This is a genomic window from Quadrisphaera granulorum (assembly GCF_003149145.1).
Classification (GTDB): Bacteria; Actinomycetota; Actinomycetes; order Actinomycetales; family Quadrisphaeraceae; genus Quadrisphaera; species Quadrisphaera granulorum.
The window spans coordinates 115,012-156,224 of the sequence record NZ_QGDQ01000009.1; the positions used below are offsets into that span (position 1 = coordinate 115,012).

At 73.4% G+C, this 41,213-nt stretch carries 35 protein-coding genes (1 of these 35 running past the window's edge); 24 read left to right on the top strand and 11 right to left on the bottom strand.

What is annotated here, in order from left to right; all coding sequences use genetic code 11:
- Positions 1–1,359: the 5' portion of an amidase family protein gene (locus BXY45_RS09125; RefSeq protein ID WP_211319392.1), read on the bottom strand. It extends 459 nt beyond the left edge of the window; the window shows 1,359 of its 1,818 coding nt (coding positions 1–1,359); its start codon is at positions 1,357–1,359; the stop codon falls past the left edge of the window.
- 301 nt (positions 1,360–1,660) lie between these two features.
- On the opposite strand from BXY45_RS09125, the gene lepA reads away from it, so the two are divergent.
- On the top strand, positions 1,661–3,565 hold the full coding sequence (gene lepA, locus BXY45_RS09130; protein ID WP_342799528.1) for a translation elongation factor 4: 1,905 nt from the start codon (positions 1,661–1,663) through the stop codon (positions 3,563–3,565).
- A gap of 3 nt (positions 3,566–3,568) precedes the next feature.
- Here lepA and BXY45_RS09135 read toward each other — a convergent pair whose 3' ends face one another.
- Positions 3,569–4,141 carry a GNAT family N-acetyltransferase gene (locus tag BXY45_RS09135; RefSeq protein WP_170131407.1) on the bottom strand — a complete coding sequence of 191 codons (573 nt, stop codon included), beginning with the start codon at positions 4,139–4,141 and terminating at the stop codon, positions 3,569–3,571.
- A 136-nt stretch (positions 4,142–4,277) separates the two neighbouring features.
- Between BXY45_RS09135 and BXY45_RS09140 the strand changes: the two genes are divergently transcribed.
- On the top strand, positions 4,278–4,925 hold the full coding sequence (locus BXY45_RS09140) for an MOSC domain-containing protein (RefSeq protein WP_109774012.1): 648 nt from the start codon (positions 4,278–4,280) through the stop codon (positions 4,923–4,925).
- A gap of 53 nt (positions 4,926–4,978) precedes the next feature.
- Here BXY45_RS09140 and BXY45_RS09145 read toward each other — a convergent pair whose 3' ends face one another.
- Positions 4,979–5,536 (bottom strand): GNAT family N-acetyltransferase, encoded by a 558-nt coding sequence (locus tag BXY45_RS09145; protein WP_146211143.1) that lies wholly within the window; start codon positions 5,534–5,536, stop codon positions 4,979–4,981.
- A 178-nt stretch (positions 5,537–5,714) separates the two neighbouring features.
- Here BXY45_RS09145 and hemW point away from each other — a divergent pair, with 178 nt between their 5' ends.
- Positions 5,715–7,037 carry a radical SAM family heme chaperone HemW gene (gene hemW, locus BXY45_RS09150; protein ID WP_109774014.1) on the top strand — a complete coding sequence of 441 codons (1,323 nt, stop codon included), beginning with the start codon at positions 5,715–5,717 and terminating at the stop codon, positions 7,035–7,037.
- On the opposite strand, the gene BXY45_RS09155 is transcribed toward hemW, so the two are convergent.
- Positions 7,015–7,764 carry a DUF4870 domain-containing protein gene (locus BXY45_RS09155; RefSeq protein ID WP_109774015.1) on the bottom strand — a complete coding sequence of 250 codons (750 nt, stop codon included), beginning with the start codon at positions 7,762–7,764 and terminating at the stop codon, positions 7,015–7,017. The two genes, hemW and BXY45_RS09155, sit on opposite strands and share 23 nt — an antisense overlap.
- Before the next feature lie 121 nt (positions 7,765–7,885).
- Positions 7,886–8,857: a DUF3097 family protein gene (locus BXY45_RS09160; protein WP_245961713.1), complete on the bottom strand. Its 972-nt coding sequence runs from the start codon at positions 8,855–8,857 to the stop codon at positions 7,886–7,888.
- A 162-nt stretch (positions 8,858–9,019) separates the two neighbouring features.
- Between BXY45_RS09160 and hrcA the strand changes: the two genes are divergently transcribed.
- Positions 9,020–10,066 (top strand): heat-inducible transcriptional repressor HrcA, encoded by a 1,047-nt coding sequence (hrcA, locus tag BXY45_RS09165; protein WP_109774017.1) that lies wholly within the window; start codon positions 9,020–9,022, stop codon positions 10,064–10,066.
- An 89-nt stretch (positions 10,067–10,155) separates the two neighbouring features.
- Positions 10,156–11,286: a molecular chaperone DnaJ gene (dnaJ, locus tag BXY45_RS09170; protein WP_109774018.1), complete on the top strand. Its 1,131-nt coding sequence runs from the start codon at positions 10,156–10,158 to the stop codon at positions 11,284–11,286.
- Positions 11,287–11,321: 35 nt separating this feature from the next.
- Here dnaJ and BXY45_RS09175 read toward each other — a convergent pair whose 3' ends face one another.
- Positions 11,322–11,876, bottom strand: a complete 555-nt coding sequence (locus BXY45_RS09175) for a Gmad2 immunoglobulin-like domain-containing protein (RefSeq protein ID WP_109774019.1) — start codon at positions 11,874–11,876, stop codon at positions 11,322–11,324.
- Between the two features lie 91 nt (positions 11,877–11,967).
- Here BXY45_RS09175 and BXY45_RS09180 point away from each other — a divergent pair, with 91 nt between their 5' ends.
- The 6 genes from BXY45_RS09180 to leuA all read left to right on the top strand — a co-directional run bounded on the left by BXY45_RS09180 (position 11,968) and on the right by leuA (position 18,486).
- Positions 11,968–12,315: a histidine triad nucleotide-binding protein gene (locus BXY45_RS09180; protein WP_245961714.1), complete on the top strand. Its 348-nt coding sequence runs from the start codon at positions 11,968–11,970 to the stop codon at positions 12,313–12,315.
- Positions 12,316–12,445: 130 nt separating this feature from the next.
- Positions 12,446–13,528: a PhoH family protein gene (locus BXY45_RS09185; RefSeq protein ID WP_109774021.1), complete on the top strand. Its 1,083-nt coding sequence runs from the start codon at positions 12,446–12,448 to the stop codon at positions 13,526–13,528.
- 7 nt (positions 13,529–13,535) lie between these two features.
- A complete protein-coding gene (gene ybeY / locus BXY45_RS09190) occupies positions 13,536–14,027 on the top strand; it encodes an rRNA maturation RNase YbeY (protein WP_109774022.1) in 492 nt (163 codons plus the stop codon).
- Between the two features lie 7 nt (positions 14,028–14,034).
- Positions 14,035–15,522, top strand: coding sequence for a hemolysin family protein (locus BXY45_RS09195; RefSeq protein WP_109774023.1), 1,488 nt, complete (start codon positions 14,035–14,037; stop codon positions 15,520–15,522).
- Positions 15,512–16,471, top strand: coding sequence for a GTPase Era (gene era, locus BXY45_RS09200; protein WP_170131395.1), 960 nt, complete (start codon positions 15,512–15,514; stop codon positions 16,469–16,471). Before BXY45_RS09195 ends, era begins: the two co-directional genes overlap by 11 nt.
- A gap of 251 nt (positions 16,472–16,722) precedes the next feature.
- Positions 16,723–18,486, top strand: a complete 1,764-nt coding sequence (gene leuA / locus BXY45_RS09205; protein ID WP_109774025.1) for a 2-isopropylmalate synthase — start codon at positions 16,723–16,725, stop codon at positions 18,484–18,486.
- A gap of 268 nt (positions 18,487–18,754) precedes the next feature.
- On the opposite strand, the gene BXY45_RS09210 is transcribed toward leuA, so the two are convergent.
- Positions 18,755–19,627, bottom strand: a complete 873-nt coding sequence (locus tag BXY45_RS09210; protein ID WP_211319393.1) for a tryptophan-rich sensory protein — start codon at positions 19,625–19,627, stop codon at positions 18,755–18,757.
- Between the two features lie 45 nt (positions 19,628–19,672).
- Here BXY45_RS09210 and recO point away from each other — a divergent pair, with 45 nt between their 5' ends.
- Positions 19,673–20,416, top strand: coding sequence for a DNA repair protein RecO (gene recO, locus BXY45_RS09215; protein ID WP_109774026.1), 744 nt, complete (start codon positions 19,673–19,675; stop codon positions 20,414–20,416).
- Between the two features lie 72 nt (positions 20,417–20,488).
- Positions 20,489–21,385: an isoprenyl transferase gene (locus tag BXY45_RS09220; protein ID WP_109774027.1), complete on the top strand. Its 897-nt coding sequence runs from the start codon at positions 20,489–20,491 to the stop codon at positions 21,383–21,385.
- Positions 21,386–21,462: 77 nt separating this feature from the next.
- On the opposite strand, the gene BXY45_RS09225 is transcribed toward BXY45_RS09220, so the two are convergent.
- Positions 21,463–23,295: a phosphoenolpyruvate carboxykinase (GTP) gene (locus BXY45_RS09225; protein WP_109774028.1), complete on the bottom strand. Its 1,833-nt coding sequence runs from the start codon at positions 23,293–23,295 to the stop codon at positions 21,463–21,465.
- Between the two features lie 205 nt (positions 23,296–23,500).
- Between BXY45_RS09225 and BXY45_RS09230 the strand changes: the two genes are divergently transcribed.
- Together BXY45_RS09230 and BXY45_RS09235 are read left to right on the top strand one after the other, a co-directional pair.
- Positions 23,501–24,913, top strand: coding sequence for an XRE family transcriptional regulator (locus BXY45_RS09230; protein ID WP_245961715.1), 1,413 nt, complete (start codon positions 23,501–23,503; stop codon positions 24,911–24,913).
- A 66-nt stretch (positions 24,914–24,979) separates the two neighbouring features.
- Complete coding sequence (locus tag BXY45_RS09235) at positions 24,980–25,804, top strand: alpha/beta fold hydrolase (RefSeq protein ID WP_109774030.1); 825 nt, start codon at positions 24,980–24,982, stop codon at positions 25,802–25,804.
- Here the strand turns inward: BXY45_RS09235 and BXY45_RS23800 are convergent.
- Together BXY45_RS23800 and BXY45_RS23190 are read right to left on the bottom strand one after the other, a co-directional pair.
- Entirely contained in the window at positions 25,735–27,567 is a 1,833-nt protein-coding gene (locus BXY45_RS23800; protein ID WP_211319394.1) for a type III PLP-dependent enzyme, read from the bottom strand. The genes BXY45_RS09235 and BXY45_RS23800 overlap by 70 nt on opposite strands.
- 116 nt (positions 27,568–27,683) lie before the next feature.
- Positions 27,684–28,175, bottom strand: coding sequence for an anthrone oxygenase family protein (locus BXY45_RS23190; protein WP_170131408.1), 492 nt, complete (start codon positions 28,173–28,175; stop codon positions 27,684–27,686).
- A gap of 361 nt (positions 28,176–28,536) precedes the next feature.
- Here BXY45_RS23190 and BXY45_RS09250 point away from each other — a divergent pair, with 361 nt between their 5' ends.
- Positions 28,537–29,967, top strand: a complete 1,431-nt coding sequence (locus BXY45_RS09250) for a glycine--tRNA ligase (RefSeq protein WP_109774032.1) — start codon at positions 28,537–28,539, stop codon at positions 29,965–29,967.
- Positions 29,968–30,126: 159 nt separating this feature from the next.
- Complete coding sequence (locus BXY45_RS09255) at positions 30,127–30,783, top strand: PilZ domain-containing protein (protein ID WP_170131409.1); 657 nt, start codon at positions 30,127–30,129, stop codon at positions 30,781–30,783.
- Positions 30,784–30,983: 200 nt separating this feature from the next.
- On the opposite strand, the gene BXY45_RS09260 is transcribed toward BXY45_RS09255, so the two are convergent.
- A complete protein-coding gene (locus BXY45_RS09260; RefSeq protein ID WP_109774034.1) occupies positions 30,984–32,429 on the bottom strand; it encodes a cation:dicarboxylate symporter family transporter in 1,446 nt (481 codons plus the stop codon).
- Between the two features lie 163 nt (positions 32,430–32,592).
- On the opposite strand from BXY45_RS09260, the gene BXY45_RS09265 reads away from it, so the two are divergent.
- The 7 genes from BXY45_RS09265 to BXY45_RS09295 all read left to right on the top strand — a co-directional run bounded on the left by BXY45_RS09265 (position 32,593) and on the right by BXY45_RS09295 (position 40,486).
- On the top strand, positions 32,593–34,338 hold the full coding sequence (locus BXY45_RS09265) for a sensor histidine kinase (protein WP_211319395.1): 1,746 nt from the start codon (positions 32,593–32,595) through the stop codon (positions 34,336–34,338).
- Positions 34,335–35,072 (top strand): response regulator, encoded by a 738-nt coding sequence (locus BXY45_RS09270; RefSeq protein ID WP_109774036.1) that lies wholly within the window; start codon positions 34,335–34,337, stop codon positions 35,070–35,072. Before BXY45_RS09265 ends, BXY45_RS09270 begins: the two co-directional genes overlap by 4 nt.
- Positions 35,073–35,189: 117 nt before the next feature.
- The gene (locus BXY45_RS09275) at positions 35,190–36,158 is read left to right on the top strand and encodes an ABC transporter ATP-binding protein (RefSeq protein WP_109774037.1); all 969 of its coding nucleotides are present in this window, start codon (positions 35,190–35,192) and stop codon (positions 36,156–36,158) included.
- Positions 36,155–36,985 carry an ABC transporter permease gene (locus BXY45_RS09280; protein WP_109774038.1) on the top strand — a complete coding sequence of 277 codons (831 nt, stop codon included), beginning with the start codon at positions 36,155–36,157 and terminating at the stop codon, positions 36,983–36,985. Before BXY45_RS09275 ends, BXY45_RS09280 begins: the two co-directional genes overlap by 4 nt.
- 11 nt (positions 36,986–36,996) lie before the next feature.
- Complete coding sequence (locus BXY45_RS09285) at positions 36,997–38,277, top strand: sensor histidine kinase (RefSeq protein WP_146211145.1); 1,281 nt, start codon at positions 36,997–36,999, stop codon at positions 38,275–38,277.
- The gene (locus tag BXY45_RS09290; protein WP_109774040.1) at positions 38,274–38,891 is read left to right on the top strand and encodes a response regulator transcription factor; all 618 of its coding nucleotides are present in this window, start codon (positions 38,274–38,276) and stop codon (positions 38,889–38,891) included. Before BXY45_RS09285 ends, BXY45_RS09290 begins: the two co-directional genes overlap by 4 nt.
- An 89-nt stretch (positions 38,892–38,980) precedes the next feature.
- Entirely contained in the window at positions 38,981–40,486 is a 1,506-nt protein-coding gene (locus tag BXY45_RS09295; RefSeq protein ID WP_425468312.1) for an MDR family MFS transporter, read from the top strand.
- Positions 40,487–41,213 lie beyond the last annotated feature (727 nt).

A 41,213-nucleotide genomic window follows, 5' to 3' on the forward strand; every position in this document is an offset into this window, starting at 1 on the left:
GATGTTGAACGCGATGAGGTCGTCGAGGGTCTTCGGCTGCGCTGCGCCAGTGGCCTCCGGGGCGAGGCCGCCCAGGTAGGCGTCGACGTCGCGCTCGAACTCGGGCCCCAGCGCGAGGCCCTCACCGGCGCCCACGGCGTCCTGGTCGGGCAGCTGCACCGGCACGAGCGTGGCGCCGGCCTTCTGCAGCGCCGCCACGGCCGAGGCGTAGACGGCCTCGGTGCGGTCGTCGACGGCGGCGGACTGCTCCGGCGTCAGCGTCCAGTACCCGAACCGCTCCCCGGACAGCGACGGCCCGTTGCCCTCCACCACGCGCCCGAACGACGTGTCGACGTCGGCGGGTCGCTCGAGGGTCGCCGGGTCGGCAGCGTCCGTGCCGTCGAGCGCCTCCATGGCCAGCGCCGCATCGACGGCGTGCCGTGCCAGCGGGCCGGCCGTGTCCTGCTCCAGCGACAGCGGCACCACGCCGGTTCGGCTGACCATGCCCAGCGTGGGCTTGACGCCGACCAGGCCGTTGGTGGCCGCCGGGCACACGATCGACCCGTCGGTCTCGGTGCCGATGGCCAGCTGCGCCAGCGACGCCGCCACGCCCGCCCCGGAGCCGGAGGAGGAGCCGCACGGGTCCCTGTCGAGCGCGTACGGGTTGCGGGTCTGCCCGCCCACCCCGCTCCAGCCGCTGGTGGACGACGTCGAGCGGAAGTTGGCCCACTCCGACAGGTTCGCCTTGCCGAGGACGACGGCGCCCGCCGCGCGCAGCTGCGCCACGAGCGAGGCGTCGGGCGCGAGGTTGCCCAGCAGCGCCCGGGAGCCCGCCGTGGTGGGCAGCCCGGCGGACCCGATGTTGTCCTTGAGGAGCACCGGAACGCCCTCCAGCGGGCTCCGGGCGCCGTGGGCGGCGCGGTGCGCGTCACTGGCGCGGGCCTGCTCGAGCGCGGTCGGGTCCAGCGCGAGGACGGCGCCGACCTGCGGGTCGACGTCGTGGATGCGCTGCAGGTACGCGGCGGTCAGGCCCTCGGCCGTCAGCCCCCCGCGTCCGATGCGCTCCTGCAGCTCCGGGACGGTCAGCGGGTCGAGGTCGAGCTGGGGCACCTGCAGCCCCGCTGCCCGGGCCGCGGCGAGCAGCTCTGCGGCCTGTGCCGGGGCGGCGGTGCCGGTCTTGGCGGGATCCGCCGCGGTGGGGCCTCCGGCGGCGCCCGCGGCTCCCACGCCCGCGGGCCCGGCGGCCTCGACGTCTGCGGCCGGCGGAGCGGTCGGGTCGAGGTCGGCGGCGGACGCGGTCAGCGCGCCCGCGGGCATGATCAGCACGGCGGCCAGCGCCGAAGCTGCGGCGCGGGGTGCTCGGCGGGCGGAACGTGACACGGCAGCCTCCCGGGGTGCTGTGCGCCGGCTCGTCGACGGATGGACCGGCTGGGCGTTCGGGTGGTTCGTCACCGTACGGGCGGTTCGTCCCGGTGTCTCCCGGGGGTGGGGCAGTCCGACCCCTGGAGGGCGCCGGGCGAGCGGGGAGGGGACGTCGTCGCCAGGAGCTGTGAAGCGTTGGTCCCTTGGGAGTGGTCGGCCGGTCGGCGATGGGGCCAGTGCTTCACAGCTCTCCACCACGGACCCGGCGCCCGGCGTCGTCCCCGCCGTCGGCAGCTGCGCTGCATGGGAGCATGGGCCGGTGCCAGCGTCCCCCACGTCGTCGTCCGCCGGGCTGGCGGGCATCCAGCCCGCGTCCACGGCGCCGGAGCGCCTCCGCAACTTCTGCATCATCGCCCACATCGACCACGGCAAGTCGACCCTGGCCGACCGCATGCTGCAGATCACCGGCATCGTCGACGCGCGCGCCATGCGGGCCCAGTACCTCGACCGCATGGACATCGAGCGCGAGCGCGGCATCACCATCAAGAGCCAGGCCGTGCGCATGCCGTGGACGCCGAGCGGCACCGGCCTGGAGAGCTCCGCCGGCCAGGCGTACGCCCTCAACATGATCGACACCCCGGGCCACGTCGACTTCACCTACGAGGTCTCGCGCTCGCTGGCGGCCTGCGAGGGCGCCGTGCTGCTGGTCGACGCCGCCCAGGGCATCGAGGCCCAGACGCTGGCCAACCTCTACCTGGCGATGGAGAACGACCTCGCCATCGTCCCCGTGCTCAACAAGATCGACCTGCCGGCGGCGCAGCCCGAGCGGTACGCCGAGGAGCTCGCGGGCCTCGTGGGCGGCGACCCGGCCGACGTGCTGCGGGTCTCCGGCAAGACGGGCGTGGGCGTCGAGGCGCTGCTCGACAGGATCGTCGACGTCGTCCCCGCCCCCGTGGGAGACCCGGACGCGCCGGCACGAGCCATGATCTTCGACTCCGTCTACGACACCTACCGCGGCGTGGTCACCTACGTGCGCGTGGTCGACGGGGTGCTCCGCCCCCGCGAGCGGATCGCCATGATGTCGACCCGCGCGCAGCACGACCTGCTGGAGATCGGCGTCTCCAGCCCTGAGCCGACGCCCTCCGAGGGCCTGAGCGTCGGTGAGGTGGGCTACCTCATCACCGGTGTGAAGGACGTGCGGCAGAGCCGCGTCGGCGACACCGTGACGTCGGCCGCCAAGCCGGCCAGCGAGCCGGTCGGCGCCTACGAGGACCCCAAGCCCATGGTGTTCTCGGGGCTGTTCCCCATCGACGGGTCCGACTACCCGCTGCTGCGCGACGCCCTCGACAAGCTCAAGCTCAACGACGCCGCCCTGGCCTACGAGCCCGAGACGTCGGTGGCGCTCGGGTTCGGGTTCCGCTGCGGCTTCCTCGGGCTGCTGCACCTGGAGATCACCCGCGACCGGCTGGAGCGGGAGTTCGGGCTCGACCTCATCTCCACCGCGCCGTCGGTGGTCTACGAGGTCACCCTCGACGACGGCCGCGAGGTGACCGTCACCAACCCCAGCGAGTACCCCTCCGGCAAGGTCGCCGAGGTCCGCGAGCCGGTGGTCAAGGCCACCGTGCTCACCCCGGCCGACTACATCGGCACCGTCATGGAGCTGTGCCAGCAGCGCCGCGGCGAGCTGCAGGGCATGGACTACCTCTCCGAAGACCGGGTGGAGATGCGCTACCGCCTGCCGATGGCGGAGATCGTCTTCGACTTCTTCGACGCGCTGAAGTCGCGCACCCGCGGGTACGCGAGCTTCGACTACGACGTCGACGGAGACCAGGCCGCCGACCTCGTCAAGGTCGACATCCTCCTGCAGGGCGAACAGGTCGACGCGTTCAGCGCCATCGTCCACAAGGACAAGGCGTACGCCTACGGCGTGATGATGGCGAGCAAGCTGCGTGAGCTCATCCCGCGCCAGCAGTTCGAGGTGCCGGTGCAGGCCGCCATCGGCGCGCGGGTCATCGCCCGCGAGACCGTCCGCGCGATCCGCAAGGACGTCCTCGCCAAGTGCTACGGCGGTGACATCACCCGCAAGCGCAAGCTGCTGGAGAAGCAGAAGGAGGGCAAGAAGCGGATGAAGATGGTCGGCCGCGTCGAGGTCCCTCAGGAGGCGTTCATCGCCGCGCTCTCCACCGACGCGCCCACCGGCAAGGACGCCGCCACCAAGAAGTAGCGCTCAGCCGTCGTCGGAGCCGCAGCGGGCGATCATTGCCCGCTGAGGGCCGGCGCTGCCGCCCAGGTACTGCCCGATGTCGGTGAACCCGGCGCGCGCGTAGGCCCGCAGACCAGCGTGGTTGCATTCGTTGACGGTCAGGACGACGACGCGCGCCGGTCCCGCCGAGCCTCGTGCGACCTCGGGCGCCAGCGCCACGGCCGCCCGCGCGGCTGCGGTGCCGAACCCGCGGCCCTGGTGGTCGGCGCCGATGACGACCGAGCGCAGCAGCACCGCGGTGGCCGGGTCCTCGCCGGCGGCAGCAAGAAGGCGCGCGAGCTCGGCGTCCTGGTCGGGGTCCGCGGTGCCGGTGTGCAGGACGCCGGCGCCGACCACCTCGCCGTCGTCGTCGTGGTGTCCGTCGTCATCGCTGGCGACGACGACGAAGGGCGTGCGGGCCGGGTCCGCGAACGCCAGCGGGAACGAGTCCGCCGGCACCGCCGCGAACCGCTGCTGCTCGGCGCTGATGCGCAGCCGGCTCGCGGCGGCGAGCAGCGCGTCGTCGTCGGGCCCCACCACCACGAGCCGCACTCCCACGCCGCCATCCTCCCCCCAGGGCTGTGGCGCTGGAGCGCATGATCGTCGCCAGGGGGCGGGGGGCCAGCGAGGACCCTCGCCCCTCTCCCGCACGATCATGCACCTGCGCGCCACATCCCCGGCATGATCGGGCGCCGTGGGAACCCTGACCGCCGTTTGCCGAGTCCACCAGCTGCTGCCCGACGAGGGATCGGTGGGCGTCACCGCCATCGACAAGCGCCCCGTCGTCGGGCCGGTGCGGGTGAAGGCGCTCGGGGCCTACGGCGACGTCCAGACCGACCGCGAGCACCACGGCGGACGCGACAAGGCGCTGTACGCCTACGCGCAGGAGGCCGCCGACCGCTGGGCCGCCGAGCTGGCGCGCGAGGTGCCGCCGGGGCTGTTCGGCGAGAACCTGCGCACGTCAGGGGTCGACGTCGACGGCGCGGAGATCGGCGAGCGGTGGCGCATCGGCACCGGCGAGGACGCCCTTGAGGTCGAGGTGACGATGCCCCGGACGCCGTGCGCGACGTTCGCGCGGCGGCTGGGGGAGGAGCGGTGGGTGAAGCGGTTCACGCGCTCCGGCGTCCCGGGCGCCTACCTGCGGGTGGTGCGACCGGGGACGATCAGCGCCGGTGATGCGGTGGAGGTGCTCCTCCGTCCGGGGCACGGCGTGGGGGTGGGTCGTTGGCTGGCCGACGCTGACCCCGCCGACGCGCGGACGCTGCTGGCGTGCGCGGCGGATGGCGGGCTCGACCTCGCGCCCGACCTGCGCGAGGCGCTGCTCCCAGCCTCGCGCCGATGAGAGACCACCCGCCGGGTGGGGCCCGCCTGGCGCGCAAGCCAGCAGGGTCAGGGTCAGCGGGGTTGTAGCGCCGCCACCATGACCACCTGCGGGTCGGCGGCCTGCGCCATCCACCGCGCCCCGCTGTCGGCGAATCCCGCTCGGGCGTAGGCGGTGCGCGCTGCGGCGTTCGACTCGTGCACGCACAGCACGAGCAGATCCGCCTCCGGCTCCAGCGCGTGCGCCAGCGCCCGGGCCTGCCGCGCGGCCGCCGTCCCGTAGCCGCGGCCCTGGTGGGGGCGGCCGATGTAGAAGGCGCGCAGCAGCAGTCCGCGCGCCGGGTCGTCGAGGAGGTGCTCGAGGTGCCCGCGCCGGTCGAGCGTGCCGAAGCCGACCACGCGCTCACCGCTACCGGGACCGGGCAGCTGTGCCATCACCGCGAACGGCACGCGCAGCGCATCGGCGCTCGCGGGCGGGTACGTCATCGACGCGGGCAGGCAGTACCTGTCCTGCCCTGGGCCGGGCTTGAGCGCCAGCACGGAGGCGAGCAGGCGCGGGTCGCTGGCCTCGGACAGCGGCTCCAGCCGGACCGCCGGCAGCGGCCGGGGTGCCTTGGCAGCTCCTCCTCCCACGCCCCCATCCCAGCACCAGCGCTGCAGCAGCCCGCGCACCACCCGCCCCACCCTTCCCGCACTTGCCGCGGAAAGTGCGCCACCGACCCCCTCGATTCCGCACTTGCCGCGGAAAGTGCGGGAAGGAGGGGAAGCGAGCGGAAGGGGCGGGGCGGCGCGGGTGCGACGATGGACGGCGATGAGCCCCGCCCTGCCCGACGGCGATCCCGCCCCCGCCGACGGGCTCCTCCCGCCGACAGCGGCGACCGGCGCCGGCGCCCGTGACCTCGGCGTCTACCTGCACGTCCCGTTCTGCCGGGTCCGCTGCGGCTACTGCGACTTCAACACCTACACCGCCGCCGAGCTCGGCCCGCCCGAGCTGCCCGGCGCCTCCCAGGCCGGGTACGCCGGAGCGCTCGTCGAGGAGGTCGCGCTCGCGGCCCGCGTGCTGCGCGCCTCGGGGCTGCCCGACCGCGAGGTCTCCACCGTCTTCGTCGGCGGAGGCACCCCGACGCTGCTGCCCGCCGCCGACCTCGCCCGCGCCCTCGATGCCGTGCGCGAGCACCTCGGCCTGGCCGCCGGTGCCGAGGTCACCACCGAGGCCAACCCCGACTCGGTGACCCCCGCTTCCCTCGCGCAGCTCGCGGAGGCCGGCTACACGCGCGTCAGCTTCGGCATGCAGTCGGCGGTGCCCCACGTGCTCGCCGTCCTCGAGCGCACCCATGACCCGGCCCGCGTGCCGCAGGCCGTCCGCTGGGCGCGCGAGGCGGGCTTGGCCGTCAGCCTCGACCTCATCTACGGCGCGCCGGGGGAGTCCCTCGCGGACTGGCGCACCAGCCTCGACGCCGCGCTCGCCTGCGAGCCCGACCACCTCTCCGCCTACGCCCTCGTGGTGGAGGAGGGGACGGCGATGGCCGCGCGCGTGCGTCGCGGCGAGCTGCCAGCGCCCGACCCCGACGACGAGGCCGCCCAGTACGAGCTCGCCGACGCCGTCCTGCGTGACGCCGGCTACAGCTGGTACGAGGTGAGCAACTGGGCGCGCACACCCGCCGACGCCTGCCGCCACAACGTCGCCTACTGGCGCGGCCACGACTGGTGGGGCGCCGGCCCCGGCGCGCACAGCCACGTCGGCGGCGTTCGCTGGTGGAATGCCAAGCATCCCGCCGCGTGGGCCCGCCGCCTGGCCGCCGGTACCAGCCCGGCGGTGGGTCGGGAGGTTCTCGACGACGACGCGCGCGCGGTCGAGGCCGTGCTGCTCGGCGTCCGCCTGGCCGAGGGACTGCCGGCCTCGCTGGTCCCGGCGGCCGGCCTGGCGCAGGTGCCCCGCCTGGTCGCCGACGGCCTGCTCGAGCCCCCCGCCGCAGGGGTGCCCGGACGCAGCGACGCCCCCGACGGCGACCAGCCGCGACTGCGGCTGACGCTGCGGGGGCGCCTGCTGGCCGACGCCGTCGTCCGGGCCCTCCTTGGCTGGGAGGGTCAGGACGACGACGTCACCGGCGTCACTTCACGAGCCGCCAGTTGACCGGGTACCGGTAGTCGATGCCCTGGTTGGCCTTCACCGCCGCGATGATCACGAAGACCAGGGCCACGATCACGAAGGGCAGGTACAGCAGCCCGCCGATGCCGAACGTGATGATGGTGACGACGCCGAGCGCCAGCGCGACGATGTTCACGAGGATCTGGAAGTTCAGCGCCTCGGCCGACTGGCTGCGGATGAACTGGCCGCGGTCGCGCAGCACCAGGTAGATGACCAGCGGCCCCACGAACGTCAGCCCGATGAGGGAGCTGACGATCGACGAGACGTGCGCCAGGCAGGCCCACAGGCGCTGGTCCTGTGGGCTCATCTCGACGGCGTGACCCTGCTGATACGGCTGCTGGTACCCCGGTTGCCCGTACCCCTGCCCGTATCCCTGCTGGTACCCGGGCTGCGGGTAGCCCTGCTGTGGGCCGGGGGCCGAGTACCCCTGCTGGCCGGGGTGGGCGTACTGCTGCTGGGGCGGCGGCTGCTGGCCGTAACCGGGCGGTGGCTGCTGGGCGTACTGCCCTTGCTGCTGGCCGTACGACGGGGCCTGCTGGCCGTAGGAGGGGGCTGACGCACTGGAGGGCGGGGACGTCGGTGGCGTCGACGAGGCGCTCGGCTCGGTCGGCTGCTCGCCGTAGCCGGGGCCGTACTGGCCGTAGGCGGGCGGCGGCATCTCCCCGGGCTGCGCGTCGGGCTGGTCGGCCGGTCGGCCGGGCTGCTCGGACACTTCTCCTCCTCGGGGCCCGTGGTGGGACCGCGGACCCGCCCCCCAGCGTCGCGGAAACCCGCGCGCGGCACCAGCGCCCCACGCCCGGACGGCGGCGTCGTCGTCGTCCTGAGGGAGCGGCTCAGCGGTCGAGCTGGTCTCCGGTGACGAAGTCGATGAGTTCCTCCACCCGTCCCGACAGGGTGGGCTCGAGGTCACCGATGGTCCGCACGCTCGCCAGCACCCGTTGCCAACCGCGGGCGAGGTCGGCGGGGGTCTCGCGTGGCCAGCCGAGAGCTTCCAGCACGCCCTCCTTCCACGGGCGTCCGCGGGGCACCACCGGCCAGGCGTCCAGGCCGAGACGCGCCGGGCGCACCGCCTGCCACACGTCGACGTAGGGGTGCCCGACGACGAGCACGTGGTCGGCGGCGCCCGGAACCCCGCGCAGCGCGTCGGCCACCAGGCGCGTCTCCTTGGAACCGGTGACGAGGTGGTCGACCAGCACGCCGACGCGTCGCCCCGGCCCGGGGCGGAACTCGGCGACGGCGGCGGCCAGGTGGTCGACGCCCTGCAGCCCCTCGACGACGACCCCCTCGACGCGCAGGTCGTCGCCCCAGACCTTCTCGACGAGCTCGGCGTCGTGCTTGCCCTCCACCCAGATCCGCGAGCCGCGGGCCACGCGGGCGCGGGCACCCTCGACGGAGAACGACCCACTGGCGGTGCGGCCCGGCCGCAGCGGCGCCGCCCCCGAGGCCGTGCGGGCCGTCGGGGGTGGGCCCACCGGTGGCACGAGCTTCACCGGCTGGCCCTCCTCGAGGAACCCGGCGCCGAGCGGGAAGGATCGGGTGCGGCCCTTCCAGTCCTCCAGGACGACGACGTGCACGCCCCCGGCCTTCTCCACCCGGACGACCGCGCCGCTCCACCCGGTCTCGACGTCCTCGACCACGAGGCCGGGGGTGGCAGGCACCTCGCGGCTGGCGGCACGGGCGCGACGGCGGCCGGTGGTGGGATCGGTGACGGTGTCACCGCGGCGCAGCGGGCCACGGGCTCCCCACCCGCCGTAGCGGTCTGCGGAGCTGCTCGGCTGCCTCGGGGGTGTCGGGGGAGTCGGCACCCGTTCGACGCTACCTGCGGTGGCACGCCGACGGCGTAGCATTGGCACTCCAGACTCTTGAGTGCCAGGCGCCGTCGAGTGCCAGCCGCCGGTCGGCGCTCGCGCAGAGTCTCGAGCAGTTCCACGAGCAAGTGCTGCACCCGACGAGCAGGGAGGACGCACGTGACCGAGCCCCGGCGTCTCGCCGTCCTGCGGGCCATCGTCGAGGACTACGTCGCCACGCAGGAGCCCGTCGGCTCCAAGGCCCTGGTAGAGCGCCACGCGCTCGGGGTCTCGCCGGCCACGATCCGCAACGACATGGCTGCGCTCGAGGAGGAGGGGCTCATCGCCCAGCCCCACACGAGCGCCGGCCGGATCCCCACCGACAAGGGCTATCGCGCCTTCGTCGACGGGTTGCCCGCGGTGCGGCCGCTGTCGCCGGCGGAGCGGCGTGCCATCGACAGGCTTCTGGGCAACGGCGAGCCGGTCGACCTCGACGAGGTGCTCGAGCGCACCGTGCGGGCGCTGGCGCAGCTGACCCACCAGGTAGCCGTCATCCAGTACCCGTCCCTGGCGCGTGCCCGGGTGCGGCACGTCGAGCTGGTGCAGCTGGCCCCACGGCGCCTGGTGCTCGTGCTCATCACCGACAGCGGTCGCGTCGAGCAGCGGTCGGTGGAGATACCCCCGGACGCTCCCGAGGTCGTGGCCGACCTGGTCACCGAGCTGCGCGGGCGGCTGAACGCGGCCACGGCCAGCCGCCGCTCGGACGAGGCGGTCGCCGCGCTGGACGGCGTGGTGGCCACCTGGTCGGCGGCCCGCCCGGAAGACTCCGCCGCTGCGTCCGTGGTGGCGGCCGCGCTGCGCTCGGCTCTGGACGCCACCCGTGAGGAGCGGATGGTGCTGGCCGGCACCGCCAACCTCGTGCGCGGCGCCGGGGGCTTCTCCGCCTCCGTCGCGCCGGTGCTGGAGGCCATCGAGGAGCAGGTGGTGGTGCTGCGCCTGCTCGCGGAGATGGCTGACGACCCGGCTAGCGGCGTCTCGGTGCGCATCGGCCGCGAGATCGTGCACAGCGGCCTGTCCGACGCCGCGGTCGTGGCGTCCGGGTACGGCTCGGGGGGCGAGGTCGTGGCGCGGCTGGGCATCCTGGGGCCGACGCGCATGGACTACCCCACCTCTATCGCGGCGGTCCGCGCCGTCGCCCGCTACCTCAGCAAGGTCCTCGCGCCGTGACCGGCCCCCATGCCGCGGCTGCACCCTCGCCTCGCCCGCCCCGTCGGACCCCTCGACTCCTCTCCCGACCGTTCAGGAGCAGCTGACCCGTGCCCACCGACCACTACGCCGCCCTCGGGGTGCCGCGCGACGCGAGCACCGAGGACGTCAAGAAGGCCTACCGCAAGCTGGCCCGCCAGCTGCACCCCGACGTCAACCCCGACGCGGGTGAGCGTTTCAAGGAGGTCTCGGCCGCCTACGAGGTGCTGAGCAACCCCGACAAGCGCCGCATGTACGACGCCACCGGCAGCTCCGGGGGGCCGGGCGGTTTCGGCGGCGGGTTCGGCGCCGGTGGTCAGGCCTTCGACCTCGGCGACCTCTTCGGCTCGTTCTTCGGCGGCGGTGCCGCCCGCGGCCCCGTGCCGCGGGCACAGCCGGGCCAGGACGCGCTCCTCCGGCTCGAGGTCGACCTCGCGGAGGCGGTCTTCGGCGCGGAGCGCGAGATCACGGTGGACACCGCCGTCGTCTGCCCCACCTGCAACGGCAACTGCGCGCAGCCGGGCACGCAGGTCCGCACCTGCGACGTCTGCCACGGCCAGGGGCAGGTGCAGCGCGCCGCGCGCTCGCTGCTCGGGCAGGTGCTCACCACGTCTCCGTGCCCCGCCTGCGGCGGCTACGGCACCACCATCCCCGACCCGTGCAACGAGTGCGCCGGAGACGGCCGCGTCCGGCGCCGCCGCACGCTGACCATCCGCGTGCCCGCCGGTGTCGACACCGGCACCCGGATCCAGCTCTCCGGCCAGGGCGAGGTCGGCCCCGGCGGCGGGCCCGCGGGTGACCTCTACGTCGAGGTCGTCCAGCGCCAGCACGACCTGTTCACTCGCCGCGGCGAGGACCTCCACGCCACGCTGGCCGTGCCCATGACCGCCGCCGCGCTCGGCACCGTCGTGGAGATGGAGACCCTCGACGGGCCGCGCGAGGTCGAGGTGCGTCCCGGCACCCAGCCCGCCGAGGTCGTGACCCTGCGCGGGCTCGGCGCCTCCCGTCTGCGCTCGGGCGGCCGGGGCGACCTGCACGTCCACATCGACGTCCAGGTGCCCAAGGCCCTCGACGACGAGCAGGCCGAGCTGCTGCGCCAGCTCGCCCGGCTGCGCGGGGAGGAACGCCCCGAGGGCCGCTTCTCCCCGGCCTCCGGCGGGGTGTTCTCCCGCCTCAAGCGGGGCTTCGCCGGCGGTCGCTGAAAGGCGACGACGCAGCCGACGTTTCGCTCGAGGGGTCAGTCGACGTAGAAGGTGACCTTGGCCGGCCCCTCGGGCAGGCCCTCGCCGCCGGACTCGTCGGGCGCCCACACCTCGGCGGTGCACGGCGTGCAGGTGCCCTTCTGCACGGTCTGCGAGATCGAGAACTCGCCGATGTCGCCGTTGGCGCCGGCCATCGTGTTCCCGTCGGACAGCACCGTCCCGTCGGCCTGGGTGATCTTCCAGAGCAACGTGCCCTCGAAGGCCGTGCCCTGCCCGACGATGCCCATCGGGCCGGCGGGCAGGCGCTGTCCCTCGACGGGTGCGGTGATCACCACGGACTTCGAGAGCCCGGTGCCGGTGGCCGCGGGGCCGGGTGCCGTGGCGGCGGTGCCGCTGGCCGTCGCGGTGCTCGTGGTGGAGGGCGACGACGACGAACTCGCGCCGTCCGTGCTGCTGGCGCTGCCGCCCACGGGCTCGGTCTGCGGTGACTGCTGGCCGCAGGCGGTCAGCAGCAGGGCCAGGGCGGCGGCGGACCCGGCGGCGACGGTGGCTGCGCGCCGCGCGCGCAGGGTCCGGAGGTGGGCGTGCATGTCTCGTTCCTACCCTTCCGGGCACCCGGTGGGGGGACGAACGCGACCATGCGTCGCGACCCGGCGTCACGGGCGTGGGTACCGTCGGGGCGTGTCCCAGGATCCCGACTGCCTCTTCTGCCGGATCGCCGCCGGCGACATCCCGGCCACCGTCGTGGCGCGCACCGAGCGCGTGGTCGCCTTCCGCGACGTGGCTCCGCAGGCGCCGCTGCACGTACTCGTGGTCCCGGTCGACCACCACCGCGACGTACCCGCCCTGGCCGCAGCGGACCCGGAGCTGCTCGCCGAGGTGACGCGCACCGCGCAGCAGGTGGCGCAGGAGCTCGGCGACGGGCAGTTCCGCTTCGTCTTCAACACCGGCGCCGGGGTGGGACAGAGCGTCTTCCACGTGCACGGCCACGTGCTCGGCGGGCGTCCGATGGGGTGGCCGCCCGGCTGAGCAGCGGGCCGTCCGGAGTTCATCAGCGGATCGTTGTCGGCGCGTTGTCGGTCCTGCGGGCTACCCTTGACCTCGATCGGCCCCGGTCAGGGGCCCGGCCCGTAGGAGCCTGGGGCGTCCAGCCCCTCCCATGCCCGACTCCATCCCGCCCGCCGGCCCCGCGTCCGCTTCGGGCGCGCGCCCCGCGGGCGCCCCGCCCGCCGTCGTCCACACCATCGTCGTGCCGCCCGAGGTGCCCATGGTGGCCCTGCTCGGCACCCGTGACGAGCTGATCCGCGCCGTCGAGAAGGCCTTCCCCCGGGCCGATGTCCACGTCCGCGGCAACGAGGTCACCGTGACCGGCGCCCCCGCCGACGTCGCCCTGGTCGAGCGCCTGCTCGACGAGATGACCACTGTCGTGCGTGCGGGGCAGCTGCTCACGGTCGACGCCGTCGAGCGCTCCCTCGGCATGCTCCGCGCGCAGACCGCCGAGCGCCCGGCCGACGTGCTGACCATGAACATCCTGTCCGGGCGCGGTCGCTCCATCCGCCCGAAGACGCTCGGCCAGAAGCGCTACGTCGACGCGATCGACAGCCACACCATCGTCTTCGGTATCGGCCCCGCAGGCACCGGCAAGACGTACCTGGCCATGGCTAAGGCCGTGCAGGCGCTGCAGGCCAAGCAGGTCAACCGGATCATCCTGACCCGCCCCGCCGTCGAGGCGGGGGAGCGGCTCGGCTTCCTGCCGGGGTCGCTGACGGACAAGATCGACCCGTACCTGCGGCCGCTGTACGACGCCCTGCACGACATGCTCGACCCGGACTCGATCCCGCGGCTCATGGCTGCCGGGACGATCGAGGTCGCGCCGCTGGCCTATATGCGTGGCCGGTCGCTCAACGACTCCTTCGTCGTGCTCGACGAGGCGCAGAACACCTCGGCCGAGCAGATGAAGATGTTCCTCACCCGCCTCGGGTTCGACTCGAAGATGGTCATCACGGGTGACTCCACCCAGGTCGACCTCCCCACGGGCACCCAGTCGGGTCTGCGCGTCATCGAGTCGATCCTCGGAGGCATCGAGGACATCCACTTCTCCCGCTTGACCAGCCTCGACGTGGTCCGCCACCGGCTGGTGGGCGAGATCGTCGACGCCTACGGCCGCTGGGACGAGGCGCACCAGCAGCCCGCGGCGGCACCGCGCGCGCCGCAGGGCCGCCGCAGCGGAGGCCCCAGGTGACCGCGCAGTGAGCGTCGAGGTGGTCGACGAGTCGGGCTTCACCGACCCCGCCGGCACCGGCGGCCCGGGTGTCTCGGTCGACGAGATCTCCGAGCTCGCGCGCTTCGTGCTGGGTGAGATGCACGTGCACCCCGGCGCCGACCTGTCGGTGATCCTCGTCGACACGACGGCCATGACCGCGCTGCACGTGCAGTGGATGGACGAGCCCGGGCCCACCGACGTCCTGAGCTTCCCCATGGACGAGCTGCGCCCCGGCAGCGAAGACGACCCCACGCCCGCCGGGCTCCTCGGCGACGTGGTCGTGTGCCCGGAGGTCGCCGCGCAGCAGGCGCGCGAGTCCGGGCACTCCACCGCGGAGGAGGTGCTGCTGCTCGTGACGCACGGCATCCTCCATCTGCTCGGCTTCGACCACGCCGAGCCCGACGAAGAGCGCGAGATGTTCGCGCTGCAGCGCCGGCTGCTGTTGACGTTCCTGGCGCGTCGGCGCCAGCCGTCGTGATCCCGCTGTGACCCCCGTTCCCGACGCCTCCCTGCCGTGGCTGGCCGTCGCCGCGGTGCTGGGCCTCGTGGTGGCGGGCTACCTCGCCGCCGCGGAGGCGGCGCTGTCCCGCCTGACCCGCGCGGAGGCCCAGCGCCTCGCCGCCGACGGACGTCGCGGGGCACCAGCGGTGCTGGCCCTCGTGGCCGACCCGGTGCCCGCCCTGTCCGTGGCCACCCTCGTGCGTGTCACGTTCGAGGCGCTGGCCACCGTCTGTGCTGCCCTGGCCTCTGCCGCGCTGTTCTCGCAGTGGTGGGCGGGCCTGGTGACCGGCGTCGTCATGGGCGGGGTGGTGTTCACCCTGCTCGGCGTCAGCCCCCGCACCGTCGGCCGTCAGGACCCGGAAGGCATGGCCCTGCGCTCTGCCGGTCAGCTGCGCGCCCTCACCACGGCGTTGGGTCCGGTGGCGCGTGGACTGGTAGCGGTGGCCAACGCCGTCACGCCCGGCCGCGGCTACCGCGACGGCCCGTTCTCCACCGAGGGTGAGCTGCGCGAGCTGGTCGACAGGGCGAGCGAGTCCGCGATCATCGAGGCCGGCGAGCGCGAGATGATCCACTCCGTCTTCGAGCTCGGTGACACCATCGTTCGCGAGGTCATGAGCCCCCGCACCGACATGGTCACCATCGCCGAGGACGCCGGCCCCCGCGAGGCGCTTGACCTGTTCCTGGCCTCCGGCCACTCCCGGCTGCCCGTCATCGGGTCCACCGTCGACGACGTCCTCGGCGTGCTGCACCTCAAGGACGTCGTGAGGGTGCTCCACGACAGGCCGGTCCGGCGCCGCGGCGCCACCGACCGCGCCCGAGACCTCGCCCGCCGTCCCGTCTTCGTGCCCGAGACCAAGCAGGTCGATGCGCTGCTCCGGGAGATGCAGAGCGCCTCGCTGCACCTGGCGCTCGTCATCGACGAGTACGGCGGGGTCGCCGGGTTGGTGACCCTGGAGGACCTCCTGGAGGAGATCGTCGGCGAGATCACCGACGAGACCGACACCGAGGAGCCCGATGTCGTGCCCTTGGAGGACGGCGGCTTCCGTGTCAGCGCCCGCCTGCACGTGGAGGACCTCGGCGACCTGTTCGGCCTGGAGGTCGAGGAGGACGAGGTCGACTCCACCGGTGGCCTGCTTGCCAAGGCCCTCGGCACGGTGCCGGCGGTGGGCGACGAGGCCGAGGTCGCCGGGCTGCACCTGCTCGCCGACGAGGTGGACGGGCACCGCATCGTCACGGTGGTGGTGCACCGCGCGCCCGAGCCGGAGCCCGACGAGGACGACGACGACCGCGAGCGCGCCGAGCGTGAGAAGGCCGAGCGCAAGCGGGAGAAGCGGGAGCGCAAGGAGCGCGAGCGCAAGCAGCAGGAAGAGGAGCGCGAACGCCAGACGCTCCATGACCAGACGCTCCCTGAGGAGCGCATCCGCGCTACGGAGCAGCAGCAAGAGCAGGAGCTCGTCCACGGTGATCACTGACAACAGCAGCCCCACCGAGCGGGGGCCGGACGAGCACCGCTCGGGCTTCGCGTGCCTGGTGGGCCGGCCCAACGCCGGCAAGTCGACCCTGACCAACGCGCTGGTGGGCGAGAAGGTGGCCATCACCTCCTCCCGTCCGCAGACCACGCGGCACACGGTGCGGGGGGTGGTCCACCGGCCCGACGCGCAGCTGGTGCTTGTCGACACCCCCGGGCTGCACCGCCCGCGGACGCTGCTGGGGCAGCGCCTCAACGACCTCGTGCTCGCGACGCTGTCCGAGGTCGACGTCATCGCCTTCTGCCTCCCGGCCGACGAGCGCGCCGGCCCCGGTGACCGGTGGATCGCGGCGCAGCTGGCGGAGGTGCGCCGCACGCCCGTCGTCGCCGTCGTCACCAAGACCGACAAGGTCGACCGGGGCCGCCTGGCGGAGCGGCTGCTGGAGGTCACGGCGATGGGGGAGGAGGACGGTCATCGGCCGTTCGCCGACGTCGTGCCGGTGTCGGCCACGGGAGACTTCCAGGTGGGTGCCGTCGCCGACGTGCTCTGCTCCCACCTCCCGCCCGGGCCGCCGCTGTACCCCGAAGGCGAGCTCACCGACGAGCCGGAGGCCGTCATGGTCGCCGAGCTCGTGCGTGAGGCGGCGCTGGAGGGCGTGCGTGACGAGCTGCCGCACAGCCTGGCCGTCGTCGTCGACGAGATGACCCCGCGGCTGGGGGAGGACGGCGAGCCGACCGGCCTCCTCGAGGTGCACGTGCTGCTGTACGTCGAGCGTGACAGCCAGAAGGGCATCGTCATCGGCCGCGGCGGGGCCCGCCTCAAGGAGGTCGGCACCACCGCCCGCCAGGGCATCGAGGCACTGCTGGGCACCCGGGTGCACCTCGACCTCCGCGTCAAGGTGGCCAAGGACTGGCAGCGCGACCCCCGGCAGCTGGCGCGGCTGGGCTTCTGACCGGCTGGACCCCTCGGCCGGCAGCTCGGTTGGCGGGCTGCGGCGCGCCTGGACGGCGCGCGGCAGGGCGGGTGGCCTTTCGGGGCGGCCGAGGGGTAGGTTGGCCGGGATGTTCGCGGTGAGCCTCCTCCTCGGCTGCCGCGACGAGGTCTCGCAGCCCTAGGTCGGCTCCCTCGTCGCGGAGTCCCGTCCTGCCGGCCGCCCCCCCACGGGGCTGCTCGTCGCAGCCCGGACCCCAGGAGAACTACGTCATGCGCAGCACCCAGCAGCCGTCCCCGATGGCCGCGCACCGCTACCCCCCCTTCGCCTTCGGCGTCGACCTGCCCGACCGCACGTGGCCGGGCCGCCGCATCGAGACCGCGCCGCGCTGGTGCGCCGTCGACCTGCGCGACGGCAACCAGGCCCTCATCGACCCGATGGGCCACGACCGCAAGCTGCGGATGTGGGACCTGCTGGTCTCCATCGGCTACAAGGAGATCGAGGTCGGGTTCCCCTCGGCCTCCCAGACCGACTTCGACTTCGTCCGGTTCCTCATCGAGACCGGCCGCATCCCGGACGACGTCACCATCCAGGTGCTGACCCAGGCGCGCGAGCACCTCATCGAGCGCACCTACGAGGCGATCCGCGGCGCGAAGACCGCCATCGTGCACCTGTACAACTCCACGTCGGCGCTGCAGCGCGACGTCGTCTTCGGCATGGACCGCGACGGCATCGTCGACCTGGCCCTGCAGGGCGCGCGGCTGTGCAAGAAGTTCGAGGAGGGTCTGGCGGGGCAGACCGAGGTCTTCTACGAGTACTCCCCGGAGAGCTACACCGGCACCGAGCTCGACTTCGCGGCGCGGATCTGCAACGAGGTCATCGACGTCTTCGACCCGACCCCCGAGCGCAAGATGATCATCAATCTGCCGTCCACGGTGGAGATGAGCACGCCGGACCTGTACGCCGACTCCATCGAGTGGATGATCCGCAACATCCACCGCCGCGACGAGGTGCTCATCTCGCTGCACCCCCACAACGACCGCGGCACCGCGGTGGCCGCCGCCGAGCTGGGCCTCAAGGCCGGTGGCGACCGCGTCGAGGGCTGCCTGTTCGGCAACGGTGAGCGCACCGGCAACGTCGACCTGGTCACGCTGGCACTGAACCTCGTGGTGCAGGGCGTCGATCCCCAGGTCGACCTGCGCGACATCGACGCCGTCCGCCGCACCGCGGAGCACTGCAACCAGATCGGCGTCCACGAGCGGCACCCCTACGCGGGCGACCTCGTCTACACCGCCTTCTCCGGCTCCCACCAGGACGCCATCAAGAAGGGCTTCGACAAGATGGCCCAGCGCGCAGCGGCCGCGGGGATCTCCGTCGACGACGCCGAGTGGGCCGTCCCGTACCTGCCGATCGACCCGCGCGACGTGGGCCGCTCCTACGAGGCCGTCATCCGCGTCAACAGCCAGTCCGGCAAGGGCGGCGTGGCCTACCTCATGCGCACCGAGCACTCCCTGGACCTGCCGCGCCGCCTGCAGGTGGAGTTCTCGCAGGTGGTGCAGGCCCGCACCGACGCGCAGGGCGGTGAGGTGACCGCCGCGCAGCTGTGGGAGATCTTCACCGACGAGTACCTGCCTGCCGCCGACCACGCCCCCGCCGGTTCAACGGCGACGGCGTGGGGCAAGTTCGCGCTGCGCGGCCTGCGCACCGACTCCTCCACCACCCGCGAGGGCGGCACCGGAGGCGTCGACAGCATCGAGGTCGACCTCCTCGTCAACGGCACCGAGGTCACGGCCACCGGCGCCGGTAACGGCCCGATCAGCGCGTTCGTCGCGGCGCTGGCGTCCCAGGGCACGGCCGTCGCGGTGCGCGACTACTCCGAGCACGCCCTCGGTGCGGGCGGTGACGCCACCGCGGCCGCGTACGTGGAGTGCGAGGTCGGCGGGCGGGTGCTGTGGGGTGTCGGCATCGACCCCAACACCACGGTCGCGTCGCTGAAGGCGATCGTCTCCGCGGTGAACCGCGCCGCCCGCGGCTGACCCCGCCCTTCCCTCGACGATCAAGGAAGCCCTGCACCGCTCCACTCGGTGACGATCAAGCGTGTCCGCGCCACATCGGAGCCGTGCGAGCCGTGAGAGTGCGCAGATGGCCCCATCGCTGAAGTCGATGGGGCCATCTGCGCATCGAAGGGGCCATGCGCGGAGGGTGCCCGACCGGGACCTGGCGCGGACGCGCTTGATCGTCGCTGGTCAGGGACCGGTCGGGCGGGGCGGTCCATCCACCGCGGGGACGGCGTGCACAGCGTTCTTAATCGTTAGTGGGGTGGCGGACCCTCACGACCAGGGTGGCGGCCATGACGGCCAGGGCCGCGACCACGGCCACCACGGAGACCACCGGCGCTTCCGGCTGACCGGACCAGCGGCCGACGGCGATCCACACCAACCCCCACGCCAGCGACAGCGCGGGCGCCACCCGGCCCCGGCCGCCCACGGCGAGCAGCCACCCGATCCCCGCCGCCACGATCAGGACGACGACGGCGAGCGTGGTCGCCAGCGGATCGGTGACCGGCAGACCGCCGACCGCGACCAGCACGGCGGCCGCGTTGGCCACCGTCGCGATGCTCACCCACCCCAGGTAGAGCCCGATCACGCCGTCGAGCAGCACCCGCTGCACGGGCGGGCGGCTTGCCGTCGTCGCGGTTCCTGTGACCGGCCCTGTCCTCGTGAGCCGAACGAACGCGACGACGAGCACCGCCAGCAGCGCCACGATCACCACCAGCGCCCCGGTCACCGACCCGGCCTGCGCGATGAGGATCCACGCGGCGTTGAGCAGCAGCGAGGCCACCACCCACCAGCCGGTGGCGCGCTGGCGGGCGTCGTGGCGCTGGGCGGGCAGGAGCTGGTAGACGGCGAGCGCGAGCAGCCCGGCGTAGATGACCGACCAGATGCTGAATGCCGGGCCGGCGGGCGCCACGAGGGTGGCGCTGGCAGAGAGCGCTCCACCGGCGGCCTGGTCGATCGGCGTGCCGACGACGGCCCCCGACCCGAGGAAGCCACCGATGACGGCGACGACGGCGGCCAGGACGACGGCGACGGCGCGCGTGGTGTCCGAGGAGCTGCTGGACGAGCGGCCCCTGGACATGTGGCCCGCGGCGGGCGAGACGCTGGACATGCCGGTCATGCGAGTCACGGTAGGTCTGTCAGAGCCGTGCGGCACGATGACGCCGTGCGCACCTACCGGGACGAGGCCGTCGTCCTGCGCACCCACAAGCTGGGCGAGGCCGACCGGATCGTCACCCTCCTCACACGCCACCACGGCAGGGTCCGCGCCGTCGGCAAGGGAGTGCGACGCACCTCCAGCCGGTTCGGTGCCCGACTGGAGCCGTACATGTTGCTCGACGTGCAGCTGCACGTGGGCCGCTCCCTCGACGTCGTCCAGCAGGTCGAGACCCTGGCCCCCTACGGGAGGTTCCTCGCGGAGGACTACGGCCGCTGGACGGCCGCCGCCGCCATCGCAGAGACCGCCGAGCGGATGACGAGTGAGGAGCGCGAGCCGGCCACCCAGCAGTTCCTGCTGGTGGTGGGGGCACTGCGGACGCTGGCCGGTGGCCAGCACGACGCCTCGCTCGTGCTCGACGCCTACCTGCTCCGGGCGATGGCGGTGGCGGGATGGGGCGCGAGCCTGGCGGCATGCGCCGTCTGCGGTGACCCGAGCGCCGCAGCAGTCGACCACCCGGCCTTTTCCGTCGCGTCCGGCGGGGTGGTGTGCCGCGAGTGCCGGCCGCCGGGGGCCGCTGCTCCGGACGTGCGCACCCTGGCGCTGCTGCAGCAGCTGCTCTCGGGAGACTGGGATCGTGCCGATGCTTCCGAGGTGCGCCAGCGCCGGGAAGGCAGCGGGCTGGTGGCTGCCTACCTGCAGTGGCACCTGGAGCGGGCGGTGAGGTCGCTGCCCCTGGTCGAGAGGGCGTGAGCGCGTGAGGCTGGTCACGGCAGGCGGAGTGGTCGACCGAGTGACCGTGAGCAGCGGCGAGGGGCCCGTCCGATGAGGGGCCGCCGGCCCGCTGCGGGAGCACCCGCCCGGAGGACGGCGCCCGTCGTCCCCCCGCCGCCGCACCCCTCCGGAGCGCGTCCGCCCGCGGTGCCCGCCGACCTCGTGCCGAAGCACGTGGCCATCGTCATGGACGGCAACGGCCGGTGGGCCAACGCCCGCGGGCTGCCGCGCGTCGAGGGGCACAAGATGGGGGAGGGGGCGCTGCTCGACGTCGTCGCCGGGGCCATCGAGATCGGTGTCCAGCACATCTCGGCGTACGCCTTCTCCACCGAGAACTGGAAGCGGTCACCGGAAGAGGTGCGCTTCCTCATGGGGTTCAACCGCGACGTCATCCGCCGCCGCCGCGACACCATGCACGAGTGGGGGGTCCGCGTGCGGTGGGCGGGCCGTCGTCCCCGGCTGTGGCGCTCCGTGGTCAAGGAGCTGGAGGAGGCCGAGCAGCTCACCGCCGGCAACTCCACCTGCACCCTGACGATGTGCGTCAACTACGGCGGCCGGGCGGAGATCGCCGACGCCGCGAAGGCGCTGGCGCGCGAGGTGGCGGCCGGGCGGCTCGATCCGGAGAAGATCGACGAGCGCGCCCTGGCCCGCCACCTCGACGAGCCCGACCTACCTGACGTCGACCTCTTCCTGCGCACCAGCGGTGAGCAGCGGACGTCCAACTTCATGCTCTGGCAGTCGGCGTACGCCGAGCTGATGTTCGTCGACACGCCGTGGCCCGACGTCGACCGCCGCGTCCTGTGGCGCGCCGTCGAGGACTACGCCCGCCGCGACCGGCGCTACGGCGGCGCCCTCGACAAGCCCACGCAGCTCGACTCCACGCTGCTCGACGGAGCGACGCACGCCGATGCCGCGGGTGCGCGTGCGGCTGGCGGTCAGCCCGGCTGAGCGTGCTTCGGCACGAACGCCGGAGCCGGCGGCCCGGGAGGTCCCGGGCCGCCGGCTGCCGCTCAGCGACCAGCGGTTCACACGCCGCCCTGCGTGCGAGCCCGCAGCTCGGCGAGCTGCTCGACCATCGCCTGCGGCAGGCGGGCGCCGAACTTCGCGAAGAGCTCCTCGACGCCGTCCGCCTCGCGGGCGTAGTCGGCCGGGTCGGCCGTGAGCAGCTCGGTGACGACGTCGGCGGGAAGGTCGAGCCCGTCGGTGTCGAGGTCCGCGGGGTTCGGGACCAGGCCGGCGGGCGTGTCGACGGCGTCGACACGGCCCTCCAGGCGAGCCACCACCCACTCGAGCACGCGGCTGTTGTCGCCGAAGCCCGGCCACAGGAAGCTGCCGTCGGCGCCCTTGCGGAACCAGTTCACGGAGAACAGCGCCGGCGCGTTGTCACCCAGCAGCTCGCCCTGCTCGAGCCAGTGGTTCCAGTGGTCGGCGGCGTTGTAGCCGGTGAAGGGCAGCATGGCGAACGGGTCACGGCGGACCTCGCCGACCACGCCCTCGGCCGCGGCGGTCTTCTCCGAGGCCATGGTGGCCCCGAGGAAGACGCCGTGGGCCCAGTCACGGGCCTGCGCCACGAGCGGCACGGTGGTGGCGCGGCGACCCCCGAAGAGGATCGCGTCGAGGACGACGCCCTCGGGGTCGTCCCAGGAGTCGGCGAGCGTCGGGCACTGCTCGGCGGCCACGGTGAAGCGGGCGTTCGGGTGCGCGGCGGGCTTGCCGGACTCCGGCGACCACGGCTCGCCGCGCCAGTCGATGAGGCCCGGCGGCGGGGTGGCGGTCAGGCCCTCCCACCACACGTCGCCCTCGGCGGTCTGGGCGCAGTTCGTGAAGATCGTGTTGCCCCACAGCATGTGGTGGGCCGCCGGGTTGGTCGCCTCCGAGGTGCCCGGTGCGACACCGAAGAAGCCTGCCTCGGGGTTGATGGCGCGCAGTCGGCCCTCGGCGTCACGGCGCATCCAGACGATGTCGTCGCCGAGGGTCTCGACCTTCCAGCCGGGCAGGGTCGGCGTCATCATCGCGAAGTTGGTCTTGCCGCACGCGGAGGGGAACGCGCCGGCAACGTGGTACTGCTTGCCCTCGGGGGAGGTCACCCGTACGAGCAGCATGTGCTCGGCGAGCCAGCCTTCCTGCCGGCCCATCGCCGAGGCGATGCGCAGCGCGAAGCACTTCTTGCCCAGCAGGGCGTTGCCGCCGTAGCCGGAGCCGTAGCTCCAGATTTCGCGGGTCTCGGGGAAGTGGGCGATGAGCTTGGTCTCGTTGGAGGGCCACGCCACGTCCTCACGGACCTGCTGGCCGAACTCGTTCTCCAGCGGGTAGCCGACCGAGTGCACGGCGGGCACCCACGGCGCACCGGCCTCGATGAGCTCGCGGGCGGCGGTGCCGACGCGGGTCATCGTGCCCATGGACAGCACGGCGTAGAGGGAGTCGGTGACCTGGACGCCCAGCTGGGAGATGGGGCCGCCGACGGGGCCCATGGAGAAGGGGACCACCCACATCGTGCGACCGCGCATGCTGCCCTCGAAGAGCTCGATGAGCTCGGCCTCGAGGTCCACCGGGTCACGCCAGTTGTTGGTGGGGCCGGCGTCCTCGGGGTCCGTGGTGGCGATGACGGTGCGGTCCTCGACACGGGCGACGTCGTCCGGGGCGGAACGCACGAGGTAGCTGCCGTAGTGGGGCTCGGGGAGCGGCTCGAGGGTCCCCTTGCGGACGCCCATCGCGATGAGACGGTGGCGCTCGGCTCCCGAGCCGTCGCACCACACCACGCGGGCCGGCTGGGTGAGCTCGGCGATACGGGCAACCCACGCGTGGACGTCAGGCACGCGGGAGCCGGTCGTGGTGGGGATGTCGTCGATGAGCGTCATAGCTGCTCTCCTCCATTGGGGCGGGCTCCGTGCTTCTGACCTCTACTGTTCCCCGTTCGCAACCCACCTTGAAGGGTCGGAGTCTGTAAAGAATCGCGATTCTTGCGGTACCGTCAACAGCGTGACCGCTGGGGGCCGTGACGCCGATCACACGATCGACCGCAGCGCTGATCGAGGTGCCGATCGAGGTGCTGACCCTCTGACCGTGGGGCGCCGCGTGCGGCACCTGCGCACCCAGCGCGGACTCACCCTCGAGCAGCTCGCCGCTGACACCGGCGTCTCGGCCAGCCAGCTCTCCCTGGTGGAGAACGGGCACCGCGAGCCCAAGCTCGGCCTGCTGTCAGCCCTCGCCGCGGCGCTCGGCGTGCCCGCCGGCTCCCTGCTCGACCCGGAGCCCCCCACGCGCCGCGCGGCGCTCGAGATCGCCCTGGAGCGCGCGCAGGCGAGCAGCGCCTACGCCCGACTCGGGCTGCCCTCGGTGCGCCCGTCGCGCACGCTGCCCACCGAGGCGCTCGAGGCGCTGGTCGGGCTCCACAGCGAGCTGCGGCGCCGCGACGAGGCCGCCAGTGCCACGCCGGAAGAGGCGCGGCGTGCCAACACCGAGCTGCGCCAGACCATGCGCGCCGTCCACAACCACCTCCCGGAGCTCGAGGAGCTCGCCGAGCGGCAGCTGCGGGCCGCCAAGCACAGCACCGGCCCGCTCACCCACCGCACGGTGGCCCGCATGGCCGCCGACCTCGGGCTCACGATCATCCACGTCGACGACCTGCCCCACTCCACGCGCACCGTCACCGACCTCGAGAACGGCCGCATCTACCTGCCGCCGGTCTCCATCCCCGGCGGCCACGGCCTGCGCTCGCTGGCGCTGCAGGCCATGGCCCACCAGCTGCTCAAGCACTCGGCCCCGGTCGACTACGCCGACTTCCTCCGTCAGCGCATGCAGATCAACTACTACGCCTCCGCGTGCCTGGTGCCCCGCACGCCGGCGCTGGAGCTGCTCTCCGCCGCCAAGGCCGCCAAGGACCTCGCGGTGGAAGACCTGCGCGACGCCTTCGGCATCACCCACGAGACCGCTGCCTGGCGCCTCACCAACCTCGCCATGCACGACCTCGGCATCCCGGTGCACTTCCTGCGCGTCACCGAGGACGGCTCCCTCACCAAGGGCTACGAGGACGACGGCGTCGGCTTCCCCGCCGACGCGGGCGGCGCCATCGAGGGCCAGTACGTGTGCCGACGGTGGGCCTCGCGCGCCGTGTTCTCCCAGCGCGACCGCACCACCGAGTTCCACCAGTACACCGACACCCCCGCCGGCACCTTCTGGTGCAGCGCCCAGACCGGCCGCGACGCGTCCGGCAGGCGGTTCTCTATCACCGTGGGCGTTCCCTACGTGCACGCCAAGTGGTTCCGCGGCCGCGACACCCCGGTGCGGGCCCGCTCCACCTGCCCCGAGGAGAGCTGCTGCCGCCGTCCTCCGGTCGACCTCGCCGACCGCTGGGCGGGGCGCAGCTGGCCGTCGGCCACCATGCACGCCCACGTGCTGGCGCCGCTGCCCACCGGCTCCTTCCCCGGCGTCGACGACGCCGAGGTCTACGCCTTCCTGGAGCGCCACGCGCACTGACGCGGCACCGATACTCGCTGCCCCGATCGTCCACCACCCCCGCGAGAGACCTGGGAAGATCCTCCGATGCCCGACACCGTCCGTGACGCCGCCCGTGACGCAGCGCAGCTGACGCCGCGCGTCGTCATCACCGAAGACCGCCGCCGGATCGCCACGTACGACCTGGGCGCCTCCGACGCCCCGGCCGACGCGCCCGTCGTCCTCGCCGTCCACGGGTTCGCCTCCAGCTTCGAGGCCAACTTCGTGCGCACCGGGTGGACACGGGACCTGCAGCGCGCCGGGGTCCGCGTGATCGGCGTCGACCAGCGCGGCCACGGCGCCTCGGAGAAGCCGCACACCCGCGACGCGTACTCCCTGGAGCACCTCGTCGAAGACCTGCGCGTGGTGCTCGACACCTACGGGGTTCACCAGGTCTTCTACGTCGGCTACTCTCTCGGGGCGCGGGTCGGATGGCGCGCAGCCCTCGACATGCCCGACCGCATCCACCGCGCCGTCCTCGGGGGCATCCCCGACGGCGCCCCGCTGACCCGGTTCCGCACCGACGAGGCCCGCCACGCGCTGGCCACCGGCGAGACGCCGTCCGACCGCGTCACCGCCGGCTACCTGACCATGGCCAGCGCCGTGCCCGGCAACGACATCAATGCCCTGGTCGCGCTCGTCGAAGGCCTGCGCCGCGGCGGCCCCGACGACGACCCCGACCCGCACGACCCGCCGCAGATGCCCGTGCTGTTCTGCACCGGCAGCGAGGACGGCATCATCGGCGGCTCACGGCGTCTCGCCGAGGCCACCCCCGGTGGCCGCTTCTACGAGATCCCCGGCCGTCACCACTTCAACGCCCCGGTGTCCCGGCAGTTCCGGGAGACGGCGATCGACTTCGTGCTCGGCCGCTGAGCGGCCGCTGAGCGGCCGCTGTCCACGATCACGACGGCGGCGGGCGGGCGGCCGTTGAAGCTGCTCGCCGTCACCGACGTGTACGCGCCCATGGTGGGGCTCACGACGACGTCGCCCACCGCCAGGCGGGGCATCGGCCACGCGCGGGCGATGACGTCCAGGCCGCAGCAGGTCGGGCCGGCGACCGTCACGCTGTCGACCAGCGGGGCGCCGCCGAGCTCCGGCGCAGCCAGGAGCAGGGGTCTCACGTGCTCCGTGAGCACGTTGGACCAGCTGCCGTAGAGGCCGTCGTCGAGGTAGGCCCACGCACCGTCCGGGCGCTCGGCCACGCTCACCACCCGGGTGACCGCCAGCCCCGCCTCGGCCACGACGGCGCGGCCCGGCTCGGCGATCACCGTCATCCGACCGTCGAGCGCGGCGAGCACCGGCCGCAGCGCCCTCGTGATGTGCGCGAGCGGGGTGGCGGGGGAGTCGTAGGACGCGGGGAACCCGCCGCCGATGTCGAGGACGTCCAGGTGGATCCCGTGGCGTGACTCGACCTCGTCGACCAGCGCCAGCGTCGTGGTGAGGGCCCCCAGGAACGGCTCGACGGCGTTCATCTGGCTGCCCACGTGGTAGCTGAAGCCCGCCACCGGCACGCCGTGATCGATGGCCATCGCGACCAGGCGCCGCGCGGTGGCCGGGTCGGCCCCGAACTTGCCGGACAGGTCGACGGCCGCCCGCGCGTCGCTGTGCGCCAGACGGACCAGGGCCCGGCAGCCCGCGGGCAGCGCTCGGAGCTTCAGCAGCTCGGTGGCGTTGTCGACGACGAACAGCCGTACCCCCTGCGCGGCAGCGGCAGCGCGCTCCGCGGGCGTGGCGACCGGGTTGGTCCACAGCATCCGGTCTCCCGTGACGCCCAGCGTCGCGAGGAGCTCCGCCTCGGCGGTGCTCGCGACGTCGAAGCGCGCTCCCGCGTCGGCGAGCGCCGCCAGAACGTCCGGATGGTCCAGCGCCTTGACGGCGTAGTGCAGCTGCACCCCGGGCAGCTGCGCGCCCAGTTCTCGGTAGCTGGCGACGGCGACGGCGGGGTCCAGCACCAGCAGCGGGCTGCCGTGGCGCGCCACCAGAGCCTGCAGCCCGTGCGCTCCCCAGCGGTCGGCGAGCTCGCGGCGCCGCCGGGCACGCATCCCGCCGCCGCCGTCGTCGTCGAGGTCTTCCTCGGCCTCCAGCGGTGCTGGGGGCGCCAGGGACGCCAGGGGTACGGACCGCTCCGCCTGGACAGGCCCGGCCACGCGCTGGCGCCAGCCCAGCACCACCGTGGCCCGGTGCGCCAGCGCGGCGCAGCTGTAGAACGCGGCGTCCGCGATCACCTTGCCCACCAGCAGCGCGAAGACGGCCTGCGGAACGAGCAGCGTCGCCAGCCAGATCAGCGTCGGTCGCGCCAGGGCGTCCAGGGCCTCGGCCGGGCCGTACTCGGCGGCCGCGAGGCGCAGGGACCGCAGCACCAGCGCGCGACCGCGGGCGCCTGCGCGGCGCTGCTCCAGCACGACCTGCCCCACGGCCACGCTGTAGAAGCCGAGGTTCTCGGCCACGGAGGCCGCCAGCGCCGCGCGCAGCGGCGAGCCGGTGGCTCCGAGCACCGCGGTGCCGGCGAGCAGCAGGAGCGTGGTGCCCGCCACCTCGCTCGGCAGGTACCGGCGCACCCAGAACGCGACGGGGCGCAGGTGCCGGAGCAGCCGGATCCCGGTGGACGGCGGTGTCGCGGATACCTGCTGGTGCATGTGAGCTCCTGGCGCCGGGGGAAGGGCGCGGTCACTGTGGTGGGCGGAGCGTCCCCGGCGCATCGGGGCCAGCACCTACCTGGCCGGGTGGCCGGGTATCCAGCGGTGGCGCAGTGTCAGCGGTGGCGCACGGCCGAGACGACGACGGCCACGGACGCCGCGAACGCGGCGCAGGCGGCGACCGCGCGGACGGCGAACCACTGCTCCCACTCCGTGCGGACCTCGCGCCAGTCCGCGGGCGGCGCGGACGGGTCCCAGGTCGCCATCTGCTGGTTCAGCGGGAGGTCGCCCCGCAGGATCGCCATCAGGACGACGACGAGCGCGGCCACGGCCGTTCCGGCCAGCAGGGCGGTCCTGCGCCGCCCGGAGACCGCAGCTGCCGCGGTCGTGAGGGCCATCACGATCAGCGTGGCCAGCAGCAGCGGCTTCATGAGGAGCGGGTAGGCCTCGTCCAGGGCGTGCTTGGTGAGCACGAAGGTGCTGGGGTCGAGCTGTCGCAGGGCCCGGACGAGCGGTCCGCCGCTGACGTGGACGCCAGCTACCAGACCCGTTCCGGCGGTCCCGACGACGGCGAGGCCGGCCGCCAGCACGCCCGCCCGGGTGCGCACCGAGGAAGCCGGTGGGCCGCCTTGAGCCACGTTCGGTGGTGTCTTCGGTGAGGTCTCCGACGCAGTGCCCGTGGTAGCCCGCATGGTGCCCCCTGTGTGCGCTTCTTCGGATCCAGAGTCCTGTATCCGATACAGAAGTCTGGATCCGATGCGTACGGGGGGCAAGAGACCCGCGGCGAGCTGTCGACACCGAGCCACGGTCGGTCGGTGGGGCGCCGCGGCCATGGCCGGCCTCGACGCGCCGGCCGCCGTCGTCGTCGTCCTGACCCCGAACGCCGCGAGTCGGACCGCCTGGGTCCCCGGGCTGCGCGTGCCTAGGATCGAGGGTCCGCCGACAGCCCAGCCGGAGAGGGTCCACGCCATGAGCGCCACGCCCGACAGCAAGACCAGCAAGCCCAGCAAGAAGAAGTCCAGCCTCGACGACGTCGTCAGTCTCGCCAAGCGGCGCGGCTTCGTCTTCCCCTCCGGGGAGATCTACGGCGGCACGCGCTCGGCATGGGACTACGGGCCGCTCGGCGTGGAGCTCAAGGAGAACATCAAGCGCCAGTGGTGGCGCTCGGTGGTGACCAGCCGCGACGACGTCGTCGGCCTGGACTCCTCCGTCATCCTGCCGCGGCAGACGTGGGTGGCCTCCGGCCACGTCGGCGTCTTCACCGACCCCCTCACCGAGTGCCAGCAGTGCCACAAGCGCTACCGGTCCGACCACCTCGCCGAGGAGTTCGAGGAGAAGAAGGGCCGCGCGCCCGCCGGCGCCAACGGTGGCCTCGAGGAGATCACCTGCCCCAACTGTGGCACCCGCGGCCTGTGGACCGAGCCCCGCGACTTCAACATGATGCTCAAGACCTACCTCGGCCCTGTCGAGGACGAGTCCGGCCTGCACTACCTGCGGCCCGAGACCGCGCAGGGCATCTTCGTGAACTTCGCCAACGTCATGGGCTCGGCGCGCAAGAAGCCGCCGTTCGGCATCGGCCAGATCGGCAAGTCCTTCCGCAACGAGATCACGCCCGGCAACTTCATCTTCCGTACCCGCGAGTTCGAGCAGATGGAGATGGAGTTCTTCGTCGAGCCCGGCACCGACGAGACCTGGCACCAGTACTGGATCGACACCCGCACCGACTGGTACGTCGACCTCGGCATCGCCCGGGAGAACCTGCGCCACTACGAGCACCCGAAGGAGAAGCTCAGCCACTACTCGACGCGCACGGTCGACATCGAGTACCGCTTCGGCTTCTCCGGCAGCGAGTGGGGCGAGCTCGAGGGCATCGCCAACCGCACCGACTTCGACCTCAAGACCCACTCCTCGCACAGCGGCACGGACCTGAGCTACTTCGACCAGGGCAAGGGTGAGCGGTGGGTGCCGTACGTCATCGAGCCCGCCGCCGGTCTGACCCGCTCGCTCATGGCGTTCCTCATCGAGGCGTACGCCGAGGACGAGGCCCCCAACGCCAAGGGGGGCATCGACAAGCGGACCGTGCTGCGCCTCGACCACCGCCTCGCGCCGGTCAAGGCCGCCGTGCTGCCGCTGTCGCGCTCGGAGGACCTCTCCCCGAAGGCCCGCGACCTCGCCGCGCAGCTGCGCAAGACGTGGAACGTCGACTTCGACGACGCCGGCGCCATCGGCCGCCGCTACCGCCGCCAGGACGAGATCGGCACCCCGTTCTGCCTCACCGTCGACTTCGACACCCTCGAGGACCAAGCCGTCACCGTCCGCTCCCGAGACACGATGACCCAGGAGCGCGTCTCCCTCGACCAGGTGGAGAGCTACCTGGCGGGGCGCCTGCTCGGCTGCTGAGGCGGTCCGGGTCGCAGCGGCCCCACGGGCCGCCCTCTGCTCCACAGGCCGCACCTGCCACGCGCGGCGCGTTCGGTGGAAGCTGTCCCGGGCCACGGCCTCGGACGGCTCCCATCGAACGGCTGACCGCGACACGCCGCCCGGCCTAGTCTGGTGGGCGTGTTGCTGACTCCCGACCAGGTGCCCCCGCTGGGTGGCCCCGTACGCCTCCTCCCGATCTCCGGGGGACCCGAGCAGCGGGGCACCCTGTCCGACTGGAGCACCAGCCCCGCTGGGCTGGTCGCTACCGCCGTCGTCACCCTCGACGACGCCGGGGCGGCCTCGCTCGCCGACGAGCCGGTGTGGGCGCACCTCCAGAGCGCCCGCGGCGCTGCCGTCGTGCTCGAGGCCGTCGCCGAAGGCACCGCCATCGCCGGCGAGCTCCTGCTCACAGGGGTGCTCGCCCTGGCCACCGAGCAGCAGCGCGCCGAGCCCCGAGCCGACATCGCGCGCCGCGCGCAGCTGCGCGGCCGGGTGGCCGCGGCCGCCCGCACCATCGACCTGTCGCGCACCGGTGCGCGCGTGGTGCTCGCCACCGACGCCGCGCTTGCCAACTTCGGCGCCTCCGCCGATGACCACGTGGAGCTCGTCGTCGAGGTCGACGCGCACGAGACCGTCGTTGCCTCGGCCCGGGTGGTCCGCGTGGACGCTCAGCGCTCCGAGGTGGCACTGAGCTTCATCGACCTGCCCGACGCCGACGCCACCCGCATCGAGCGGGCCGTGCTCGGGCAGATCTCCAGCGACCGCGAGCAGGCCGGGGTCACCACCAGCTCCTGAGGGGTTGCTGGCCGGCGTCGGCCGCCTCCCGCCTCCCTCCTTGAATGGCACGGGGTGGCCCCGTGCCACTCGAGGAGGGAGGGGGCGAGGGCAGGACGGGGCGGCGGGACGGCGTGAGCGCGAAACGACGGCGGGCCCGGACGCACCGAGCGCCGGCCTCCTCGAGGGAGACCGGCGCTCGGGCGTCGGGGTGGGGCGGTTCAGCGCTGGGCGCTGCCGACCAGGGGGCGGTCGCCCGAGAGGTCCAGGGCACCGTCACGCTCGGACGGGGCGTCCGGGCCGGCGGTCGGGGCGCCGTGGCCACCGTCGGCGGCCAGGGAGCTCTCGTCGAAGGGCAGGTCGCCGGCGAGGACGGCCTTGACGCGGTTCTTGTCGATCTCCTTGGTCCAGGTGCCCACCAGGACCGTGGCCACCGCGTTGCCGGCGAAGTTGGTGACGGCGCGGGCCTCGGACATGAACCGGTCGATGCCCACGATGAAGCCGACGCCGGGGACCAGGGCCGGAGCGTGGGCCTGGAGGCCGCCGGCCAGGGTGGCCAGGCCGGCGCCGGTGACACCGGCGGCGCCCTTGGAGGCGAGGATCATGAAGGCGAGCAGACCGATCTGCGCCGGGATCGACAGCGGGGTGCCCATGGCGTCGGCGATGAAGATCGAGGCCATCGTCAGGTAGATCGCGGTGCCGTCGAGGTTGAACGAGTAACCGGTGGGGACGACGATCCCGACGACCGGACGGGCCACGCCCAGGTGCTCCATCTTGGCGATGAGACGAGGCAGCGCGGTCTCGGAGGACGACGTGGAGACGATGAGCAGGAACTCGCGGCCGAGGTACTTCAGCAGGCTGAAGATGTTCAGGCCGGTGACGACCCGCAGGATCGTGCCGAGGATGACGAAGACGAAGACGGCGCAGGTCAGGTAGAAGGCGCCCATGAGGATCGCGAGGGCCTTGAGGGCGTCGACGCCGGTGGCACCGACCACCGCGGCGATGGCGCCGAAGGCGCCGATCGGAGCCAGCCACATCACCCAGGCGAGGATCTTGAAGACGAGCTTCTGCAGGTGGCCGACCAGGTCGAGCAGCGGCTTGCCGGCGTCGCCCATGGTCTGCAGCGCGAAGCCGACCACGAGGGCGACTGCGAGGACCTGCAGCACCTGCTCCTGCACGAGGGCGGAGAAGAGGGTGGTGGGGATGAGCCCGGTGACGAAGCCGATGAAGCCGGGGTGCTCAGCGGAGGCCTCGGCGGCCTTGGCGGCGGCGTCCTGGGCTGCCTTCGCGGAGGCGTCGGAGATGGTGAGCCCGTCGCCGGGGTGAATGATGTTGCCGACGACCAGGCCGATGATCAGGGCGAGCGTGGACATCGCGAGGAAGTAGCCGAGGGCGATGCCGCCGACCTTGCCGACGGTGGCGGCCTTCCGGATGGAGCCGATGCCCAGGACGATGGTGCAGAAGATGACCGGGCCGATCATCATCTTCACCAGTGAGATGAAGGCGTCACCGATGGGCTTCATGCCCTTGGCGGTCTCCGGGGCAGCCAGGCCGAGCACGATGCCGGCGGTCACCGCGACGATCACCGCGATGTACAGCCAGTGCGACTTGTCCTTGTGCTTCTGGGGGACGGTCCCGGCCGGGACCGCTGCTGCTGAGCTGCTCATGATCAGCGCACCTCCACGTCGTCGTGTTCGGGGCTGCACCGCCCCGGGGTGTGTGCTGCGGGTCACAGCCCGCCTGGTTGAAGAGAGTGCGCTGCCGCCGCGCGGGTGTCGCGCTTGTGGTCGTTGTGTTCATGGGCCGTGAACTCCAGGCATGCTTGCTGCTGTGCGCGTGACGGGGCCGTGGCGGAGGTCGACCTCGCTCGCCCGTGAACTGCTCGTGCTCCAGGTGGCGTTGCTGGTCGTGGTGATGCTCGCTGTCGCCGTCGTCGATGCGGTCCTGGACGTCAGGCGCGATGAGCAAGCCGCCGCTCAGCGGGTGCTGGGGGTTGCGGAGTCGCTGGCACTGAGCCCGACGGTGCAGGAGCTCGCCGTCGCTCCGGGCACGGTGCAGAGCCGGTCCGCGGTGCTGCAGCCCTTCGTCGAGGCGGTCCGTTCCGAGACGCGCCTGTCCTTCATCACGGTCATGGCGCCCGACGGCACCCGGTGGACCCACCCGGACGCGGCGCAGATCGGCCGCACCTTCCTCGGGTCGCGCGAGCCGGCGTTGTCGGGTCAGCCGTTCACCGAGACCTACGCCGGCACGCTCGGTCCTTCGGTCCGCGCGGTGGTCCCGGTCTTCGCGTCGGCGGAGGCGACTGAGGCGAATGGCACGACTGGGGCGACTGGCCCGACTGATCAGGACGACGACGGCGCCCGCCGCGTCGTGGGGCTCGTCGCCGTCGGCGTGACCACGGCCCAGCTCAACCAGGAGTTCCTGCGGAGCCTGCCGCTGCCGCTGGCGCTGCTGGCGGCGATGCTCGGGGTCTCGCTGGCGGGCAGCGCCCTCGTGTCGCGGCGCCTGCGCCGCCAGACCCACGGCATGGCCAGCGACGACATCGAGCGGTTGCGCTCCTCGCACGAGGCGGTGCTGCACTCGGTGCGCGAGGGGCTGCTCGTCGTCGACCCGGACGGGCGCGTCGGCGTGGCCAACGACGAGGCGCGCCGCCTGCTGGGGCTGGAGTCCGACCCCGTCGGCGTCCCCGTGGCCGAGCTGCCGATCGCGACGTCGGTGCGCGATGTGCTCGTGGAGGGCCGTGCCGCCACGGACGAGACCCATCTCACCGACGATCGCGTGCTCGTGGTGAGCCAGTCGCAGGTGGAGTGGACCGGCCGACGGCACGGCGCGGTGGTGACGCTGCGCGACAGGACGGAGCTGGAGGCCCTCACCGGGGAGCTGGACTCCACCCGCGCCCTGTCCGAGGCGCTGCGGTCGCAGGCCCACGAGGCCGCCAACCGGCTGCACACGGTGGTGGTGCTCGTCGAGACGGGGCACCCCGATCGGGCCGTGGAGTACGCCGTGGAGCAGCTGGAGCTGTCCCAGCGCCTCACCGACAGCGTGCTGGAGAGCGTGGAGGAGCCCGTGGTCTCGGCGCTACTGCTCGGCAAGACCGCGCAGGCCGCCGAGCGTGCCGTCACCGTCCGCATCCACGAGGACAGCCACCTCCCGGCCGACCTCGTCACCGCGCCCGGCTCGTCACGTGACCTCGTGACGGTGCTCGGCAACCTCCTCGACAACGCCGTCGACGCCAGCGCAGCCCCCGAGCTGGGCGGCGGACCTCGCGACGTCAACGTGCTGCTCCGCCCCGACGGCGACGACCTGCTGGTCCGCGTGGACGACACCGGCCCCGGCCTGCCCCCCGAGCTGGTGGCCACCGCGTTCACGCGCGGTTGGTCCACCAAGGTCGCCACCTCGGTTGCGGGTCGCGGTCTGGGCCTGTCGCTGGTCGACCAGGTGGTCCGCCGCCGCGGCGGCACGGTCGAGGTGCTGGCCCGCAGCGACGTCGAGGGCATCGAGGGCATCCAGGACGACGACGGCGGTGTCTCGGGCACCCGCTTTGAGGTGCGGCTGCCGCTGGCCGGTCTGCGGTGAGCGGCCCGGCGAACGCCCCCGCCCGCACGACCCGGGGGGTCCGCGTCCTCGTCGTGGAGGACGAGGCGCTCGTGGCCGCTGCCCACGCGCAGTACGTCGACGCGCTGGGCGGGTTCGAGCTCGCCGGCGCCGTCGGCACGGTCCGTGACGCGGTCTCCCAGCTCAAGGCGGCGGCGACCGCGGGGCGCCCTGTCGACCTGGTGCTCCTCGACCTGGACCTGCCCGACGGTCACGGCCTGGACCTCGTCCGCTCGTTGCGCGCGGCACGCTGGACCGGTGACGTCATCGCCGTGACCTCCACACGCGACCTCGCCGCGGTGCGTTCGGCGGTGTCGCTGGGCGTGGTGCAGTACCTGCTCAAGCCGTTCGCGCGGCGCTCCTTCGAGGACAAGCTCACCCGCTACCTCGACTACCGCGCCCAGCTCGCCGCCGACGGCAGCGGCCCGCTGGGACAGGACGACGTCGACAGGGCCTTCGCGGCGCTGCGCACGCCCGGCGAGGCGTCTTCCGCGCTGCCCTCGGGCCTGGTGGCCGAGACGGTCGACGCGGTGCGGCGTGCGGTGGCCGCGGCGCCGTCGTCGGCCTCGGAGGTGGCGGCCGCCTGCGGCACCTCGCGGGTCACGGCGCGCCGCTACCTCGAGCACCTCACCGAGGTCGGTGAGCTCGAGCGCCACCAGCGCTACGGCGGTACCGGCCGCCCCGAGGTGGAGTACCGCACCGCCCGCCGCCGCTGAGGTGCCGGTAGTGAGGGGCTGCGGCGGACCGGGGAGGGGAGCCCCGTGACGTCTGTCATGGGCAGGTCGTGACGGCGGGCCCAGGGCTGACGACGCCGTCGTGACGATGCTCGTGCCATGAGCACAGCGAGCATCGCGAGAACCCCAGTCCCGGACCCGGGCACGGCCTCCGCTAGCGTCCCCGCGCTCGTGCTGCGCGGTCTGACGCAGCGGTTCGGGAACGTCACTGCCGTCGACGGACTCGACCTCACGGTCCAGCCCGGAGAAGTCGTGGCCTTCCTCGGTCCCAACGGCGCCGGCAAGACCAGCACCCTCGACATGGTGCTGGGCCTGACCCGTCCCACCGCCGGCATGGTCCAGGTGTGCGGCACCACGCCCCGCGACGCCGTCGACCGCGGCTGGATCTCGGCGGTCATGCAGACCGGGGGGCTCCTCAAGGACCTCACCGTCGCGGAGACGGTCGAGCTGACCGCAAGCCTGTTCGCCAGCCACCAGCCGCTGGACGCCGTCATGGAGCGCGCCGGCATCGCCGGGATCGCCGAACGGCGCGTTGGCAAGTGCTCCGGCGGCGAGCAGCAGCGGCTGCGGTTCGCGATGGCGCTGCTGTCGGACCCGCGCCTGCTGGTGCTCGACGAGCCGACCACCGGCATGGACGTCGAGGGCCGCCGCGCATTCTGGGGCGCCATCCAGGCGGATGCCCAGAAGGGCCGCACGGTCATCTTCGCCACCCACTACCTGGAAGAAGCCGACGCCTACGCCGACCGCGTGGTGCTCGTCAGCCGCGGACGCGTGGTCGCCGACGGCACTGCCGCGCAGGTGCGGGCCATGTCGTCGGGGCGGACCGTCCGCGCCACCTGGCCGGGAGCCACCCCCGCCGAGGTCGACCGGCTCGGCCTGCTGGACGGGGTGGAGTCCGTCTCGCTGACCGGCAGCACCGTCACCGCGCACACCACCGACTCCGACGCGCTGGCCCGCCACCTGCTGACCGCCACGCCGTGCCGCGACCTCGAGGTCACCGCCCGCGGTCTGGAAGACACCTTCCTCGCCCTCACCCAACCCACGACGTTCCCGCAGGAGCAGCGATGACCGCCACCGCCCAGGCCACCCAGACCACCCCGACGACCCCGACGACCCCGATGAGGACGACGACGACGGCGAGCGCCCGCCCCGACCAGCCTCCGGCGGTGCGCCGGCCCCTGGTCAACCCCACGTACCTGCGGCTGGAACTGCGGCGCCTGCTGCGCAACCGCCGCACGCTGATCTTCAGCGTGCTGCTGCCGGTGGTGTTCGTCCTGAGCTTCTCCGGGGCCCAGTCCGATCCGCAGGGCAAGGCCTACGTGGCCATCAACTTCGCCGTCTACGGGGCGATGGTCGCCGCGGCGGTCACGGGCGCCGCCGTGTCCATCGACCGCAGCTCCGGCTGGAGCCGCCAGCTGCGCCTCACGCCGCTGCGTCCCACCTCCCAGGTGGTCACCAAGGTGCTGACGGCGCTCGTGCTGGCTGCGCTGCCCGTCGTCGTCGTCCTTGGAGTGGGAGCCCTGATGGGTGGCCGGCTGAGCGCGGGGGAGTGGCTCGGCGCGGCGGCCGCGGCGTGGCTGGGGGCCATCCCGTTCGCGGGGCTCGGGCTGGCCGTCGGCTACCTCGTGCCCGCGGAGACCGCGATGCAGGTGATCGGTGCCGGCATGTCGCTGCTGGCGATGGTGGGCGGCCTGTTCGTGCCGCTGTCGGTCTTCGGCACCACCATGCGGCACCTAGCGGCCCTGACGCCCGCGTGGGGCCCGAGCGTGCTGGCGCGGTACTCCTTCGCCCACGAGGCCAGCGTCGGCGCAGGCGTGACGAGCATCATCGTGTGGGGGGTGCTCTTCGCGGCGGCCGCGGCCTGGCTGTTCCGCCGGGACACCGCCCGCGTGTGACCATCACCCCCGTGCGCTCGACAGCGAGCACGGCTCGGCCCTCGGCCGGCGCAGCGACGGCTGCGTCGGCCGGGGCTGCGCTGCCGTCGTCGTCCCCGTCGTCCCCGTCGTCCTCAGCCTCGCTGACGCCGTCGCGCACCGCCCTGCGGTGGCGCCGGTGGGGCTGGCTCCTGGCGGCCGTGTGGCTGGTGTTCCTGCTCAACCCCCTGCTGCCGGCGCTGCGCAACCCCGACCGGAGCTCCGGGGCGGTCTCGGTGGTGGCGATCCTCGCGTTCGCCGTGCTGTACCTGTGGTCGCTGGCGTTCCGTCACCGCTCCCGCGACCCGTACGGCTGGGCGCTGGAGCAGGAGCCACAGGCCGCGTGGACCACGTTCGCCGCGCTCGTGGTGCTCTCGGCGATCTCCTTCGTCGGGGCGGGGATCGACGGCGCGGCGACGTTCGTCTTCCTCGCCGTCTACGCGCTGTTTGCGTTGCCCCGCCTCGCCGGGGTGGTCATCACGGTGGGTCTCGTCGTGGGCTGCCTCGTCGCGCCCTTCGTGGATCCCCGCCTTGGCGACCTCGACGGGATCGCCCTGTCCACCGCGCTGGCCGGCACCACGATCTTCGGTGTCACCGCCACCGCCCGGGGTGGTCGCGCGCTGGCCATGGCCCAGCGGGACCTTGCCCGCCTCGCCGTGGTCGAAGAGCGCGGCCGCGTGGCCCGTGACCTGCACGACCTGCTCGGTCACTCCCTCACCGTCGTGACGCTCAAGGCGCAGCTGGCCGCCCGTCTGGTGGAGGCGGATCCCGCGCGGGCGGTCGCCGAGATGGAGGAGGTGGAGCGCCTCTCCCGCGACGCCCTCGCCGACGTCCGCGCCGCGCTCGCCGGGTACCGCGAGGCCAGCCTGGGCACCGAGCTGGCCGGCGCCCGCCAGGCCTTGGCCGCAGCGGGCATCACCGCGCACCTGCCGGCCAGCGTCGACGCCGAGCTGCCCGCCGAGGTGCGCGAGGTCTTCGCGTGGGCGGTGCGCGAGGGGATCACCAACGTGGTGCGCCACAGCGCTGCCCAGCACTGCTGGGTGGAGCTCACGCCGAACGAGCTGGTGATCAGCGACGACGGCCGCGGCCCCGTCGCGGGCAGCGCAGGCTCCGGGCTAACCGGCCTGTCCGAACGCGCACGCCTGGCCGGCGCCAGCGTCACCACAGGGCGGTCCAGCGCCGGAGGGTTCCGCCTGTCCGTCACGGTGGACGACAGCACCGATGGCAGCGTCGCACCACGAGATCAGGACGACGACGGGGGCGTCCGCGCATGACGACGCTGCGACTGTTGCTCGCCGACGACCAGGCCCTCGTCCGTGGCGCGCTCGCGGCGCTGCTGCAGCTGGAGCCCGACCTCGACGTCGTCGCCGAGGTCGCCCGCGGCGACGAGGTGGTGGTCGCTGTTCGCGAGCACCGTCCCGACGTGGCTCTCCTCGACGTCGAGATGCCGGGCCTGGACGGCATCACCGCCACCGCCGCGGTGCGCGCGGCCTGCCCGGCCACGCGGGTCCTCGTGGTGACCACGTTCGGGCGACCCGGCTACCTGCGGCGTGCGATGGAGGCCGGGGCGTCGGGCTTCGTCGTCAAGGACACCCCTGCCCGCGAGCTCGCCGACGCCGTCCGCCGCGTGGCCGCGGGCCTGCGCGTCGTGGATCCGGCCCTGGCCGCGGAGAGCCTCGCCGCCGGGACCAGCCCGCTGACCGAGCGCGAGACGCAGGTGCTGCGCGCCGCCCGCGACGGCGGCACCGCCGCTGACCTGGCCGCTGTGCTCCATCTCAGCGAGGGCACCGTGCGCAACCACCTGTCGTCAGCCATCGGCAAGACCGGGGCACGCACCCGCGCGGAGGCGGTGCGGCTGGCCGAGCAGAACGGCTGGCTCCTCGGCTGAGCGTGGTCACGACCAGCCGGCGCGGTCTGCTGGCCACTGTCTGCCGGCCACGACCTTCTGGGTCGCGATTGCTCGCGGCACCTAGCCTGGTGCGGGTGAGTGCGACGAGCGGGGGCGTCGGGCTTCGGTCCGAGCGCGGCCCGGTGCTGCTGGGCGTCATGCTGTCGACGGCGCTGGTGGCCATCGACGCCACCGTCATCGCCACCGCCGTCCCCTCCGTGGTGGCTGAGCTGGGCGGCTTCTCGCAGTTCCCGTGGCTGTTCAGCGCTTACCTGCTCGCGCAGGCCGTGACCGTGCCGGTGTTCGGCAAGCTCGCCGACGTCTTCGGCCGCAAGCCCGTGATGCTCGTGGGCATCGGCCTGTTCCTCGTCGGCTCGGTGCTGTGCGGCGCGGCATGGTCGATGGAGTCCCTCATCGTGTTCCGTGCCGTCCAGGGCCTCGGCGCGGGAGCGGTGCAGCCGATGTCCATGACGATCATCGGCGACGTCTACTCCGTGGCGGAGCGCGCCAAGGTCCAGGGCTACGTCGCCAGCGTGTGGGGCGTCTCCTCCGTGGTGGGCCCGACCCTCGGCGGGGTCTTCTCCGAGTACACGAGTTGGCGCTGGATCTTTTACATCAACATCCCCCTCTGCCTTGTGGCCGCCGCCGCGATCGGGTGGCGCTTCGACGAGCAGCGGGGGCGGCGCACTGGCCAGGACGGTGACGAGCCAGGTCGGAAGCGTCGTGCTCCGCTCGATCTGCTCGGCGCCTCCGTGCTCACAGTGGCCCTGACCCTGCTGGTGCTCGGGGTGCTGGAGGGCGGCCAGGCGTGGCCGTGGGCGTCCGTGCCCGGTGTGGGTGTGCTGGTGGCCGACGCGTTGCTGCTCGGGGTGTTCGTTCTGGTGGAGCGGCGCGCGGCCGACCCCGTCGTGCCGCTGCACCTACTGCGGCGTCGGTTGATCGTCACCACGAGCGCCGCCTCCGCCTGCATCGGGGCGGTGCTCCTGGCCCTGACCTCCTACGTCCCGACCTTCGTACAGGTCTCCCTGGGAGCCGGGCCGCTCGTCGCCGGGTTCGCGCTCGCGGCGCTCACCATCGGCTGGCCGATCTCCGCGTCCCAGTCGGGACGCGTCTACCTGCGCGTGGGGATGCGCACCACGGCCGTTGTCGGGGCGGTTGTCGTGCTTGGTGGTTGCGCCCTGCTGCTGCCGCTCGGCAGTTCGTCGAGCGTGCTGGCCGTGGCAGGCGCGTCCTTTGCCATCGGCCTGGGCATGGGCCTGACCGCCGCGCCGACCCTCATCGCCGCGCAGGCCGCGGTCGGATGGGGTGAGCGCGGCGTGGTGACCGGTCTCAGCATGTTCGCGCGCTCGGCGGGCAGCGCAGTCGGCATCGCCGTCTTCGGGGCCGTGGTCAACGCGAGTCTCGGTGGGCGCAGCGCCGAGGGCGCAGGGGTAGCGCCGGGAGAGCTCGCCGACGCCGTCCACCTGGTCTTCCTCGGCGTGCTGGCGCTCGCGGTGGTGCTACTGGTCGCCGTCGTCCTCATGCCGAAGGACCGTCCCGCTCCACGCTCCAGCGGTCAGCCAGACCCCGACGGCGACCTCCAGGCCAGCACCTGAACGTGAGTCTTGATCACTGACGTCCGGGTGGCGTCCTCGCCGCTGAGAGCGGCAAGCGGGACATGTGCGGTCGGCCGTGGACTACGAGAAGTCACGAACGTGCTGTCCGCAGCAGAGCTGAAGGAAGCGTGCGCGCACGCCGCAGACTTCGTCGAGACCGACGGCAGCACCCCGCAGCATGCACAGTCGAGCCCTCATGCAGCCCAGGGCAAGCAACCGCTCGCCGAGTCCACCACGGTCGCAGTGCCAGGGTGGATGTCGAGCTCAGCGCACAGTCTGCGCGGGGAGGCGCAAGCACGCCAGCAGCCGGCGTCCCCAGCAAGCTCGGTACGGGCATCACCGAGCAGCCCGGCACGAAGCCGAGGCGCAGGGGGAGTGCCTCAGCACTCGCAGGTGCCGTGGCGAGAGGGGATGTCCGGGCATCCCGCGTCGACCCCGACATCAGGGTCGGCAATGTCGGACGGGTCACGATGTTGATGTTGATGTTGTGGGGGCGAAGGCGGAGGCGGTCCCGATGGCCCTGGTGGGTCACCACCAGCACCTGCCCGTCGCGCTCCGCTACCGGCACGTCTGCCCTGGGCGGGGATCGCCAGCGTGAGCTGACGGGCGGTCTGTTCTCGCAAGGACCTTCTCGGGTTGATCACCCACCGTTGCAGCGGGTCCACCGCCCGCGGCGGCCGGATGTGCGGCACCCCGTCGACCATCCGCACCCCCCACACCCCCAAGG

Excerpts from the sequence above, each read along its gene's own strand:
- hemW (WP_109774014.1), top strand. The coding sequence starts at position 5,715 with ATGAGCCCCGCCCTGCCCGACGGCGATCCCGCCCCCGCCGACGGGCTC.
- BXY45_RS09175 (WP_109774019.1), bottom strand. The coding sequence starts at position 11,876 with ATGCACGCCCACCTCCGGACCCTGCGCGCGCGGCGCGCAGCCACCGTC.
- BXY45_RS09185 (WP_109774021.1), top strand. The coding sequence starts at position 12,446 with ATGCCCGACTCCATCCCGCCCGCCGGCCCCGCGTCCGCTTCGGGCGCG.
- leuA (WP_109774025.1), top strand. The coding sequence starts at position 16,723 with ATGCGCAGCACCCAGCAGCCGTCCCCGATGGCCGCGCACCGCTACCCC.
- BXY45_RS09210 (WP_211319393.1), bottom strand. The coding sequence starts at position 19,627 with ATGACCGGCATGTCCAGCGTCTCGCCCGCCGCGGGCCACATGTCCAGG.
- BXY45_RS09220 (WP_109774027.1), top strand. The coding sequence starts at position 20,489 with ATGAGGGGCCGCCGGCCCGCTGCGGGAGCACCCGCCCGGAGGACGGCG.
- BXY45_RS09225 (WP_109774028.1), bottom strand. The coding sequence starts at position 23,295 with ATGACGCTCATCGACGACATCCCCACCACGACCGGCTCCCGCGTGCCT.
- BXY45_RS09235 (WP_109774030.1), top strand. The coding sequence starts at position 24,980 with ATGCCCGACACCGTCCGTGACGCCGCCCGTGACGCAGCGCAGCTGACG.
- BXY45_RS23800 (WP_211319394.1), bottom strand. The coding sequence starts at position 27,567 with ATGCACCAGCAGGTATCCGCGACACCGCCGTCCACCGGGATCCGGCTG.
- BXY45_RS09250 (WP_109774032.1), top strand. The coding sequence starts at position 28,537 with ATGAGCGCCACGCCCGACAGCAAGACCAGCAAGCCCAGCAAGAAGAAG.
- BXY45_RS09260 (WP_109774034.1), bottom strand. The coding sequence starts at position 32,429 with ATGAGCAGCTCAGCAGCAGCGGTCCCGGCCGGGACCGTCCCCCAGAAG.
- BXY45_RS09275 (WP_109774037.1), top strand. The coding sequence starts at position 35,190 with ATGAGCACAGCGAGCATCGCGAGAACCCCAGTCCCGGACCCGGGCACG.
- BXY45_RS09280 (WP_109774038.1), top strand. The coding sequence starts at position 36,155 with ATGACCGCCACCGCCCAGGCCACCCAGACCACCCCGACGACCCCGACG.
- BXY45_RS09290 (WP_109774040.1), top strand. The coding sequence starts at position 38,274 with ATGACGACGCTGCGACTGTTGCTCGCCGACGACCAGGCCCTCGTCCGT.